Origin of the sequence: uncultured Algibacter sp., from assembly GCF_947495675.1 — a bacterium.
Lineage (GTDB): Bacteria > Bacteroidota > Bacteroidia > Flavobacteriales > Flavobacteriaceae > Algibacter_B.
Genome location: NZ_CANLZX010000003.1, coordinates 115,343 through 173,013, shown reverse-complemented (window position 1 = coordinate 173,013; position 57,671 = coordinate 115,343). Strand labels below are relative to the sequence as shown.

Here is a 57,671-nt window from a genome sequence, read left to right as displayed (position 1 = left end):
GTCTTTGCTTCATTATAAACAGGAATAACAATTGATAATTTAGTAATAATCATATTTACTTTTCTTAGTATTTTACTCTGATCAAATATAGAAATACTTTGTTTATGAGAAACCTTTTAAAACAAAAAACCCACTACTTTAAAGTAGCGGGTTTTTTAATTATTTAATTTGATTACCATCTTTATCGAAAAAGTGGTACTCTAAGTATGTGTAAGCATCTCTTGGTAAAATTTTCACCCATTTTTTGTGTTCTAAAAACCATTTAGAACGTATTGATGGAATACCTTTTGTTAAAAAGGCAGCTATAAAAGGATGTGTGTTTAAAGTCAGCTTCTTATAGTCTTTTTTAATTAGTCTTTCAAGATCTTGGTTGATTTTTTCTACCAATCCAATTGGTGCTTCTACCTCTGCGCCATTAACAATCCCGTCTGGATTTTCCTCGCGGGTTTTAATGTTCATTTCTGGGCGAACACGCTGTCTTGTAATTTGTATCAATCCAAATTTACTAGGAGGCAATATTTTGTGTTTTGCTCTATCGTCCTTCATTTCGTCACGAAGGTGATTAAACAATTTTTGCCTGTTTTCAGAATTAGTCATATCAATAAAATCTACTACAATAATACCGCCCATATCACGCAAGCGTAATTGACGAGCCATTTCTGTAGCTGCAATTAAATTAACTTCTAATGCTGTATCCTCTTGGTTGTTTGCTTTATTAGAGCGGTTTCCGCTGTTTACATCAATAACATGAAGGGCTTCGGTATGTTCTATTACCAAATAAGCACCTTTTGCCATAGACACGGTTTTTCCAAACGAGGTTTTAATTTGTCTTTCAATACCGAATTTTTCGAAAATTGGATTTTTAGACTGATACAATTTAACTATTGATTCTTTTTCTGGTGCAATCTCTTGCACGTAATCTTTAATTTGATAAAAGAGCTCTTCATCATCAACAGTAATTCCTGTAAAGGTATCATTGAATATATCTCGTAAAATTGACGAGGCTTTATTCATTTCTCCTAGTACTTTACTTGGATGGTGTGCTCTGTGTAGCTTTTTACACATTGCCGTCCAACGACTAAGCAAATTTTGTAAATCTTTATCTAGCTCTGCTACTTTTTTGCCTTGTGCTACCGTACGTACAATAACGCCAAAACCTTGGGGAGTAATACTCTTTACCAAACGTTTTAAACGGTCTTTTTCTTCGCGATCTTCTATTTTTTGAGAAATAGATATGCGGCTAGAAAAAGGTACTAAAACAATATATCGACCAGCAATAGAAAGCTCTGAGCTTATTCTAGGGCCTTTTGTTGATATAGGTTCTTTTACAATTTGTACTAATAGCGATTGATTTGATTTTAAGGCGTCAGAAATTTTGCCGTCTTTATCAATATCTTTTTCAAATGGGAAATTTTTTAAAGAAAAATCTTTTAGTTTACCTGTGCTTACACGTTTTGTGAATTTTAAAAGCGAAGGTAGTTTTGGCCCTAAATCATGATAATGCAAAAACGCATCTTTTTCATAACCTACATTAACAAATGCAGCATTTAGTCCAGGAACGGCTTTTCTGATTTTGGCTATAAACACATCACCAACAGCAAAGTCGTTACTATCTTCATCTTTCTGTAATTCAATAAGTTTTCCATCTTTTAGTAAGGCAAAATCAACATCGTCGGAACTAGATCGAATGATCAATTCTTTATCCATTTTGTTAATTTTTGTCCCGATAAATCGGGATGGATTAAACATTATTTTTTCACAGGATTTTAATCCGTGGAGTTCAAACAACACCCAATAGGCGTTAAAAAATTAATGAACTCATTTCAATGAACTTGTTTTTTTAAAACCAAAAAAAGTAGCTAATCTAACTACTTTTTTGATTTATTTTTTCTTTTTGTGACGGTTAGCGCGTCTACGTTTCTTACGTTTGTGCGTCGCTACCTTATGTCTTTTACGTTTTTTACCACTTGGCATAAATAGTGTCTTTTTAAATTAATAATTCGGTTTAATACTGAAAATAAGTCCAGCACTTTGTTGCTTTATTTAACGTCTACATTTGTTTTAACGCCTTCTACAAAAACTTTTGCAGGCTTAAATGCAGGGATATTATGAGCAGGTATTTTTATAGTTGTATTTTTTGAAATGTTTCTACCTGTTTTTTCAGCTCTAGTTTTAATTATAAAGCTTCCAAAACCTCTTAAGTAAACATTATCTCCACCTTCTAAAGAAGTTTTCACTTCTTCCATAAAAGTTTCAACAGTTGCTTGTACATCTCCTTTTTCAATTCCCAATTTTTCAGAAATTTTTGCTACTAAATCAGCCTTCGTCATTTTATTATATAATTTTTTGTGTTACTATTAATTCTAAAAGGGATGCAAATATAGGAATTTAATATTCAATATTTCAAACCTAATTCACTAAAATTTAATATTATAAACGTTTATTTTTGTTTGATCGATTAAATCAAAATATGATATTTTCAAAAATCTTAACACATTGGTATTCAAATAATAAGAGAAATTTGCCTTGGCGTGAAACTGTTAACCCATATTACATTTGGTTGTCAGAAATTATTTTGCAGCAAACACAAGTTAAGCAAGGGTTGCCATATTACGAGGCATTTGTAAGCAAATATCCAACGGTTTTTGATTTAGCTGATGCACCTGAGAGTGATGTGCTAAAACTTTGGCAAGGACTAGGTTATTACTCTCGTGCTAGAAATTTGCATGCCTCTGCAAAATATGTTGTAAATGATTTAGATGGAAATTTTCCAAATAACTATAAGGACTTATTAAAACTAAAAGGAGTTGGCGATTATACAGCTAGTGCAATTGCATCTATTTGTTTTAATGAAGTTACTGCTGTTGTTGATGGTAATGTGTACAGAGTGTTTTCTCGTTATTTTGGAATTAATACACCTATAAATTCATCAAAAGGTGCAAAAGAGTTTAAAGCTTTAGCGCAAAAATTAATTGATAAAAACCATCCAGCTGAATTTAATCAAGCTATTATGGAATTCGGAGCAACACAATGTAAGCCAGCAAATCCATTGTGTAATAGTTGTCCATTTAAAGATAGTTGTATCGCATTAAGTAAAAACAGAATTGCAGAATTACCTGTTAAAATAAAATCGGCTAAAGCAAAAAAAAAATATTTTAATTTTTTAGTGTTTATTTCTCAAGATGAAAAAACAGTTTTAGAAAAAAGAGAAGGAAAGGGAATTTGGCAAAACCTCTATCAATTTCCTTTACTTGAAACAGAAAAGGCTGTAAATGAAAAGGCTTTATCAAATCTAATAAAAAATCACAATTTTTTAAAAGACACTTCTTTTGAAATAGCATTATATAATAAGGAGCACATTATTCATAAATTATCTCATCAACACCTATATACTAAGTTTTGGGTTATTAATTTAGAAAAACTTTCAATAGAAGGGGTTTCAATAAGTAAAGTAAAAGATTATCCTGTGCCTATTTTAATAGGAAATTTTATAGAAAGCTTTAATTTCTAGTTGTTTAGTATTGTCAATCATATTTTTTTGTTAATTTTAAAAAAATGCAAAGCAATTCAGTAATTTTGTTATCTCTTAAAATATAAATTATGTCAGGTACATTAAATAAAGTGATGCTTATAGGGAATTTAGGCGACGATGTTAAAATGCATTATTTTGAAGGTGGTGGTTGTGTTGGAAGATTTCCAATAGCAACAAGCGAAACTTATGTAAGTAAACAAACAAACGAGCGTATTACTAATACCGAATGGCATAATATAGTAGTTAGAAATAAAGGCGCTGAAATTTGTGAAAAGTATTTAAGCAAAGGCGATAAAGTGTATATTGAAGGTAGATTGAAAACCAGAAAATGGACAGACGATAAGGGAAATGATAGATATTCAACTGAAATTCAATGTAATGATTTTACCTTTCTTACAACCAAAAAAGAAAGTGGGGCTAATGAAAATACACCAAATATAGCTGCTGAACAAAAACCAGCGGCACCAGTAACAAGCCCCAAAAAGAGTAACGAACCGATTACAGATGATAATGATGATCTTCCATTTTAATTTTATACACGTTAATAGCCTATCTTACAGTCTATGTTTAACCAAACCAGTTATAATTGGATCCTGACCCCGCGAGTTTAATACATTTAATTATGGCAATTGATGTATCAGTTGTTTTTAGTTATGCATTATTGTTTTTGCTTTTATTATGTTCTGCACTTATTTCTGGAGCAGAGGTTGCCTTGTTCTCATTAAATAGAAATGATATTGATGCCGGTCTAGAGCAAAATTCAAAACGTATAGAAATCTTATCACAACTATTAGAGCGTCCTAAAAAATTATTGGCAACTATATTAGTAGCAAATAACTTTATTAATATAGCCATAGTAATTCTATTTGCTTTTTTAGGGGATTTTATGTTTGGGAATCTCGCAAATCCACAAATAAAATTTGTTGTAGAAGTAATTGTTGTAACCTTCTTAATTCTACTTTTTGGAGAAATATTACCCAAAATTTATGCGAGCAGAAATAACTTAAAATTTGCCACTTTTATGGCTTATCCTCTTAAGGTTTTAGATGTGATTTTGTCTCCAATTAGTTTACCAATGCGAGGAGTTACTTTAGCAATTCACAATAAATTAGGTAAGCAAAAGTCTAATTTAAGTGTCGATCAATTATCGCAAGCATTAGAGTTAACAAGTGAAGAAGATACCACCAAAGAGGAACACAAAATATTAAAGGGTATTGTGTCTTTTGGGAATACTGATACAAAACAAGTTATGCGTCCGCGTATTGATATTTTTGCTTTAAATATAGAGCAGAAATACCTTGAAATTATGCCACAGATAATTGAAAATGGTTATTCAAGAATACCTGTTTATAAAGAAAGTATGGATACTATTGAAGGTATTTTGTACGTAAAAGACTTATTGCCATATATTGATAGAAAACAGTTTGATTGGACAACTCTTTTGCGAGAACCATTTTTTGTTCCAGAAAACAAAAAGCTTGATGATTTAATGGCAGAGTTTCAAGAAAAGAAAGTTCATTTAGCTGTTGTTGTTGATGAGTATGGCGGAACTTCAGGCTTGATTTCTTTTGAAGATATTATTGAAGAAATAGTGGGCGATATTAGTGATGAATTTGATGATGAGGATTTAACTTACTCTAAGTTAGATGATAATAATTATGTATTTGAAGGTAAAACAGCTTTAAAAGATTTTTATAAAATTATTAAACTTGAAGACGAAATAGTTTTTGAAGAAAACAAAGGTGAGGCTGAAACTATAGCGGGATTTGTTTTAGAAATATCTGGTAGTTTCCCTAAGCTTAATAGTAAAATAAATTTTGAAAATTATATTTTTACTATTGAGGCCATGGACAAAAAACGAATAAAGCTTATAAAATTTACTTTAACCTAATGATTAAGAATCTTCTTTTTTTATTATTACTTGTATTTTGTTTTTCTTGTGGTGAAGAGTATGTACCTAAGCCTAAAGCTGAATTAAGATTGGAGTACCCAATTGCAAAGTATGTTGATGCTGGTTTAGAGTTACCATTTACATTTGAAAAAAACTTATTAGCCACAAAAGTAGCGTCTAAACAACTAAAATCACCAACTAAAAGTTATGGTGTTAATTTAGAGTACCCAACATTAAAAGGCACCATATTTTTAACATATAAGGCTATTGAAAAGGATAAAAAAAATCTAAAAGACTTTTTAAGAGATGCTCAAAAATTCACTTTAGAACACACAAAAAAGGCAGATGAGATTCCTGCATATCCTTTCGAAAATAAACAAAGGAAAGTTTACGGTATGCTATCTGAAGTTAAAGGCAATGTAGCATCGCCAGCACAGTTTTATGTCACAGATAGCGTAAATCATTTTTTAACAGGTTCTTTGTATTTCTATGCAAAACCTAATTACGACTCCATACTACCTGCAGCAAATTATTTGCAAAAGGATATTAAGCGTATCATGGAGACTGTTACTTGGAAATAAAAAAGGCTTCTCGAAATGAGAAACCTTACTTTGTTATTATTTAAAAGAAAAATTAAGCTTCTTTTTTAGAGCAACATGCTTTTTTGCAATCTGTTTTACAAGCCATTTCTTTGCTTTCTTTTAAAGCGCCATTACAAGATTTATTACCTTTTTTTGCACATTCTTTTTTGCAAGCTAATTTTTCAGCTTCTGTAGCACCTTCTTTAGAGCATACTTTTTTACATTCTGCAGAACATTTTTTCTTTGTTGAGAATTCATCAACCGTTTTCATGTCGCTTACTTTGTAAGTGTCTGAAACTTTAGCTACAGCTTCTTCAAGGGTTGTAGGAGTTACTTTAGCCTCATTGTATTCAACCATTGCTAGTTTTTTGTCAAAATCTACAGTTGCAGATTTTACACCATCCATTTTAGAAATTTTCTTTTGAATAGTGGCAGCACAGCCTATTTGACAAGTCATACCATCAATTGTAAATTCTGCTTTAGCATAAGTAGCATTAGGATCTAATTCTTTTACTACTTCAGTTTCAACCTCAACAGTTTTAACTTCAGGGTTTTTTTCATTTTTACAACTAAAAGCAAGCGTAGCAATTAGTGTAAGTGTTAAAATAATTTTTATTGACTTCATTTGGGTTTAATATTATTGTTGTTAATGCAAACTTACTAAATATTGACATTAAGCATGTTAAAAAGTTCGTTTTTATAAAATTTATAACTAGAATTATAGTCATTGTCTTATTAATAAATGACCAAGAATTATTTTATTTCAAGAATTTTTACGAAATTTAAGAGAATTAAATCTTTACTAAATATGAAAAATCTATCTCTCCCCATTCGTTTTGGCTTAGTTACTAGTGCAGTATTGATAGCTTATTTTTTAGTATTGGCATTGGTAAATAAACATACAAATCCTGCATTTAGTTTTGTAAATGCAATTATTACTGGTTTTGGAATTTATGAAGCTGTGCGTTTAAGTAAATTAGAAAACCCAGATAATTTTTCATACGGAGAAGGTTTTAAAACAGGTGTTATAACAGGATTTGTAGCAACTATATTATTCACTATTTTTTTTCTTTTTTATTCAACGGAGGTTAATGTTGAGTTTTTGCCAGAATTACTTAAAAAAATGAATGGTGGTTTTAATGCCGATATTGGTATGGTAACCTTTGTAGTTGCTATAATGGGGTTGGCTACAACAGTAGTTTCTTCACTTACTGTGATGCAACTTTTTAAAAAGTCAAGAAATATTTCTTAAAATTAATGATAACGTTTGTAGATTAATTAATTAGCAGTATATTTGCACTCATTTTTGAACAAAATTAATTAATAAAAACGTTACGCTATGTACGCAATTGTAGAGATAGCAGGGCATCAATTTAAAGTTGAAAAAGACCAAAGAGTTTTTGTTAACCGTTTACAAACTGAAGAAGGTAAGAAAGTTTCTTTCGATAACGTACTTCTTTTAGGTGATGGTGACAATGTAACTGTAGGCGCCCCGGCTATAGATGGAGCACAAGTAAGTGCGAAAGTCTTAAAACACCTTAAAGGTGATAAAGTAATAGTATTCAAGAAGAAAAGACGTAAAGGTTACCGTGTAAAAAACGGACACAGACAATCTTTAACTGAAATTGTAATTGAAAGTATTGCTGCTTCTGGAGCTAAAAAAGCTGCTCCTAAAAAAGAAGTTAAAAAAGCAGAGCCAAAAGTAGAAGCGAAAGCTGCTGCACCTAAAGCAACTGCTAAAAAAGAAACTGGTAAAGCCGATGATTTAAAGAAAATCGAAGGTATTGGACCAAAAATCGCATCAACTTTAGTTGAAGCTGGTATTGCAACTTTTGATGAATTAGCAAAAACTGATTCTGCAAAAATATCTGAGATTATCGCAGGAGTTCGTGGAAACCACGTAACTGACACATGGCCAGCACAAGCTAAATTAGCTGCTGATGGTAAATGGGATGAGCTTAAAAAATGGCAAGACGAATTAGACGGTGGTAAAGCTTAATAGCAACCACTTAAGTATAACAATATAAAAACTTAAGACAATGGCTCACAAAAAAGGAGTAGGTAGTTCTAAGAATGGTAGAGAATCAGAATCGAAACGCTTAGGCGTTAAGATATTTGGTGGTCAAGCTGCTATTGCTGGAAACATTATATTAAGACAACGTGGTAATACACATCACCCTGGTGAAAATGTATACCAAGGAAAAGATCATACTTTGCACGCGCAAGTAGATGGTCTTGTAAAATTTACTAAGAAAAAAGATAATAGATCTTATGTTTCTATTGAGCCTTTTGAGGCTTAAGAGAATTTTCTTAAAATTTTTAAAAAAACCCTTTCTGTTTTCAGAAAGGGTTTTTTATTACTTCAAAATATCCTTAATTATTTTTAAATGATGATTGGTATGCATTTCTAAAAAGAGAAGTGTTTGTTTTTTAGTGAGCATACCAAAAACATGATGTTTAAAATATGAGTTTTTGGGTAGAGATTTTAAGTTTGTAACATGAGTTTTTGCAATTTGTAATTGAGTATTTAAATTTTCAATTGTAATAGTTTCTAATGGCAATACCTTTTTTGGTGCTTTAGCTTTTCCTCTTGGTATATATTTTAAACGAAATAATAAACTACGCCAAATATTAAAATTTTTCTTGTAATCGTCTGGATTAGATTTTTCTGTCCACTCACTAACAGCATTAAAAACCTTCAAGGTATGGTCTAATTGCCAGCCTATATTAGCTTTAGATATTGATGGGTTCTCAATGTTTTTGTTAGGGAAATTAGCTTCTATATTCTTAAGAAGTTGTTCTAAAATTTCAAATTTATTATTTGCCATATAAAAATTATTTTCAAAGTATTCATTTAATTCTTAACTTTAAGCTATTGCATTTGCAATTTACAACTATTGTCTAACTTGAAAATATTTAATTATGCTTCCGTTTAGATCAGAAATTAGAAATTCCCCAAGCCAACCTACAATTAAGATTTTTTTAAGTGATGAGTCTTTGGATGAAAGAATCAAGAAGCATTTAGAACATTTTAAAGAAATTGAAGTAATAGAGATTAGAGAAAGTATTGGGCAAAATAGAGTTAACGAAAATATTACTGTGTTTTTAAAAGACGAAGTTGATATTAATAAAATGAAGCAATCAATTGATTCTAGTCTTTGGTGGTATTTTGAAGAAGATAATGCTTAATAAATAGAAATTTAGTTTTTACTTTATTTGATCTAGTTGCCTTTTGTTCAAATACACTATAATAAAGAAACTCAATATTAAAACTTTTGTTATAACGACCAAAATAAAAAAATCCCAAACATTACTGCTTGGGATTTATATTTTTATAATCAGAATCTTTTAGTATCTGTAATGCTCTGGTTTATATGGTCCATCTACAGTTACACCAATATAGCTTGCTTGGTCATCACGAAGCTCAGTTAGCTCTACACCAATTTTAGCTAAGTGCAATTTAGCAACTTTTTCATCTAAATGCTTAGGTAACATGTATACTTCGTTTTTATAAGCGTCTGCATTTTTCCATAGCTCAATTTGAGCTAAAGTTTGGTTGGTAAATGAGTTACTCATTACAAAACTTGGGTGGCCAGTAGCGCAACCTAAGTTTACCAATCGTCCCTCAGCTAAAATAATAATATCTTTACCATCTATAGTATATTTATCAACCTGAGGTTTTATTGTGTTTTTAGTATTTCCGTAGTTATCATTTAGCCAAGCCATTTGAATTTCATTATCAAAATGCCCAATATTACAAACTATGGTCTTGTCTTTCATGGCCTTGAAATGTTCAGCACAAACAATATCTTTATTCCCTGTAGTTGTAATAACAATATCAGAATTAGCAACAACAGTTTCTAGTTTTTTAACTTCAAAACCATCCATTGCAGCTTGTAATGCACAAATTGGGTCTATTTCTGTAACAGTTACTATAGAGCCTGCTCCTTTAAAAGACGCAGCTGTACCTTTTCCAACATCGCCATAACCACATACGGTTACACGTTTTCCTGCTAACATAATGTCTGTTGCACGACGAATAGCATCAACTGCAGATTCTTTACAACCATACTTGTTATCAAATTTAGACTTAGTTACAGAGTCATTCACGTTTATAGCTGGCATGGTTAAAGTGCCATTTTTAACTCTTTCATAAAGTCTGTGAACTCCCGTAGTAGTTTCTTCAGATAAACCTTTAATTCCTGCAGATAATTCTGGATACTTGTCTAGTACCATATTAGTTAAATCTCCACCATCATCTAAAATCATGTTTAGTGGTTGTCTGTCTTCACCAAAAAATAAAGTTTGTTCAATACACCAATCAAATTCTTCTTCGGTCATATCTTTCCATGCGTAAACAGATGTTCCAGTAGCAGCAATTGCAGCTGCAGCTTGATCTTGTGTTGAAAAGATGTTACAAGAACTCCATGTAACTTCGGCTCCAAGAGCTTGAAGAGTTTCAATTAATACAGCTGTTTGTATGGTCATGTGTAAACAACCAGCAATGCGAGCACCTTTTAATGGTTGCTCGTTTTTGTATTCTTCGCGAAGACTCATTAAACCTGGCATCTCTGCTTCGGCTAATTCTATTTCTTTTCGCCCCCATTCAGCAAGAGAGATGTCTTTTACTTTACTAGCTACGTAAGGAATTGTTTTTGTGCTCATAGTAATTTTTCTTTTGTTTTTTTAATACTAAGCTTCATTGTGATTAGAACTTAAAATACTTAAATTCGCTTCTAGAAATCATACTTTTTGCTTAGAGTTTGCAAAGATAACCAATAACATTTAAAATATTAAATGCCTTTATATAAAACCATTACTCCAAATTCACAAACTACTGTTAAAATCTGGAAGATTACTGAGTCTTATGATGATTTAATGGCAGATGTTGATTTAAAGCCAACATCATTACATCGTGTTTTAGGTATGAAAAGTGAATTGCACCAACGTGGGTTTTTAAGTGTTCGACATTTATTACATGCATTTGGATATACTGATGCTGATTTATATTATGATGACCACGGTAAACCGCATTTAAAGGATGGAAAGCAAATTTCTATTACACATTCATTTAATTTTTCTGCAGTAATTGTTAGTGATTTAATTGTTGGTATCGATATTGAAAAACAGCGTGATAAAATTAGTGTTATTGCACATAAATTTATCGATTATGAGTTTGATTATTTGAAAGATGATACTACAGAATACATAAATAAATTGACTGTAATTTGGTGTGTAAAAGAATCTCTTTATAAACTTTTCTGCACTCCTGGGTTAAGTTTTAAAAAGCATTGTTTGGTTATACCTTTTGAAATAAAAGATAAAGATACAATTGCTTGGATTGATTATGAAAATGGTAAACACCGTTATAATATTAATTTTTTAGAGTTTGAAGGTTTTACTTGTGCATATGCCATTGCCTAAATGAATTTAATTTATAGTAACATACAAGTTGCCGTTAAAAATGGTGAAAAATTAATGGCAGTATTAATTGATCCAGACAAATTTTTAATTGAAAATACTCAACAATTTGTTAAGAAAGTAAATGCATCTGTTGCAACACACATTTTTGTAGGAGGAAGTTTGGTTTATAATAATGCAACTGATATTTTGGTTTCAGAATTAAAAAAACACACCACTTTACCCATTGTTTTATTTCCTGGAGATGTTACTCAAATTACTAAAAGGGCTGATGCATTGCTGTTTTTGTCATTACTTTCTGGAAGAAACTCAGAATACTTAATTGGTAAGCATGTAGAGGCAATTCCAAAATTAAAAAACATAAATTTAGAGGTTATATCAACAGGTTATATTTTAATAGAAAGTGGTAAGAAAACAGCAGTAGAGAAGGTGACAAATACAGCGCCAATGCCAAGAAATCATATTCAAAATATAGTTGACACAGCCATAGCAGGACAGTTATTAGGCATGAAACTTATATATTTAGAAGCTGGTAGTGGAGCTAAAGAAACACTTACCCAATCTATTATTTTACAGGTTAAAAAGGAATTAAATATCCCTTTAATAGTTGGTGGCGGTATTAAAAGTAAAGAGCAACTACAAAATGCTTATAATGCAGGGGCAGATTTAGTAGTTATAGGAACTGCTTTTGAAGAAGACGAATTATTTTTTGATGAATTAAAAAAATAAAAAATGGAAATTTCACTTGATTTAAAGTTATCAACATGGCAGGTCGATTAAGAGATACAAGTAATAGAATTTATAAAAGCAATACTTATTCTAAGTTTACAGTTATAGAAAATCCATTAAGTATTTAAATTTTTGGTAACTACAATGAATTGATTACTTTTTGAAAATAAGGAAATAAAAAATTCATTTTTAAATTAAGAAATATGTTTGCTAAGAATAAAGGTTGTAAAAACAAACAGAAGCACTTATGAACCACGTTTTCGAGTTTTTTTTTGGTCAATATGCCGAATATGAAACAAGTGATATTGCGCTAGAAATAGTAGCTGTCATTTTTGGTTTCATGTCTGTTTGGTTTTCAAAGCAAAATAAAGTTTTAGTATTTCCAACAGGTATGATAAGCACAATTATTTTTGTGTATTTGTTACTAAAATGGGAGTTGTTAGGAGATATGATGATAAATGCTTACTATTTTATTATGAGTGTTTATGGATGGTACATTTGGACGAAAAAAGTTGACACTTTGAGGGTTACTCCAATTTCCAAAACAACATACAACGAAAAAAAGATAAGTATAGCCATATTTTTAGCTACACTCTTATTTGTTTATTTAGTTTACAAAAGCTTTGATAAATGGACAAGTTGGGTAGCTTATGTTGATACTATTACTACAGCCATATTTTTTGTAGGTATGTGGTTAATGGCAAAACGAAAGTTAGAAAATTGGATATTCTGGATTATTGGAGATATTATTTCAGTTCCTTTGTATTTTTATAAAGGTTTTACGTTTACTAGTTTACAATATTTAGGATTTACATTTATTGCCATTTTTGGATATATTGCATGGAAGAAAAATATAAACAACAGCCCTCAAACTGTATAAAAGTAGTATTGTTTGGACCAGAATCTACTGGTAAAACTACATTATCTCGTCATTTGGCGAGACATTATAATTCAGTTTGGGTGCCAGAATATGCCCGTGAATATTTACAAAACAAATGGAATAATGAGCGTAAAACATGCGAGCCACAAGATTTATTACCTATTGCAGAGGGGCAAATGAAACTTGAAAATGAACTTGCAAGAAAAACAGATTCAGTACTAATATGCGACACAGATTTACTAGAAACTAAAGTGTATTCTGAAGCTTATTATATTGGTACTTGTGATCCAATTCTTGAAAAACATGCTTTGCAAAATACTTACGATTTGTATTTTTTAACTTATATTGATACGCCTTGGGAGGCTGATGATTTAAGAGACAAGCCAGAACATAGAGAAGAAATGTTTAAAGCTTTTAAAGATACATTAGTAAAATATAATAAACCTTTTGTGCTTTTAAAAGGCGATAAAAAAACTCGATTAGAAACAGCAGTAAAACATATTGATAACTTATTAAAACTAAAATTATAAATGTTTTCAGATAAAGATATTAAACAAATAAAAAGTAAGGGCATTACAATTGAACAAGTAAATGCTCAATTATCTAGATTAAAAAACGGAATGACCTTTTCAAATTTGGTTGCAGCAGCAACAATAGGCAAGGGTATTGAAAGTTATGATAGTAAAGAGGTAAATGAATTTGTTGATTTATACGAATCTAAACAAAATCAATTATCTATTGTTAAATTTGTTCCTGCATCTGGTGCAGCTACCAGAATGTTCAAGTTTTTATTTCAGTTTTTAAGTAATTTCAATCCTTCAAAAGATAATATTAAAAAATATGCTGAAACCAAAAATGATGCATTAATAACACTTTTTACCGAAAACATAGAAAAGTTTCCTTTTTATAAAGAAGTTATTTCAAAAATTAAAAGTGAAGAACCTAATTTTGACACTTTATCAGAAGACGAAAAGTATCTGCAAATAGTAAAAATAATGCTAGATGCTAAAGGGCTTAATTATAGTTTTCTTCCAAAAGGATTATTGCCGTTTCATAAATATGGAGAAACTGTAAAAACTGCTTTTGAAGAGCATTTATTTGAATCTACCCTATATGCTTCATCTAACGGAAATGCAAATTTGCATTTTACGGTTTCTAAAAACCATCAGTTATATTTTTCAAATGAATTAAGTCGTATTCGCGAAGCTATAGAGGAAAAAACAAATACAACATTTAATGTGTCTTTCTCATACCAAAATGAAGCTACAGAAACAGTCGCACTTACTGAAGAAAATGATGTGTTTAGAAAAGAAGATGGATCTATTCTATTTAGACCAGCAGGACACGGAGCTCTTATTGAGAATTTAAATAAATTAGATAACGATATTATTTTTATTAAAAATATAGATAATATAGTTGTCTCAGATAGAAATATAAGTGTTTCGAATTACAAAAAATTATTGGCAGGTGTATTAATAGAAGCTCAAGAAAAAGTTTTTGAGTATTTAAATAAACTAGATACAGATTCACTAGATGAAACCGATTTTAAAGTAATAGCGCTATTTTTACGTTACAGATTAAATGTGCCAATAGTTGCAGATTTTGAAGATTACTCTGCAGATAAAAAAACAGCTTATTTAAAAGATAAATTAAATAGACCTATACGTGTTTGCGGAATGGTTAAAAATCAAGGAGAACCTGGTGGAGGTCCATTTTGGGTTAAAGATAAAGATGGTAATGTATCATTACAAATAGTTGAATTTGCTCAAATTAATTTTAGTAAAAAAAATCAACAAGGCATAGTTTATAAAGCAACACATTTTAATCCTACAGATTTAGTTTGTGGTGTTAAAGATTATAAAGGTAACAAGTTTGATTTATCTAATTTTATCGATCCAGAGGCTGCTTTTATAACAACTAAAACACAAAATGGAGTAGATATTGATGCTTTGGAGTTACCAGGTTTATGGAATGGAAGTATGGCATATTGGAACTCGATTTTTGTAGAAGTACCTCTTGAAACTTTTAATCCAGTTAAAACTGTAAATGACCTTTTAAAACCCGTTCATCAAGTATCTTAATGTTTGATGAAGAAGCCATATTACAAGAATTAAACTTTAAAGCAATTAGAAGTTCTGGTAGTGGTGGTCAGCATGTAAATAAAGTTTCATCTAAAGTTGAATTAAGTTTTAACGTGTTTGAAACAAATGTATTTGATGAAGAGCAAAAAAAACGACTTTTAAAAAAATTACAACATCGTTTAACAAAACAACATGTTTTGATTTTGCAATGTGGTGAAAGTAGAAGTCAGCATAAAAACAAAGAAATAATTATAAAGCGATTTTTAGAGTTAATAAAAGTCGCTTTAAAAGTTCCAAAAAAGCGTAAACTTACAAAAGTCCCAAAGTCTGTTATAAAAAAACGACTTAAAAGTAAGCGCAAGCATTCTGAAAAAAAGGCAAATAGACAAAAACCAAATCTTGATTAAAAATTTCAATATTTATGGCTGTTAATTATTAATTGTTACCTAAATTTGCAACGTTCTCAAAAAAGGGGTGCCTATTATCGGCTGAGATCATACCCATTGAACCTAGAACAGGTAATGCTGTTTAGGAAAAACGAACTAAAAGAAAATATCTAGTAAACATTTTAGTGAATGCAACTTGTTCATCTTGTTTGATAATAATAGCAAAGCTAAATTTTTATTAAATACTTCTAAGGTTCAAAACTAATTATTAACAATTAAGAATAATTACCTCTTTTTATTCGATTATAAACATAATCGTAATGAAAAACATTTTTCTTTTTTTAACACTATTAGTGTTATCTGTCAGTGTTAAAGCGCAACAAAATCAAGTACAACAAGATTCTACTAAAACAGAAAAACTAGACGAAGTTTTAGTAAATGCCGTTCGTGTAGATGCAGATTCGCCAATCACACATTCAAACATTTCTAAAGAAGCGTTAGCAAAACGTAATTTAGGGCAGGACATTCCTATCTTGTTAAACTTCTTGCCATCGGTAGTTACAACAAGTGATGCTGGAGCAGGTATTGGTTATACAGGTATTAGAGTTCGTGGAACAGATGCAACTCGAGTAAATGTAACCATTAATGGAATTCCTTACAACGATCCGGAAAGTCAAGGTACATTTTGGGTGAATTTAGGTGATTTTGCATCTTCTACTGAAAGTTTACAATTGCAACGTGGAGTAGGTACATCTACAAACGGTTCTGGAGCTTTTGGTGCCAGCTTAAATTTATTAACCGATGCTTATTCAGATGAAGCTTCTGGAGAGATAGCTAACAGTTTTGGTAGTTTTGGAACGCGAAAACATACTGTAAAATTAAGTACAGGATTATTAAATAATCATTTTGAAATTTCTGGACGTTTTTCAAAAATAGATTCTGATGGTTATGTAGACCGTGCTTTTACAGATTTAAAATCGTATTTTCTTCAAGGTGTATATAAAGATGATAATACATTAATTAAAGTCTTAACTTTTGGTAATGTAGAGTATACATATCAATCTTGGTTTGGACTAACAGCAGATGAGTTAAAAGAAGACAGACGTCAAAATCCTTACACATACGAAAATGAAACCGATAATTATTGGCAAGATCACTACCAATTACATTGGAATGAGCGTTTTAATAACAACTGGTCTACTAATCTAGGTCTTAATTATACCAAAGGGAAAGGCTATTTTGAACAATATAAGCCAGAAGAATCTGCAGCAGATTTTAATAACTTGATTGAAGACGATTCAGATGTTATTGTTCGTAGATGGTTAGATAATAATTTTTACGTCTTGAATGCTAATGTAACATATAAGCAAAATGCATTTGAGCTTATATCAGGAATATCATATAGTTCTTATGATGGTGACCATTTTGGGGAAGTAATTTGGGGAAGTAATTTAGCTCCTGGAACCAATATAAGAGATCATTATTATGATGGAGATGCTACAAAAAACGATTTCAGTATATTCTCTAAAGCAACATTTAAATTAGCTGAAAAAGTAACTGGATTTGTTGATTTACAAGGACGTTTTGTTAATTATAAAACCAACGGATTAAATTCAGATAGAGCTGAATTTGTTACCGATGCTAACTTTAGTTTCTTTAATCCTAAACTAGGATTAACTTATAAACATTGTGATTTTAATAGCTTTTATGCTTCTTACGCTAGAGCTAATAGAGAGCCAAATCGCGATGATTTTGAGAATGGTATAACCGAAAATGAAACACTTAACGATATTGAATTGGGCTGGCGTTACAAAAGCAAAAGCACAAGCGTAAATACAAATGTGTATTATATGTTTTACCAAAACCAGTTAGTGTTAACTGGTGGCTTGGACGATGTTGGTAGCCCTATACGAGCAACTTCTGGAAAAAGTTTTAGATTAGGATTAGAGGTTGATGCAAATATTCAATTCTGTAAACAGTTTAGCACATCAACTAACATTGGTTTGAGTAGTAATAAAAACAGAGACTTTTCTTCCGAAATAAATGGAGAATTAGTCAATTTAGGAAATACTAATATTTCGTTTTCACCAGATTTAGTAATTGGTAATGCTTTAAACTTTTTTCCAGCAGAGCGTTTGCAATTATCATTATTAAGTAAATATGTAGGAGAACAATATATGGGTAATGTAGATTCAGATGTCTCTAAATTAGATAACTATTTTGTTAATGACTTTAATGTGAATTATGAAATTAAGCCAAATAAATTATTCAAATCTATTGTATTATCTGCTTTGGTGAATAATATATTTAATAAAAAGTATGTGTCTAATGGGTATTATTATACTTATGATGATACTTGGTCTGATCCAGTCGCAGTTACAACTATTGAAGGAACAGGTTATTATCCGCAAGCAACAAGAAACTTTTTACTAGGCGCCACTTTAAAGTTTTAATAAAAAAAGTAAAATCAAGATTAGAAACGGCTTCAATTTTTTTTAAAGTCGTTTCTAATTATTAAAGACTCTTATTATACTGCCGCTAGTTTCAGTAAAATAAGGTTTAAGAGTATATTCTCCTGTTGTGCCTTCTCTTCCTAATCCACCTAAAATCTCATACGAATTACCATCATCACAAGAGCATGTTGCTATTATTCCTTCAACAGTTAATGTTGAGCATGAATTAGGCGTATGGTTAGGGTCAGTTAATTCATAAGCTACGTATTGCTCACCACCAAGATAATAAAGCACAATGCCGTTTACACCAAAAGAATCATATAAAGTTATGTAGTTATTAGCAAATTTTAATTGACTGAATTGCGGTAAATCGGTATTTATTAAACTTCCAGTATTAAAATTGTAATCAGGAATATTAGGATTTTTTTTTATTTCATCATTATTGCTACAAGCAACAAAAAAAATGATAAAAAGCAAATAAAAAATATTTTTCATAGTTGATAAAATGTAATGCAATTTACAATAAAAAGTAAATTGACTGAATTATTTTGTGTATTTCCTTAAATGCATTTTTTATTTTTTCACATAAATTCTGAGTTAAAGTATATTATTGTTTTCGATTAATATGTAACTAAATTTTTGTATTTTTGTTATACTATCTCGTGAAAGCGGGATTTTTTTATTTGCTGTATACTTCTAAGTGTTTTTTGGAAGTTTATCAGCATATTTTATATTAAGTAAAACGATGAAGTTATGAGTAAAGTATCATACTATACACCTGAAGGACTAAAAAAATTAAGAAACGAGTTAAGACAGCTTAAAGACGTTGAGCGTGTAAAAGCATCACGAGCTATTGCAGAAGCTAGAGATAAAGGCGATTTAAGTGAAAATGCAGAATATGATGCCGCTAAAGAAGCTCAAGGCATGTTAGAAATGCGTATTTCTAAATTAGAAGATGCTTTGGCGGGTGCAAGAGTAATTGATGAATCTCAATTAGATAACTCTAAAGTTTTGGTACTTTCTAAGGTTAAAATAAAAAACCAAACCAATGGTATGGAAATGAATTATACTTTGGTTGCCGATGGTGAAGCCGATTTAGCTTCTGGCAAAATATCAGTTAATTCTCCTATAGGAAAAGGGTTGTTAGGTAAATCTGTTGGTGATGTTGCAGAAATACAAGTGCCAAATGGAGTAATGAAATTTGATATTATTGAAATTTCTAGATAAATAGTTTTCTATTTCCGCGAAAGCGAAATTTTTATTAAATTTAAAAATGGCTTCAATATTCACAAAAATAGTAAACGGCGAAATCCCTTGTTATAAAATAGCAGAAACTGAAGAGTTTTTGGCATTTCTTGATGTGAATCCCAATACAATAGGGCATACATTATGCATTCCAAAAAAAGAAGTCGATAAAATTTTTGATTTAGATGAGTCTACCTACAATGGGTTAATGGGGTTTTCAAGATCCGTTGCTTTGGCACTAAAAAAGGCGGTTCCTTGTAAACGAATTGGAGTAAGTGTTATTGGTTTAGAGGTGCCACATGCACATGTCCATTTAATTCCATTACAATCTATGGAAGATGCTCGTTTTATTCAAAAAGTTAAAATGTCTTCAGAAGAATTTAAGGCTTTAGCAGAAGCTATTAAAGCAGAGTTATAAATTCAAAAAATATAATAAAAATAGTATTAGGGATATTATTATTAAACTTGAAACAATAATAATCCAAGATGTTTTTTTTATATATGTTGATGCTTTTTTTGGTGTAAAGGTTTTTTTCTGGTATTCAAAAACACGGTCTATATCATCTGTCCATTGTACAGGATAAATAATATTGCTACAAGTACTACAAGTAATTTCGTAACTAATTTCTGAAGTTATTGATTTGTAAAATTTGGTTTCTTTTATTTTCTGCTTAAATCTTAAACGTAAACCATCTTTACTAAAGCACTCTGGGCAGTTGTTTTTTAAAGCAACGTCTTTTACAATAATTAATTTTTCGCCCATAAAATTTAAATATTTAGTTAGCGCGTTTTAAGCTAATTTGTATTGTAGTACCTTTATCTTTTTCAGATTGTAATACTTTTATTTTTCCATTATGAAAATCTTCAATAATGCGTTTTGTAAGAGATAAGCCTAAACCCCAGCCACGTTTTTTAGTGGTAAATCCCGGTTCAAATATTTTATTAAAGTTCTTTTTTGAAATCCCTTTTCCTGTATCTGTAACGCTCACTTTTACATCGTTTTCAAGCTGCGAAATTTCAACAGTAAGTTTGCCTCTACCTTTCATAGCATCAATCGCATTTTTTACTAAATTTTCAATGGTCCAGCTGTAAAGTTGTTTATTAAGATTTACGATAATTTCTCCTTTAGGGATTATAATATCAAAATCAATAAGTTTTGAGGATCTTGATTTTAAATAACCATAAGAATCTAAAGTTTCTTTTATAATATCAGCTTTTTCTAAAATAGGTAATGAACCAATTTTGCTAAAACGTTCAGTAATTGTTTTTAGTCTGTCTACATCTTTTTCAATTTCAATAATGTAATCTGGATTTATATTTTCTGTTTTTAGAATTTCGGTCCAACCAATTAAAGACGATAAAGGTGTGCCTATTTGGTGTGCGGTTTCTTTAGCCATACCAGACCATAATTTGTTTTGAGTAGCATTTTTATTACTGCTATAAAAGAAAAAAATAACAGCACCAAAAAGCACAATTATTAGCAGTAAAGCAAGTGGATAATATTTTAATTTGTTTAATAGTGGAGAGTTACCATAGTAAATTGTAGAATATACTTTTCCTTGATATTTTACATAAATAGGGTTATTTTCACTTTTAAATTTTTCAATAAGTTTATTTATGTAAATTTTGTCTTCAATTTTACTCTCATCAACATTATTATAACTTCCTAAATTACCATCTTCATTAATAGTTAGCATAGGGGTTGTGTGGTTGCTATTTAAAATTTTAAGTGTTAAATCTAAATTAGTGTTTGCTTCAATATCAGAATTAATAAATTCTGTTTGGGCAAAAGACCAATTTTCCATTTTTGTACGCTCTTCATCTTTAAAATGCTGAAAAAACTCATATGTTTTCCATAAAATAAGGGACACAATAGCAAAAGATGCTACAACAATAATCCAACGGAATGCATTGCTATGTTTTGTAAAAATCATTAAAAAAGTAATTATCTTGTAATATAATGCAAATCTGTTAATATTATTGTTCAAGTTGTTAGTAAGTCTGTTTTTAGATGCGTAATAGTTTAGTTACATTTGTGAAAACTAAAAGATTAAATGCCTTCTTTAGATCCAAAAAGCTTATCAACCAGTAAATTACATAGTTATTTGTTGAGTGCCGTTGCGCCAAGACCTATAGCTTTTGCAAGTACAATTGATGCAAATGGAAATTCTAATTTGTCGCCATTTAGTTTTTTTAATGTGTTTAGTGCAAATCCGCCAATATTAATTTTTTCCCCTGCAAGAAGGGTAAAAGATAACACCGTAAAGCATACATTGTTAAATGCTGAAACCACTAAAGAAGTGGTAATTAATGTGGTAAATTATGATATGGTACACCAAATGTCATTAAGTAGTGCCGAATACCCAGAAGGTGTTAATGAGTTTAATAAGGCAGGATTAACGATGTTAAAGTCTGATATTGTAAAACCTTTTAGGGTTGCCGAAGCACCTGTTCAGTTTGAATGTAAGGTTAATGATATAATTAAATTAGGGACTGAAGGTGGTGCTGGAAATTTAATTATATGTGAAGTAGTGAAACTTCATATTGATGATGCTGTATTAGATGAAAAAGGGTCTATAGATCAAAAAAAATTAGACTTAGTAGCCAGAGCAGGAGGTAGTTACTATAGTCGTGCTAAAAATGGGTTTTTTGAAATACCAAAGCCAATAGCTGCATTAGGAATTGGAGTTGATGCATTTCCTGATTTTGTTAAAAATAGTATGATTTTAACAGGCAATGATTTAGGAATGTTAGGTAATATTGAAGTTTTACCAGATGAAAAAAGTGTAAAAGCTTTTGTTGAAGAAGTTGGAGAGCGATACCCAAACATTAAAACGGCAACACATAGAGAGAAACATAAACTTGCACGTAACTATCTTAGTTTTGGAGATGTTAAAAGTGCATGGAAAATATTGCTGTCTTAAACAAAAAAGTTATATTAAAGAATAATAATAGTAAATAATTAATTACGAATACATGGAAGTTCAAGGAAGAATAAAAATGGTTGGAGAAACTCAAACTTTTGGAAGTAATGGGTTTAGAAAAAGAGAAATAGTAGTAACAACCGAAGAGCAATACCCACAGCACATTATGGTGGAGTTTGTACAAGATAAAACAGATTTATTAAATAGTTACAAAGTAGGTCAACAGGTTAAAATAAACATTAACCTACGTGGAAGAGAATGGGTAAACCCTCAAGGTGAAACTAAATATTTTAACTCTATTCAAGGTTGGAGAATTGAAGCTTTACAAAGTGAAGCAGCAGAAGGAAATATTCCTCCGGTACCACCTGCAGATGCTTTTGAGCCTGCTGGAGATTTAAAAGAAGAAGATCACGACGATTTGCCGTTTTAATTATTAAATTAAGAGCATGTAACCCTAATAATAACATAGGGTCTAAATAAAACGAACCTCAATGTTTCATTAAACTTTGAGGTTTTTTATATTTATAAATAATGCAATACTTAAACGAAGATATTTGGTTTCCTAATGTAAATAAGGCTTCTCCAGAAGGGCTATTAGCCATTGGGGGTGATTTATCTATTGAGAGATTATTGCTAGCATACAAAACAGGAATTTTCCCATGGTTTGAAACTAATGAGCCTATTTTATGGTGGTCTCCAGATCCGCGTTTTGTTCTGTATCCAGAAAAACTAAAAGTGTCAAAAAGTATGAAACAGGTTTTTCGGAATAAAGACTATAAGGTTACAGTTAATAAAGATTTTAGAGCCGTAATTACCCAATGTGCTTTAGTAAAACGAAACGGACAAGACGGTACTTGGGTTACAGATGCTATGATTGAAGCTTATGTCAAACTTCATAAATTAGGCTATGCTAAATCTATTGAGGTTTGGAATAATAATGATTTAGTTGCAGGATTTTATGGAGTAGATTTAAATAATGGTGTTTTTTGTGGAGAAAGTATGTTTACTAAAGAAAGCAATGCGAGTAAGGTTGGTTTTATATCCTTTATTCAAAACACAAATTATAAACTTATAGACTGTCAAGTTTATACCAATCATTTGGAAAGTTTAGGTGCCGAAGAGATTTCAAGAGACACTTTTTTGAAGTTTTTAAACAAATCTATTTAAGGGTGTTACTTAAAAACCTTATTTTAATAAAAAAATAAACTACTTAGTTTTTTAATACTTGTAAAGTCAACATTTTATAATTTAATTAAGTTTCTTCTACCTTTTTCTAAATACTAACTCCTTTAAGCCTTTTAAGTTAAAATTTTCACCAATTAATCTATCTATAGCTCAATAATTTTATAGAGGTTGTATTGCTTATCTATTTTTAATACTAAAAGGATTTAGATGTTTTGAGAATAAAGAAATCGTTATAGTAACAAATATTACACAATAGGTAAAATATTTGACTGAAATTCGTTGCGTAATTCAAGATAGAAATGAAAAAAATTATAGTTATTGGCGGTTTATCCGCAGGACCATCTGCAGCTGCAAAGGCAAGACGCGAAAACGAACAAGCTGAAATTCTTTTGTTTGAAAAAGGCGCTAATATTAGTTATGCTACTTGCGGAATGCCTTATGCATTTTCAGGGGTTATAGAAAGTAGAGATAATTTAATGGTTGTAAAACCAGAATTGCTTCAAAATCGTTTTAATATTGATGTGCATTTAAGTGAGGAAATCATAAAAATAGATACCCAAAATAAAATGGTGTATTCTCATATTAAAGGCTATTCGTATGATACTTTAATTTTCGCAACAGGAGCAAGATCTGTAGTACCTCCAATTGGTAATATAAAATTAGCATCAAATTGGTCTACTTGTCGTTCTATGATTGATTTTGATAAAATAACAAAAGAAGGCTTAACAAGCACATCAAAACATATAACGGTTATTGGAGCAGGTTTAATAGGTGTTGAGGTTGCCGAAAACCTAAAAGAAGCTGGAAAAGAAGTTACTTTAATTGAAGGGGATTCACATGTATTGAATATGTGGCAGCAAAAATTCGGGAATTTTGCAGGAAACGTATTAACTTCTAAAGGTATTCAAGTTTTAACATTAAGTTTTGTTTCTAAATTTGATATTGATAAAAACGGAAAAATTAAAGCAGTTGTTACTCAAGCAGGAAAACGTATTTTAACCGATTTTGTAATCTTGAGTGTAGGAATTAAGCCTAATACCGATTTGTTATTAGCAGAAGGGGCAGATGCTATAGAAAATGGAGCATTAAAAGTAAATGAATTAATGGAAACATCTATTAAAGATGTGTATGCAGCAGGAGATAATGTATCAATTAAAAACTTACAAACCAATGAATATGATTATTTCCCTTTAGGAACACATTCTAACAAAGCAGGACGTGCAGCAGGAGCTAATGCTGTTGGAAGAAATATTGAATTTAAAGGCGCATATAAAACAGCCATTGTAAAAGTATTTGATTATACCTTGGCAAGAACAGGAATGAATGCTAGTACATTAATTAAAAAAGAAATTCCGTTTAAAACAGTTTTAACTGTTGCAGGTTCTACACCTGGTTATTATCCAGGACAAAAAGATTTAATCACAGAGATTTATTACAATCCAGATACAGAAGAAATTTTAGGAGCAGAGCTCTTTGGAGAAGTAGGCGTTGACAAACGTATAGATGTATTAAGTACTGCCGTTTATGCCAAATTAAAAATTACCGATTTAGCACAATTAGACTTGGCTTATGCACCACCTTTTTCACCAGCAAAAGACCCTGTAGTGGTAACTAGTTTTGTAACAGAGAATATTTTATATAATCGAAGTGAACAAATAACTGTAGAGGCATTAGAAAGTTTAATTAATGATAATTATTCAAATAAAGATTATTTGTTGTTAGATTCCAGAACAGTTGAAGAATACGAAAAAGGAACCATTGTAGGAGCCATCAATTATCCTTTAGATGATTTAAGAAAACATGTGGATTATATTAAAAGTCTGGACAAAAAAGTTGTTATTTTCTGTCAAAAAGGTTTAAGAGGTTATTTAGCCGAATTAATTTTAAGAAATAATGGCGTAACCGAGGTTTTTAATGTTGCTGGAGGTTTTAAAGTGTGGCAAATGTATAGTGATCGTATTGAAATCCCAGAACCAGTATTAGTTAAAAAATAAAAAATTGATTATTTGTTTAAAAAGACTGTTTGAAAAGACAGTCTTTTTTTTGTTTCCGTTTTTTAATTTCAATCCTGGATTAAGAATCTATTGTAATTTGAATTTTAATATGCATTCTGCATTAAACTTCACCAACGATTAATGCAGAAACGAAGAATGATAAAAGTCATATACATTTATTATAAAGATGAATAATTTTGCCAACCAAATGCAATTCCATAATAACAAACGATACAACGATTATTCTTCTTTTATTAAGAAGAAGTTTTTCGAGCGAGTTCAAAAAATTTCGTTAGATACTGGATTTGCATGTCCTAATAGAGATGGAACTAAAGGTGTAGGAGGTTGCTCTTATTGCAATAACAATACTTTTAATCCTAACTATTGCAAACCAGAGAAGAGCATCACACAACAATTGGATGAAGGCATTGAATTCTTTTCTAAGAAATATAAAACACAACGTTATTTAGCCTATTTTCAAGCTTACACCAACACTTATGCAGACATTAATTTGGTGAAGCAATTGTATAACGAGGCAGTAAATCATCCAAAAGTAGTTGGATTGGTAATTGGGACACGGCCCGATTGTATTAATGCAGATTTAATTGATTTTTTATCTGATTTATCAAAAGAGTACTACATATCCTTGGAGTTTGGAGTTGAAAGCACTTTGGATAGAACCTTAAAGCAGGTAAACCGTTGCCATAGCTATCAAGAAACGGTTGATGCCTACAAATTAGCCAAAAATAAAGGCCTGCATTTGGGTGCACATATGATTATTGGCTTACCAGGAGAAACAAAAGACGATATTTTAAGCCATGCCATTGAGTTGTCTAAATTGCCAATAAGCAGTTTGAAACTACACCAATTACAGATTGTTAAGCATACAATGATGGCGTATCAGTTTAAGAAAAACCCAGAACAGTTCAGCTTATATTCTGCAGAAGAGTATATCGATTTAATAACCGATTTTGTTGCTTTATTAAGACCAGATATTATTATAGAACGCTTTATTAGCGAATCGCCAAAGCATTTATTAATTGCACCAAACTGGAATGGCTTAAAGAATTTTGAAATAGTTGCTAAAATTGAGAAGAAGCTTACCGAAAAAAACCTTTGGCAAGGTAAGAACTTACCTTTGCTAGAAAAAACGAGCCTTTTTTTATAATTATAATTCTTTATACCTAAAACACCCAACTTCATGGTCGTTAACCATACCAGTTGCTTGCATGTGTGCATAAACAACGGTTGAGCCTACAAATTTAAAGCCTCGCTTTTTTAAATCTTTACTAATAGTGTCGCTTAATGGGGTGTTTCCAGGAGCATCTCTGTAATTTTTAATACTATTTATAATGGGTTTTCCATCAATAAAATTCCAGATATATTTACTAAAGCTTCCAAACTCTTCTTGTACTTTTATAAATGCTTGTGCATTATTTACGGTAGCATTTACCTTTAATTTATTTCTTATAATACCAGCATTTTGTAATAAGTTATCAATTTTATCTTGTTGATAATTGGCAATTTTTTTATAATCAAAATTATCAAAGGCTTTTCTGAAGTTTTCACGTTTACGTAATACGGTTATCCAGCTTAATCCCGCTTGAAAAGTTTCTAAAATTAAAAATTCAAACAATGTTGCATCATCAAATACAGGAACGCCCCATTCTGTATCGTGATAAGCTTCATATAAATCATCACCTTCACACCAGCCACATCTGTGTTTTTTCATCTTTATAAAATCTCTTTTTTTTAATATATACCTTATTTTGAAAGGTTTAAAGTAAAAGTATGACAAATATCATCTTAATTAAAATATTGGCAAGCTAATTTTGTGCTAGAATATTTTATTTAAAAAAATAAGTATTATGCATCCAATTATAGAAAAAAGTATAAATAAAAGTATTTCTTATCAAGACTATAGAGCTTTAATTAAGCAGCTAATAGAAAAAAATTCTAATACAGGATTAGAAAAATCAGAAGATTTAGCAAGCTTTACAAAGCTTAATGAAAGCCGTATGAAGCGATGGGATAAAACCATAAAAATAACTGATGAGTCACAAAAAAAAATATTGGAATTTAATCATAATATAATTTGGTTGGTTATTGCAGAAAGTTGGTGTGGGGATGCTGCGCACGTTCTGCCTGTTCTTAATAAAATTGCCGAGTTAAATTCTTATATCGACTTTAAAATAGTACTAAGAGATGAAAATCTTGAACTTATGGATATGTTTTTAACAAATGGAGGTAGATCTATTCCTAAAGTTTTAATGATAGATAGCATTACAGGTGAAGTAATAAATACTTATGGGCCAAGACCAAGTGAAGCTTCAAGTTATGTAAATAGATTTAAAGCAAAACATGGCAAATTAACTCCAGAATTTAAAGCAGATTTACAACATTGGTATAATAAAGATAAAGGGCAAAATATTATAAATGATATTGTTCAACAACTTTGTAAATTAGAACCTACTGTTTGCCTATAAAAAAGAAGGTAATAGTCCCAATTTGTGTTTCTTTTGATGTGTCTATGCTAAATTGTGATTGTTTTGCATATTCAATAGCATTTTCAATTAAACACTCGTTATTTGATGTAGATGACGTGTTTACATAAGAATCAATAACATCTCCTTGTGCGTTTACGGTAATGTTTACAACTATTTTGCCATCAACTTCGCATAAATAAACAGGAATAGGAATATGAATTTTTTTTCTGTTGACTAATGAAAAACGAATGGAACTTTTAGAGTTACTACCATCAGACTGTTGTTTTTTTAGTAAATCATTTACTTTGCTGAATTTAGATAATTCTTCAGTATTTAATTTAGAATCTTCAGGAATTTCATAAGTTTTTCTTGTAGCAGCCTGGTTTTCTTGGGTGTTAGTCGATTTAGGAACGTAATCTTCTGGTGGCGCAATTGTTTTATAGGCCTGTGCAAAGTGCTTAGATTTTTCAGTTTCGTTATATGCTTCGTTAGTTTCAGCTTTAGCATTATTAAGGTTTTCTAGGGCTTCTAGAATTTTAATTTCTTCTTCTGAAAGTTCTTTTTCTGGTTCTATTTCATAGTAACTTTCTGAGGCAAAATCGCTTTGTTTTTTTAGGCTTAAATTGAAAATGGATAGTAGTACTGTTCCAGAAATTAGAAGCGTTATAAGTAGGGCTTTATGTTGATTATTTAGGTTCAATACTCTTTGTTTATTGGGGACTCATATAAATAATATACGACAAAGTACGGTAAAAAGTTTAAAACAGCATAAATTCTATAAAAATAGAAAGACTTGATAGGCCTTCTAGTTTATTATAACCAAATCTTTTTCTTGTAAAATCAAGTCCAATTAAACTTGAATTTCTGTAGTTATTATCAAATATTTGGATTCCTAAACCTAATTTATACATGTTCCCTTTTTCAAAATCTTTACTTATACCCAGAAGCCTACCGTATCCTCCTCTAATAAAAAAATTATCGTCATCTAAAATAATATTATGTCTCAGGCTCACATAAGCTGGTGCAAAGTGAAGTCCTTGTTGCGAATGCCAATTATATTCTAAGTTTAGTCCAATAGAGGTGCGTTTATCTAATTGGTAGCCTAAAGTGTTGTTTAAAAATAGAGCACTTGGGTTTATTAAAGGTCCAGAATCATCTTCGTTACTAACTGTATATTCTTTGTTTATTGAGAGTGTTGTAGATAATGCAATTTTATAAAATAAGCCTTTATTTACTTCTGTTTTAAATTGTGAAAAACTAACATTAAAGCATAACAAGAAACAGGTTAATAAAATATAAATAGACTTCATTCTAATTTGTTTTGAAACAAATAGATCATCAATAATTATTCCGAATCAAGGTTTTTTATGAAACCTTCAATAGAAGTCGCATTTTTAACATCAAAATCTCCAATTTTTGTGCGCCTTAATATTGATAAGTGAGCGCCAGATTTTAAAGCTTTTCCATAGTCATTAGCTAAAGAACGAATATAGGTGCCTTTGCTACAAACTACTCTAAAGTCAATATTTAAACCGTCAATTTTAGTAATTTCAAATTCAGAAATGTTTACCGTTCTTGATGGAATATCAACATGCTCACCAGCTCTAGCAAATTCGTATAAGCGTTTACCATCTTTTTTTAATGCTGAAAAAACAGGAGGGAATTGTTGAGTTTCGCCTATAAATTGTTCTGTAGTTTTATATATTAATGCTTCTGAAATATGTTCGGTTGGGTAAGTTGCATTAATAGCGCTTTCTAAATCATATGATGGTGTTGTGCTTCCTAAGACTAAAGTGCCAGTATATTCTTTTATTTGACCTTGAAAGGTATCAATTTGTTTAGTCATTTTTCCTGTACAAATAACTAATAATCCAGTTGCTAATGGATCTAGTGTGCCAGCATGACCAACTTTAATTTTTTTTATATTAAAGGCTTGACGAATTTCCCAGCGCAGCTTATTAACCACTTGAAAAGAAGTCCAATTAAGTGGTTTGTCTATTAATAAAACTTGTCCAGAAAGGTAGTTGTCTTTAGAGGGCATATTAGTTGTAAAATAAAGCAAAACCAATAGCAATTAAACCAACAATAACACAGTAAACAGCAAAGTAAGTTAATTTACTTTTTTTCACTAGTGCAATCATCCAAGTACAAGCAAACAATCCTGCGATAAATGCTGAAATAAAACCAATTGATAGAGCGGTAAAGTTTCCAGAATCATAGGTTAAATCGCCACTTAAAACATCTTTAGCAATTTTCCCAAAAATTAATGGCACAACCATTAAAAATGAAAAGCGAGCGGCTTTGGTTTTATCGTTGCCTAATAAAACAGATGTTGAAATAGTAGCTCCAGATCTTGATATACCTGGTAACATAGCTATTGCTTGCGATATACCAATAACAAATGCATTTTTAAATGAGACTGTTTTATTAGTGTCTGTTGCTTTATCTGCCATAAATAAAAGGACGGCTGTGATAATTAACATGCAACCAACTAATAAGATATTGCCTCCAAAAAGAGCTTCTAATTGTTCTTCAAAAAACAAACCAACAATAACTGCCGGAACCATAGATAATGCAATTTTAGAAATAAATTGTAAATCGTCATTCCATTTAAATTTCAAGGCGCCTTTTATAAGGTCTAGAATGTCTTTTCTAAAAACAACAATGGTGCTTAATGCGGTTGCAAAGTGAAGTACAACTGTAAATAATAAACTTTCTTCTGGTACCGAATTATCGCCAAGAATGGCTTTTCCTAGTTCTAAATGCCCACTAGATGATACAGGTAGGAATTCTGTAAGCCCCTGAATAACACCTAATATGATTGCGTCAATTATATCCATGGCGCAAAAGTATTAAAATTGATTAAGTTAAATGACTTTCAAATAAAAATATTAAACTTTAAAAGTAGAATCTCTAATTATAAGATTTCCTTTTATTTCTATCATTTTATTGGTTAGAATATCAGTAGTACTTTCAATTTCTTCTATTAAATATTTAACAGCATTTTTACCAATTTTTTCTCCCGGTTGGTCTACGGTTGTAAGTTTAGGTTCTATTATTGTTGAGTGTGAGGAATTACTAAAACCTACCACAGCAATATCTTCAGGAATATTAATGTTGAATTTTTTTAAGGTTTGTATCACACCTATTGCTGCACTATCCGTAATGGCAAAAATAGCGTCGGGCCGCTTTTTAATACTCAATAAATGATTTGCCATACGTTTACCTTGTATTAAGGAAATATCGTCTACACTAATAATTATTTTTTCGTCAATTTCAATATCATGATCTTTTAAGGCTTTTAAATATCCAGAAAATCGTTTTTCTGAGGTATAGGAGAACTCACGCTCTTTAATAATGGCAATGCGCTTTTTTCCTATATTTATTAAGTGTTCAATAGCATTATATGCTGCTTCTTCATCGTTAATAGTAATCTGCGTACATGGTATTTTATTGGATACTTTATCAAATAGAATTAAAGGGACTTTATTTAATATTGGTAGTATATTATCTATATCTCTTGTCATTTTAGTTAACGAGGCTAGTATGCCATCAACTCCAAATTGCATCATGGTGTTTAGCATTTCGGTTTGTTTTAATACATCGTTATTCGATTCAGATATAATAACACGATAGCCTTTTACGGCGGCTTCTTCTAAAATACCTCTTAGCATAGTGGTTGTAAAATAATGGGTAATATTAGGTACAATAACGCCTATTATATTGGAACGATGTTTTCTAAACCCTTTTGCAAAAATATTAGGAACATAGTTCATGGATTGTGCAAGTTGTTTTACCTTTTTAGTGGTTGCTTCACTAATATCCGGATGGTCATTTAACGCCCTAGAAACTGTAGAGGTCGATAAATCAAGTATTTGTGCTATTTTTTTTAAGGTAACTAGCTCTTTTTTCATGTTTTTTATTTCTTTTTTGTTAAAAAAGTAAATTGCAATCGTTCCCGCAACCGTTTGCGTGACAATATCATAAATAATTAGCACTTATATTGTTAAAGTGATTATAAATTTGTCTTTAAATTAACTAATTCTAAATAAAATGAAAAAATTTATTTTTACACTACTATGTATGTTTAGCATTGCTGCAACGTTTTCACAAACGGATGTTTCAGGAACTGTTAAAGACAATTTAGGTGTGCCAGTAACCGGAGCTAATGTTCTTATTATTGGTAGTACATCTGGAGCCACATCAGATTTTGATGGAAATTTTAGTTTTTCAACAAATTTAACTGGAGTTCAAAAAATTAAAATATCCTATTTAGGGTATGAGGCTCAAGAGCAAACCGTAACCCTTAACGGAACACCAATTACATTACAAATTGTATTGGTAGAGGGTGGTAACTCTTTAGATGAAGTAGTACTTACTGCTTCGGCAACTTTTAGGTCGCAAAAGGACACGCCAATGTCTATTAGCTCCTTAAAGCAGAATGAAATAACCAAGCTTTCTGCAAATAGTCAAGCTGATATTTTAAGAAGTATTCCAGGTATTACCGCTGAAGGTGGTGGTGGAGAAACAGCTTCAAATGTTTTTGTTAGAGGTTTACCTTCTGGCGGACAATATGTATTTAACCCGCTTCAATATGATGGAATGCCATTAATGAGTACGTTTGGTTTAAACTCTTCTGCGCACGATGTGTATGCAAGACCAGATATAGGTTTTAAAGGTGTTGAGTTTGTTCGTGGTGGTGCTGCTGTTTTATATGGAGCAGGATCTGTAGCTGGTATTATTAACTATACAAGTAAAACAGGAGATTCCAACGAAGAAAATATTATTAACATGGAATGGGCAGATAAAGGCCGTTTAAAAACCGACTTTTATACTGGTGGTAAATTAGGGGGCGAAGATTCTAACACATATTACGCATTTACTGGTTTTGTTAGAAAAGATGATGGGCCAATTGAAACTGGAATGCCAACAAAAGGGGTACAGTTTAGAGCTAATATTAAAAAGAAGTTTGAAAATGGATCTTTTACTATTCATGGTCAATTTATAAATGATAATGCGCAATTTATAATGCCATTACCATTAGATGGAAATAGAAAAAGAATATCTGGTAATGATGGTGAGGCTGTGGAGCAGCTGCTATCTGGCGAGTTAGCAAACACGTCGTTTTTAACTGCAGGTGGTGCTTACGAAAGCCCTATTGAAGATGGTGTTTCTACCCAAGGTGGTTATTTAATGGCAGATTTTAATTATAATTTTGCAGATGATTTAAAATTTAAATCGAAAGTAAAATATGCAAATTACAAGCACAATTTTGCATTGTATGTTGGAGGTAATGGTGCTAACAACAATCCAATTACTTTAAATGAATATGTTGGAAATGTGGCTCCCGGAAACCTAGGGTTTACAGCACAATACCAAGGTACTAGTGCAGCTATTAATGGATCGGATTTAGTTGTAGATAATTTGCATGTGGATAGATTACGTCCTATGACAGATTATTCTGGAGAAGCGTCGTTAACTAAAACCATAGAGGTAACTAACGGAACACACAACATTACTGGAGGTGTTTATTTGGCAAGAACAGAAGCTGAAGATGTTAATTACCAATACAGAGTATTATCTGAGTTTAATAACAATCCTAAATTGGTAAACTTAAACTATGTTGATGCAGGTGGAAATGATGTTACCTTTTCTACAGGTGGATTGTATAACAGAATTGGTATGACTTCAAATAATTTTTTATCTCAAAATAAAACAGCAGTTTATTTAACAGATGAGATGGTTTTAGATAAATGGCGTTTTGATGTTGGTTTAAGAATTGAAAATACTCAAGGTACTTTTAGTAAAGGTAACATTGTAGAAAGTCAAGTTTATGATGATGCTACATTAACTCCAGAATTAGCAAACGTTAATTTTGCCGATGGTAGTTTTACAAGAGCAGATGTTAGCGCTACAGATTGGGCACTTTCTGCGGCTGGTTTATATAAATTAAACGATAAAGTTAATTTATATGCCAACTTTTCAAGAGGGTTCTTTTTTCCACAAATTAGAGGTTTTGCTCCTATAGCAACAGGAGTTACAGGAAGTAAGTACGATTCAGAAAAAATTATTCAATTTGAAGTTGGAGCCAAATTAGGAACAGAAAAATTAAAAGGATCTGTTGCAGCTTATTACGTAGGTTTAAGCGACAGGATTAAAATAGATCAAGGTTTCGTTAGCGGATCGTTAGTCGATTTAACACGATCTGAACAAAGTACTAAAACTATAGGTCTGGAGGCCACTTTAGATTATAGTTTAGCCAATAACCTTAGTTTAAGAGGTACAGCTACTTACCAAGATCATGAGATTTCTAAAAACGTATCTACAGATTTAACTACCAATACATCTTCTACAACCAACGAAGGGAATGAATTAGCAAGACAGCCTAACTTTTTAGGAAGTATAGGAGCTTATTATGATGATGGTGCGTTCGATGCTTTATTTTCTTTTAACCACACAGGAAGTAAGTTTGCGGCCGATAATAATACAGTAGAGTTGGATGCCATTACAATTGCTAGAATTGGTGCTGGTTACGAATTTGCTATGGGAGATAACGATAGTGATGATACGTTAAGATTAGGATTTTCTGTTTTCAACTTATTCAATGATGAAGGTGTTACAGAGGGAGATCCTAGAAATGTAAATCAAGCAGGAGACGCAGAGTTCTTCTTCGGAAGACCTATTTTACCTCGTAGATTTTTCTTAACAGCAACATTTAACTTTTAAGTAATATAATTAGTTTAGTTTGAGTTGTTTACTCATCACTTATACAGCTAAGTGTAGGTGGTGAGTTTTTTTAAAAAAATATATATAATGGAAGAATTAAAAAATAAGGCAATTGAAGTATTAAAAGGAAACTGGAAAGACGAGGTTGGTTTTAGTATACCTTGTGCAAACCTATATCCATTTCAATGGTTTTGGGACTCTGGTTTAATAGCTATTGGTTTTGCGCATTTTGATATGCCTAAAGCAGAAGCAGAAATTGAGACTTTACTAGATGCTCAATGGGGTAATGGTTTTATACCACATATTATTTTTCATACCGAAAGTGATACGTATTTTCCAGGACCAGATTTTCATCGTTCGGATTTACACCCGCTGTCTTCAAAAAAATATAAATCTACCGGAATGACGCAGCCTCCTGTAACAGGTTTTGTGTTAGAGGAATTATATAGAATTAGTACCGATAAAAAGGCAACTTTAAAGTTTTTAGAAACAGTAATTGATAAGGTGTATTTTAATCATGAATATTTTTACAAAAATAGAGATCCTCAAAATGAAGGCTTAGTTTATATCTATCATAATTGGGAGTCAGGAACCGATAATTCTCCTATTTGGGATGATATTTGGGAAACCATGAACCCTCCAGAATATACTTTTGAAAGACGAGATACTACGCATGTTGATGCTTCCGAAAGGCCTTCAAAAAGAGAATACGATCATTATTTGTACATAATTGATATCGCTAAAGAACAGAACTATAGTGATGAAAAAATAGCAGAATTATCGCCGTTTTTAGTTCAAGACCCATTGTTTAATGCTATGCTTATTAAATCTAATGAGAGTTTAATAAAACTTTATAAACTCATTGGGAATAATGCCGATAAAATTGCGCAACTTAAAACCTGGCAAGAAAAGAGTGTTCAATCATTTAATAATAAATTATTTGACGATGAAATTGGCGCTTACATTCATTACGATTTAAGAAACGAAAAGCCATTAAGATATTTGTCTTCATCTTCATTTTCGCCATTGTTTGCTAATATTCCAAGTAAGGAACGAGCAGTCTCTATGGTAAACATTATGATGGATAAGTTTGGAGGCGATCACCAATATTTATGTGCGTCTTTCGATCCTTCAAGCGAACGTTTTAATCCAAAAAAGTACTGGAGAGGTCCTGTTTGGATAAACCTTAATTGGATGCTGTATAATGGATTAAAACAATACGGTTTTTTAGATATTGCCAATAGAGTAAAACAGGATTCTATTGAGATTATAGAGAAAAATGGGTTTTATGAGTATTTTGATTCACGAAAAGACATGCATAACCATGGAAAAGCAGGTTATGGCGGGAATAATTTTTCTTGGAGTGCAGCTTTAATTGTTGATTTATTAAATGAATAAAAAAACAAACTAACTAACACAGACTAAAACTTAAAGATTATGAATTGGCTAGACTATAGTATCGTCATATTTTATATTTTATTTTTCTTAGGAATGGGATTCTTTTTTAAGGATAATAAAGATTCTAAAGATTATTTTTTAGGAGGAAAAAGTATGGGTTGGTTCCCTTTAAGTTTGTCTACAATGGCAACCCAATTATCGGCAATTAGTTTTATTTCGGCCCCAGCCTTTGTCGGTTTAAAAATAGGCGGTGGCATGAAATGGCTAACTTTCGAGTTTGCTGTTCCGTTGGCCATGATTTTTATAATGATTGTAATAATTCCACCATTATTTAGATCGGGAGTAGTAAGTATTTATGAGTTTGTCGAGAAACGCTTTAGTACATCAACACGTTTAATTTTAAGTATTGTATTTCAAATTAGTCGTGCATTAGGTACAGGTGTTATGGTGTATACCATTGCCATTATTTTACAAGCTGTTTTAAATATAGATTTTGTTTACACCATTTTAATAATAAGTGTTATTACTATAATTTATTCTTGGCAAGGTGGTATGAAAGCGGTTGTTTGGGGTGATGCTATACAGATGATTATATTGTTCGCTGGCTTAATTATTTGCCTGTATTTTGGCTGGAGTCTTTTGCAAGAACATGGTGGGTTAGCTGCTGGTTTTGATGCTGAAAGATTACAGGTAATCGATCATAATTTAGGTATAGGTGAAGGCAATGAATATGGCTTGCTACCCATGATAATTGGAGGCTTTTTTCTTTATGCTTCGTATTATGGTTGCGACCAAACTCAAGCACAACGTTTGCTGTCTGCAAAAGACGAAAAAACCATTAGAACCCTTTTAATGGCAAATGGCCTTTTACGATTCCCCGTGGTTTTAATATACTGCATCATGGGATTAGTAATAGGTGGTTTAATAACATTAGCACCCGATTTCCTAGAAGATATAGCAATGACTACTCAGAAATATTTTCCAGATGAATATGCAACTCATGGCGTGAAAGCAGATTTAATGGTGCCTGTTTTTATTCTTAAATATTTACCACATGGTTTAATAGGTATTTTAATGGTAGGTATTCTTTCTGCGGCCATGTCTTCGCTAAGTTCAACAGTTAATTCGTTATCGGCAGTAACCGTTGAAGATTTTTTTAACCGAGGAAAACTTAAGTTAAGTTCAAAAAAATACATGCTAATTTCTAAAGGTTCGGTAGTATTTTGGGGTGTGGTTTGTATTGCAGCGGCCTTTCTTTTTGGAGGTAGTAAAAGTGCTGTTATCGAAATTATAAACGCTATAGGATCTGTGTTTTACGGGCCGGTATTAGTAACCTTCTTTTTAGCATTCTTTTCAAAAAAAGTAAACCATATTGGAATGAATGCGGCAATTATATCGGCAGTTCTTATTAATTTAATATTTTCAAAAACGATACAAGAGCTATTTCATATCGATTTAGGATTTAATATCTTTTGGATTTGGCTTAATTTTACAGGTGTAATTATAGCTTTAGTAGTAGCTTATACTGTTAGTGCATTAACTCGTAAAACTGAAGTTAAAAGCATTTCAAACTTTAATGTTGCCATTAAAAAAGAGGATTTCATGATTAAAGAAGTTTATATTCTCTTGGCGTTTTTTGTGTTCATTTTAGTGTTTAGTTATTTTCTACCTTCATTTTTAAGTTAAATTCTCAGTATATGAAAATTGTTTTAGCACCAGATAAATTTAAAAATTCGTTAACAGGATTGGAATTTTGCAATGCTGTTGAAGATGCTATAAAAGTTTTAAATTTAGATGTTGAAATTTTAAAACTTCCATTAGCAGATGGAGGCGATGGCACGATTGAGGTAGTAAATTATTATCTAAAAGGATCTGCTGTAAAAGTAGAGGTGAATAATCCGTTTTTTAAGCCTGTAATGGCTAATTATTTGTATGCCGAAAGGTCTAAAACAGCGTTTATTGAAATGGCTGAAGCTTCTGGTGTAAAACTTTTAAAACCAGAACAATTTGATTGTAAAAACGCAACCACATTAGGTACTGGCGAAATGATTCTCGATGCTATTAATAAAGGCGCAACAAACATTATTTTAGGTATTGGTGGAAGCGCTACTAATGATTGTGGTATTGGAATGGCAACTGCATTAGGCTATCGTTTTTTAGATAAGAATAATAAAGAAGTAGTGCCTATTGGAGCCAATTTATCTCATATTACAGAGATAGATGTTAGCCATGTTAATCCTAAATTATTTGATGTAAATTTTAGCATTGCTTGCGATGTAACTAATCCTTTACACGGCGAAAATGGTGCAGCATATATTTATGGCGCGCAAAAAGGAGCTTCAAGTAAAGATATTGAAATGCTTGATAAAGGTTTAGAATCTTTTGCTAAACTTATAAAGGCCGTTTTTAGTGTAGACGCTCAATCTGTAAAAGGAGCAGGTGCTGCTGGTGGCATGGGAATAGCATCAAAAGTGTTTTTAAATGGCGTTTTAGAACCGGGTATAAAACTCATAAAAAACTTAGCTAATTTCGATAGTCAAATTGAAGGAGCCGATTGGATAATAACTGGAGAAGGAAAGTTAGATACACAAACCATGTCTGGTAAAACAATTCAAGGTGTATTGTCTTCCGCGAAAGCGAAAAAAATAAAAGTGGCTACCTTTTGTGGGGCCATTGATTTAGAGGATAATTATCCAGAAGCATTTGGAATTCATTATGCAGATGCCATAATGAATTATGCTAAAAACCTTGATGATGCAATGGCAAATGGTTATTGTTATGTAAAAAAAATGGTTGATGTGTTTGCCAGTAAAGATTTAAAGCAATAATTTTATAGTAAAATTTTTACAATCTATTATGAGTTTATATCCTTTGAAATTTAATCCAGTTTATAGCTACCGAATTTGGGGTGGTAATAAATTAAAAACAATACTTAATAAACAATATGAAGAAAATAGTATTGGCGAATCTTGGGAGATTTCAGATGTTAAAGACAATGAAACTGAAGTTAGTGAAGGTCGTTTGAAGGGTAAAACACTTAAAGATTTAATTAGAGAATTTAAAGGAGATTTTGTTGGCAAAAGTGTGTATGAATCTTTCGGAGAAGATTTCCCGTTACTTATTAAATTTATTGATGCAAAAACACCACTATCAATTCAAGTCCATCCAAGCAATGAATTAGCTAAAAAACGCCATAATTCGTTTGGAAAAAACGAAATGTGGTATGTTATGCAGGCAGAGAAAGATGCCGAGTTGATAGTAGGTTTTAATCAAGATGTTGAAAAGAAAAGCTATCAAGAACATTTAAATAGTTCAACTTTAAGTGATATTTTAAATATTGAAAAGGTTACTAATGGTGATACGTTTTATATACCCACAGGCAGAGTGCATGCTATTGGAGCAGGTGTTTTGTTAGCAGAAATACAGCAAACATCAAATATTACCTACCGTATTTACGATTATGATAGAGTAGATGCTAAAACTGGAGAAAAAAGAGAATTGCACACAGAAATGGCATTAGATGCTATTGATTATAATTTTTATCCAGATTACAAAACGCAGTATACCATAATTGATAATATTTCAAATAAACTAGTACACTCTCCTTATTTTAAAACTAACATTATTAGTGTTTCAAAAAAAATAACTAAAGATTACAGTAAGGTAGATAGTTTTGTAATTTACATGTGTGTTGAAGGAAATCTAGAAGTTGCTTGTGGAAATAAAATGTATAGTCTTAAAATGGGTGAAACTCTATTAATTCCTGCAATAATTAAACAATTAGACATACTTGGGACTAATGCAAAGTTATTAGAAGTGTATTTGTAAATAAACTAGAAGTTATTTTTATCTGGATTTAAAAGAATAGCATAAATTTGAATACCAAAACCAATAAGAATTAATGTTGGTGCTAATCGAATACGTCTCCAGCTAAAAATTTCAGGATTAAAAACGTTTGGATCATCACTTCCACCACCAGACATTAAAATAAACCCAAGTGCAATAATAGCTAGACCAATAAACATGAATTGGTAGTTTTTCTTTCCAAATACAAAAATTGGTTTTGCTTCTTCTTTACGTTTTTTTTCTCCCATGATTAAATTCCGTAGAATAATTTAGTGCAAAGTAAAAGATTTATTTAGAAAAATGATGTTAATGGTTTTCTAAATTATCGTTTTTTACCTTTTTGTGATTAATAATACAACTCATCTGTTCTTAAATTTAAGAAGCGTTGGGTTGCAAAGTGTGTGCTTATCCAAGTAATTATAATACCTAAGGCAAAAACAAAAACAAATAACGCTGTAACTAAAATAGGGTTGCTAAGCAGTTCAAGTTCTGTAAAGGTTTTGTCTAAATAATATAAAACAATGGCCATTCCTATTAAGGCTAAAAATGCGCCAATCATACCTAAACGCACACTTTTCCAAACAAATGGCCTTCTTATAAACTGTTTTGTAGCACCTACCATTTGCATAGTTTTAATTGTAAATCGTTTAGAGTAAACCGCTAATCTAATAGAGCTGTTAATTAATAATACGGCAATTAATGTAAAAATACCACTAATTATAAGTACCCAAAAACTGATTTTTTTTACATTATCGTTCATGAGATTTACCAAATCATTATCATAAGTTACTTCATCAACAAAGTTTTTATTTGTCGCTTCAGTAGATATTTTTTCAAGATGTTCAGAAGTCACGTAGTCAGCTTTTAAATGCACATCTATTGAATTTTGAAGTGGATTGTAACCTACAAAATCCATAAAATCTTCACCGTTTTCAGCTTTCATAAATTCGGCAGCCTGCTCTTTTGATACATATTCGGTAGATTTCACGTAATCTGCCATTGCTAAACTTTTTTCAAGTTGTTTAGTCTCAACATCTTTGGCAGTATCTTTTAAGTAGATAGTTACTACAACTTGCTCTTTAAAATGGTCTGAAACTTTTTTAGCATTTAAAATAAGCATACCCAATAAGCCCAACAAAAACAATACTAAAGCAATACTTAAAACAACTGAAAAGTAAGAAGATATAAGTCTGCGTTTTTGATGCTTTTCAAATGATGAACTCATGAGTAATTTGGATTAATAATGTAAAAATAATAAAGTAAATGTAATATATATTTATATTAACTAAAACATATCAACATTGTTGTATTAGGCCAATTTCTTTGGTGGTTTGCTAACAATATATACGCCAATAATTACCATTACACAGCTTAAAATTTTAATTAAGTTAATGTCTTGAGCATATTCATCTTTCATTAAAATATAAGCATAAACACTTACCATTATAAAACTTATTACAGGTTGTAAATAAATGTAGCTACTTGTTACGGATGGGGTAACAAAATTTAGTGCGTAAACATTAAATAAATAAGCAAAAAAGGTAGTAAAAAGCACAACATAGCCTATAACCAAGTATGTGTTTGTTGTAAAGGCTTCAAAATTAGTGTTATTAAAATCATTAAAAGTAAAAGGTGTTACAAATAGAAGTCCAAATAAAAACATCCAACTAATAATAGTAATAGCGTTGTATTTTTTCTTTAAAGTTTTTACAATTACTAGGTAAAGGCCATAGCAGCATGCATTTAAAAACACAAACAAATTACCAAGAAAAGAACTAGTACCAGCGGCTTTGTTTCCATATAAAATGAGAAATATGGCTCCCATACCAGCAATAGTAATGCCTACAAGTTTGTTTTTAGTTATGGGTTCTTTTAAAATTATAAAACTAAATATTAAAACAATTACAGGTGTTACTGTCATTATTATGGAGGCATCCACAGGTGATGTTAAATTAATACCATGAAAGAAAAATAGCATATTTGATGATGCGCCAAGTAAACCGCAAAGTGCTAATCTAAATAAGTCTTTAGATTCAATTTTTTCTTTAACAAATAAAAATTTTACACACCAAAAGAGTATTACACAGCAAGCTAAACGAATAAAAACAAAAGTATTAGGGTTAATTTTATTAGGCATAATGCCTTTTGCAATTATGTAATTAGCGCCATAAATTAAATTGGCGCCAAGAAGTGCTAAGTGGGCTTTATAAATATTTGAATTCAATACTTTTTATTTTAAGCTCTCAAAAGTAAATCTATATTATTAAAAACTCATTGTTTTAGTAAGAATAAACTATTAAATAAAAGGTTTTTAAGTTGATTTATAAAACGTAAATTTGCAACTTCTTAAAAAGGATGATAATGAAGTACAATTTCAATGAAATTGAAGCCAAATGGCAAAAATACTGGGCAAAAAACCAGACGTTTAAAGCTGAAAACAAAAGTGATAAGCCAAAATTTTATGTTTTGGATATGTTTCCTTACCCAAGTGGTGCTGGATTACATGTTGGACATCCTTTAGGGTATATTGCTTCAGATATTTATGCACGCTATAAACGTCACCAAGGCTTTAATGTGTTACATCCTCAAGGGTATGATAGTTTTGGGTTGCCTGCAGAGCAATACGCTATACAAACAGGGCAGCATCCAGCTATAACAACCAAAGAGAATATTGCAACATACCGCCGCCAGTTAGATCAAATTGGTTTTTCTTTTGATTGGTCTCGCGAGGTTCGTACTTCAGATCCAAGTTATTACAAATGGACACAATGGATTTTTATTCAATTATTTAATTCTTGGTTTAATAATGATACTAATAAAGCTGAAGATATTTCTGAATTAGAAACAATTTTTGCTACAGAAGGAAATGGAACTATCAATGCGGTTTGTGATGATAATATTGAATCGTTTTCGGCTGAAGAATGGAATGGTTTTTCATCAAAAAAGAAACAAAAAATATTATTACAATACCGTTTAACTTATTTGGCAGAAACTGAGGTAAACTGGTGTCCTGCATTAGGAACAGTTTTGGCAAACGATGAAATTGTTAATGGTGTTTCAGAACGTGGTGGCCATTCTGTAATTAGAAAAAAAATGACACAATGGAGCATGCGTATTTCTGCTTATGCAGAACGTTTACTTCAAGGTTTAGAAACTATTGATTGGACAGATTCTCTAAAAGAAAGTCAGCGTAACTGGATTGGAAAATCTGTAGGTGCTTCGGTAACTTTTAAAGTTAAAGAAAGTGATGCTGTTATTGATGTTTTCACTACCAGGCCAGATACTATTTTTGGAGTAAGTTTTATGACACTAGCACCAGAACACAAATTAGTGTCTCAAATAACCACTCCAGAACAAAAAGCAGATGTAGATGTTTATGTTTTAGCTACAGCAAAACGTAGTGAACGCGATAGAATGGCCGATGTAAAAACCATTTCAGGAGCGTTTACAGGTGCCTACGCCGAACACCCATTTACTAAAGAGCCAATTCCAATCTGGATTGGCGATTACGTACTTGCAGGTTACGGTACTGGAGCCGTTATGTCTGTGCCTTGTGGCGATGAGCGCGATTATGCTTTTGCGAATTATTTTAATATACCAATTCCTAATATTTTTGATGGTGTTGATATATCTGAAGAAGCATTTTCAGATAAAGAAAAAACCGTAATAGGAAATAGTGATTTCTTAAACGGTATGAATTATAAAAAAGCAACCAAACGAGCTATATACGAGTTGGAACAAATTGGACAAGGCGAAGGTAAAACGAATTACCGTTTACGCGATGCTGTTTTTAGTCGTCAACGCTATTGGGGTGAACCATTTCCAGTATATTATGTTGATGGTATGCCACAAATGATTGCTGCAGAGCATCTACCAATAAAACTACCAGAAGTTGAAAAATATTTACCAACCGAAACTGGTGAGCCGCCATTAGGGAATGCTATTGTTTGGGCATGGAATACCAAAACTAATGAGGTGGTTTCTAATGACTTGATTGATGAAAAAACAGTTTTTCCTTTAGAGTTAAATACGATGCCAGGTTGGGCAGGAAGTTCGTTTTATTTTAATCGTTATATGGATCCTGATAATCAAAACGAAATAGCATCGAAAGACGCTATGGACTATTGGAAAGATGTCGATTTATACATTGGTGGTAGCGAGCATGCTACAGGGCATTTACTGTATTCTCGTTTTTGGCAAAAATTCTTGTTTGATAAAGGTGTTGTTCCTGTGAATGAGTATGCAAAAAAACTGATTAACCAAGGGATGATTTTGGGGACTAGTGCTTTTGTATACAGAGAAGAAGGTAGTAACACCTATTTATCTGCTGGTTTAATTGAAGATAAAAAAGTACAGCCACTACATGTAAAAGTAAAGTACGTTAATGCTTCTGATGAATTAGATATAGAAGGATTAAAATCTGATGGTGAATTTGGAGAAGATTATAAAGATGCCGAATTTATTTTAGAGGATGGCGTATATAAAGTAGGTCGTGACGTTGAAAAAATGTCTAAATCGAAATACAACGTAGTTAATCCTGATGATATCGTTTCAGATTATGGCGCAGATAGCTTACGTTTATATGAGATGTTTTTAGGGCCGCTAGAACAATACAAGCCTTGGAATACTGCTGGTATTACAGGAGTTCATAATTTTCTTAAAAAACTATGGAAATTGTATGCAGATGATAATGGGCTTAAAGTTACAGATGCTGCACCAACTAAAGACAACCTTAAAACGTTGCATAAAACCATAAAAAAGGTACAAGAAGATATTGAGAATTTCTCTTTTAATACATCGGTGTCTACTTTTATGATTGCGGCTAACGAGTTAACGGCTCAAAAATGTTCGTCCAAAGATATACTCGAACCGCTATTGGTTTTAATTTCGCCTTATGCACCACATATTGCTGAGGAGTTATGGAGCCAGTTGGGTAATATTGAATCTATTTCAACAGCGCCTTTTCCAGAGTTTGATGCAAGTCATTTAGTAGAAAGCAGTAAAAATTACCCCATTTCATTTAATGGTAAAATGCGTTTTACTATGGAATTACCTTTGGATATGAGCAAAGATGCTATTGAAGCTGCTGTTTTAGCAAACGAAAAAACTCAAGAACAATTAGCAGGGAGAACTCCTAAAAAAGTGATTGTGGTACCTGGTAAAATTGTAAATATTGTTGGGTAGTTTAGTTTTTTTAAAAACGTTTAATAGTGTTGTTTATTAGATTTAACTAAATTATTACGAGTATTACACTGCCGCGTTAGGGATAGTAGTGGAAAGCCCACAGCGTAAGTATGGAGCGAGGACTTGCAACGTATAGCCCGACCCTTGTGGTAACGCCCAACTAATTTATAAGATTAAATATGGATTATATTGAAACTATTGGTTTTGTGGCAGCAATTTTAACAACAGCTGCATTTCTTCCGCAAGTTTATAAAACTTGGAAAACTAAAGATGTGTCTAGCTTATCTTTACCTATGTTACTTTTGTTTTTTGTTGGAATTTTAGCTTGGTTAACTTATGGGTTTTTAAAAAAAAGCCCATCTATGATTTTTGCTAATAGCATTACTGTAGTATCTTCATTTTTATTAATGTTTTTTAAAATAAAATATACTAAAAAATAGGTGCTTATCTTTTTAGAGTATAATTTCTGTTAATTTATTTTAAATTATGTAAAATACAGGTTAATCGGTTTTTAGATGAAAATAATTTATCAAAAATGTCGTTTTACCAAAAATATTTAAAAATATTGTTTTAATTTTGCTTTAGTTATCATCATTTAAACATCATATTTATGAATATTGGAGTTCCTATTGAAATTAAAAATAATGAAAATAGAGTAGGTATGACACCTTCGGGTGTTTTTGAGCTTGCTAAAAGAAATCATACCGTTTACGTTCAAAAAAATGCAGGTTTTAATAGTGGTTTTTTAGACGAAGATTATGCCGGTGCTGGCGCAACAATTCTTGATACTATTGAAGAGATCTATGCTGTTGCCGATATGATTGTAAAGGTTAAAGAGCCTATTGAACCAGAATACAAATTAATTAAGCCAGATCAGGTCGTGTTTACGTATTTTCATTTCGCATCTAGTGAAGTGTTAACAAATGCTATGATTGCAAGTAAGGCTATTTGTATTGCTTATGAAACCGTTGAAGATGCCGATGGTTCTCTTCCTTTATTAATACCAATGTCTGAGGTGGCAGGTAGAATGTCTGTTCAGCAAGGTGCTAAGTATCTTGAAAAACCAATTATGGGACGTGGTATATTGTTAGGTGGAATTCCTGGAGTACCTCCTGCAAAAGTTTTAATATTAGGTGCTGGTGTTGTTGGTATTCAAGCCGCACGTATGGCATCAGGATTAGGCGCAAGTGTGCATATTTTAGATATTAATATGAAAGCTTTACGTCATGTTAGTGATGTCATGCCAAATAATGTTGTTAGTGAGTTTTCTAGTGAATATAACATTAGAAAACATATTGTAGATTCAGACTTAATTATTGGTGGTGTATTAATTAAAGGAGCTAAAGCACCAAAATTAATAACTAAAGATATGTTGAAAGATATGCGACCAGGAACTGTTATGGTTGATGTGGCTGTAGATCAAGGTGGTTGTTTTGAGACTACTAAACCAACAACACATCAAGACCCAACTTATATTATTGATGAGGTTGTGCATTATAGTGTAGCAAATATGCCTGGTGCAGTACCTTACACTTCTACTATGGGATTAACTAATGTTACTTTGCCATATGTTATTAAATTAGCAAATGAAGGCTGGAAAAAAGCTTGTAATGGTAATGCCTCTTTAGCAAAAGGATTAAACATAGTAAAAGGAAAAATTGTTTACAAAGAAATTGCTGAGGCTTTTGATATGGAAATGGCCTAAATTTCAATAATTTATATTTTAAAACGTCTGATTACTTATTTATTAAGTTTTTAGACGTTTTTTTATAAAGTATAATGCTGACATTTGTTCAGTTTTAAACATTGGCTTTATTTTTGCTATATTTAAAAAGAATTTAAAAATTTAAAAAAATATGATGACAGGATATACAGGCTACTACATACTTATAGGAGCTATATCGCTTGTAAGTTGGTTAGTTAGTAATCAATTAAAAAGAAAATTTAAAAAATATTCTCAAGTACATTTAAGAAACGGAATGAGCGGTGCTGAAATTGCTGAGAAAATGTTAGCAGACCATGGTATTACAGATGTTAAGGTTATTTCTGCGAAAGGTCAATTAACAGACCACTATAATCCAAGAGATAAAACTGTTAATTTAAGTGAGGTTGTTTATAACCAAAGAAATGCAGCAGCAGCAGCTGTTTCTGCACATGAAGTTGGTCATGCTGTACAGCATGCTACAGCATATAGTTATTTAACTATGCGTTCTAAATTAGTACCAGTTGTGCAAATTACTTCAAGTATGTCGCAATGGGTCGTGTTTGGAGGTATTGCTTTAATGGCATCTAACGCTATTGGTGCAATGGGGCAATGGGTGGCTATTGCTGGTCTAGCTATGATGAGTTTTGCAACTCTATTTAGTGTTATTACATTACCTGTAGAGTATGATGCTAGTAATAGGGCTTTAGCTTGGCTAAAAAATAAAAACATGGTTACTCCAGATGAATATAAGGGGTCGGAGGACGCTTTAAAATGGGCAGCAAGAACATACTTAGTTGCTGCAATTGGAGCGATAGCTTCATTATTGTATTGGGCTTTACAAGTTTTTGGAGGACGAGATTAATTTTAAAAAATATAAATTTTAAAGCTCTGAAATAATTTCAGGGCTTTTTTGTTTCTTTATGGCACATTAAATTAAAATGGAAAACCCTTTAGAGTACTACAAAACACATCTAGAAACTTACCAAACAGAAGTTAAAAAATTATATAAACAAATGACGCTACTTAGTACGTTGCGTTTATTCGTTTTTTTAATAACAGGTTTTGCGATTTATTTTTTCTTTGGTAAATGGCAAATAGCTGTTTCTGTTGGGGTTTTTGGCATCATTGTATTTGTTTATTTACTATCAAAATATACCGATATTAAGCGGCAACGTAATTTTAATAAAGCGTTAGTAGCTATAAACAAGGAAGAAATTAAAATAGCAGCAGGCCAATTTCATGATAGAAATGAAGGTTTAGATTTTCAAGACCCTAGCCACTTTTATAGCCTAGATATTGATTTGTTTGGGAGAGGTTCTTTTTTTCAATATATAAATAGAACAACAATAAAGGAGGGCAGAAAAAAATTAGCAAACGCCTTAAAAGCTAATAATGTTGAAAATATTACGTTAAGGCAAGAGGCTATAAAAGAGCTGAGTTCTAAACCCAAATGGCGTCAATATTATTCGGCAACTTCTAGTTTAGTTGATGTTGAAACGCCTGCAAAATATATTATAAATTGGTTACAAAATCATAAATTATTTTTGCCTAAAATAATGTCATGGCTTCCGTTGGTGTTTAGTTTAACATCTATAATTTTATTTATACTTACCATTATAGATGTTATTACTAATAAAGCCTTAATAGGGTATTGGTTGTTTTTAGGTTTAGCAATAAGTGGTTTGTACCTTAAAAAGATAAATATATTAGCCTCAAATACCGATAAAATTCGAGATACGTTTCGTCAATATGCAACGTTATTAGATTTAATAGAAAACGAATCTTTTACTTCTGAATTATTACAGCAAAAGCAAAATCAAATTCAGTCTGGCGATAAAAAAGCTTCAAGTATTTTTAAAACATTTTCAAAGTCATTAGATGCCTTAGATAATCGAAATAACCTTATTGGTGCTATTTTTGGGAATGGTTATTTTTTAACAGATATAAAGAACAGCTATCGTATAGAACAATGGATTAAACAATATGGTAATAAGGTGTCCGATTGGTTTGAAGTTGTATCATTTTTTGATGCTTATAATTCTCTTGGTAACTATACCTATAATAATCCTGAATTTGTATTTCCTGAAATTGTAAATGAAGGTTCGGTTATTAAAGCAAAAGATTTGGGGCATCCATTATTAAATAAAGAAAAAAGAATTGATAGCGATTTAACTATTAATAATGAGCAGTTTTTAATAGTTACTGGTGCTAATATGGCTGGGAAAAGCACCTTTTTAAGAACGGTTTCTTTACACATAGTTATGGCTAATGTCGGGCTGCCAATTTGTGCAAAATCTACACAGTACTCGCCTGTAAAGCTTATTACTAGTATGCGTACAACAGATTCCTTAACAGATGATAGTTCTTATTTCTTTTCAGAATTAACTAGGCTTAAATACATTGTTGATGCTATTCAGAAAGAGCCTTATTTTATTGTTTTAGATGAAATATTAAAAGGAACAAATAGTACAGATAAAGCTATTGGCTCAAGAAAATTTGTTGAAAAATTAGTAGCCTCAAATGCAACTGGAATTATAGCAACACACGATTTAAGTCTTTGCGAAATTGAGAAAGAACTAGAAGATGTAAAAAACTATTATTTTGATGCTGAAATTATTAACGATGAGCTTCATTTTGATTATACTTTAAAAGAGGGTGTTTGCCAAAATATGAATGCTTCGTTTTTGTTAAAGAAGATGGATATTGTTTAGTTTTACTTAATTCCTACGAAGGTGAAAATCAAATTCTAAAAAAAAGTATGAAATAAAAAAAGCAAAAGTCAATTAAGGCTTTTGCTTTTTTTATGTTTACATAAGGCGTTTAACTTAAATATGAGCTCAACATCCAGATTAATTTTTCTTGATTTGAAATTAAATCGCTCATCAATGAAGCAGAGCCTTCGTCATTATTGTCAGATGCAAATTCTAAAATATCTCGTTCTTGTATTAAAAGTTCATTTAAATTATCTAAAATTGAACTAACTGCAGCATCTCCATCAGAAATATTCTTTATAATTCTAATAGTTTTGTTTTCTGAATAATCATCTAAGGTATGTAATGGATTTAGCCCTAAGGTTAAGATACGTTCTGCAATTTCATCAATTACATTATTTGTGTCATTGTAAAGTTCTTCAAATTTTTCGTGTAAAGAGAAAAAATGTCGTCCTTTAATATTCCAATGTAAGCCTCGTAAGTTCATATAATAAATTTGAAAATCTGCCAATAGGATGTTAAGTTTTTTTGTTACATCTAATTTATAATCTTGGTTCAGTCCTACTCTTAATTCTAAAGTTTCCATGTTGTTGTAATTTAAATTTGTTGAGTAAAATTAATCATATACAGCATTCTTAATAGTAACCTATGTTACACACATAGGTTTACTTTCTTATGCATGAAGTTAAGTCTTCGGTCATTCTTTAATCTTTCCAATCATTTCGAGCGCATTTTCATCATCAGGTTTTAAACTTAGTACTTTGTAGTAGTTTTTTAAGGCCTTATTTTTATTGCCTGTTTCAAAGTAAGCTTCTCCTAAACTATCATAAACATTGTGTTTATAAGGAAAAATTTTAGTATTCAATTCAAAAACATATAAGGCTTTTTGGGTTTGGCTGGAACGTAATAACGAATAACCATAAGTATTTAATTCTCTACTTCCTTTTACAAACTCCGCTAGTCGAGGTACTAAATTAATTTCATCTTGTTTCAGGCTGTCTATAGATTTTGAGTTTAATAAATAGTTCATGTAATTTACAGCTGTGTAATTTGATGTGTATTTGTTGTCTGTAACAATACTTAGCATATCGCGTTCTAAAGTTTCTTTTGGGTGTTCTACAATTCTATTTACTTCTTTTCCTTTTTTATAGAAAATAAAAGTGGGCACACGGTGAATATTTAAGCCTTCCTCTTCATGATTAGGGCTTTGTTTGTAAGCATCTTTTGTTCTATTAACAGCAATAACTTGTAATTGATTTTCAGGAAATTTTGCTGCCTCAATAACTTTGTAAAATCTTGGGACTTCTTTCTTGCTATCACCACACCAAGTGCCTAAAAACACTTTTATTTTGTAGTCTTTTAAAGAGTCTTTAAGTTTTTTAGTAATTGCTTTATGCACTAAATAATCGTTGTAATTTTTTGAGAACCATGTGTTAAAACTATTGCTAGTTAGCCCTTTTTTATTAATTTCTCCAAGTAAAATTTCGTTTCCTTTTTTGTCGAGTTCTATGTGATTTAAATCTTGTGAAAAGCTAAAATGTAGACTCAATAAAAAAATGATTAAGATTGTTCGTTTCATGATGTGATTTTGATTAGTTGTGAAATCAAACTTAAACTAGTTTTATACTTGATGCGAATTAATTTTACAAACAACAGACTTAAACTAACAAACAACATTTTGGTTGTTTGTAATTACAAAACTGACTTTTGTACAGATTGTTTGATGGTTTTAGCTTTTCTAATTACTTTTAAAAAATGACTTTTATTAATAAAAACACATCTCGAATTTTAGTGCATATTCTATTTTGGATGCTATTTGTGTTTGTGTCATTATTTCTGTTTTCAGATTTTTATTGGAAAGAAAACCCTTTTTTACAGTATGTTTCACTTTTAGTAGCTATTGTTTACGTTAATAATTTTTTTCTGTTACCCTTTTTTGTTAGAAAAAAACTATACGTTTTATATGTTTTTGTATTTGCAATTATTTCATTTTTTGCTACTCAATTATATTGCTATGCTTTTGCACAATGTGGTTGTAGTATACCTAAATGTTTAAGCGACTATTTATGGCAAACTCTTGTGCCGCTAATTTTTTTCTCTTTTGTTTGGATTTTATACCGGTTTATTGATGAACAAGAAGAAGTTATAAAGGTTAAAAAAGAACATGCTGAAATGGAGTTGAAATTCTTGAAATCACAAATAAACCCGCATGTTTTGTTTAATAATTTAAACACTATTTACTCTTATGCATTAGAGAAGCCTAATGAAACACCAGAGCTTATTTTAATGCTGTCGGATAATTTAAAACACGTGTTGTATGAAAGTAACGAGAAAACTATTTCTTTAGAGAAAGAAGTTTACTTTATTGATAATTATATCAAGTTTCAAACTCTAAGAACAGAAGGTGTAAAGCATATTAATTACAATAAATCAATAGATTCTTTTAATCATCAAATAGCGCCTTTGTTATTAATTACAATTATTGAAAATGCTTTTAAACACAGTACATTACACAGCGAAATAAAAGTTAATATTAATGTAGAAAAAAATATTTTAAATTTTAATTGTGAAAACACTTTTAATGTAAATAAAGTAACAACTTCCGATTTAAAAATTGGTTTGCAAAACCTTGAAAAACGTTTAGAACTTATCTATAAAGATAATTATGAGTTTAATATTAATAAGACTAATACTTTTAAAGTGGATTTAAAAATTAATTTAAAATGAAGTGTATTATAATTGAAGATGAAATTCCTGCACAAAGAATCCTTAAGAATTATATTTCTAAAATTCCAAACTTAGAAATAATTGAAACTTTTAAGGCTGCTATAGAAGCTAATTCATTTTTAAATTCTGAGTCAGTCGATGTTGTTTTTTTAGACATTAATTTGCCAGATATGTCTGGGCTAGATTTTATAAAAACTATTAAAAACCCTCCTGCAATTATTATGACAACTGCGTATGCTGAATATGCTGTTAATAGTTTTGAATTAGAAACCATTGTTGATTATTTGGTTAAACCTTTTTCGTTTGATAGATTTTTAAAAGCGATTAATAAAGCAAAAGAAAGGGTAGGGACTCTAAAAACTTCTTCTGAAGACAATGAAGAAACCATTTTTTTAAACGTAGATAAAACACTTCATAAAATTGTTCTAAATAAAATTTTATACATCGAATCTGAACGAAATTATATTACTGTTGTAACTGAAAACCAAAGATTATCTTACATAGATTCATTGAAAAACTGGAATGCAAAACTTTCAGAGAATCAATTTATTCAAGTGCATAAGTCTTTCATTATCAATAGCTCTTATGTCAATAAAATTTCAGGAAACACTATTTTTATAAAAGACAATAAAATTCCCATTGGCAGAACTTACAAACAAGAGTTGCTTAGTAAATTAGGAATTTAATTTATAAAATTATGTAAAGAAACTTTAAGTCATAATTAAGTTACTTTTGTAGATTTTTTGTGTCATAATAGTAGATAAATATTTTAAATAAGGATTATGAGAGTTTTGATGATTATATTGTTTGTTGGATTTGGTTTTATAGTTAATGCCCAAGACATAAATTATAATGGCGTTAAATATAAAATTAAAGACGATAGAATTTTTAAGGATAATATTGATGTAACTGAAACATTATCAATTGATGAAAAAACGTCAATACATGCTGCTTTTGATGAGAAAATAGAAAAATTAAAAAATACTGAAATCACTCAAAAACGTATTGATAAGGCTGAAAAAGAGCAGAAAAATGCCATAAAAAGTCAAAAAAGAGCCGAAAAGAAGCAGAAAAAGGCAGAAAACGAATTAAAGAAAAGAGAAAAAGCACAATCAAATTTTGATAAATCTATCAAAAAACATAAAGCTGCCACCAATAAATACGAGAAACTAAAAAAGAAAGGTAAGTTATCACCTCAGGATGAAGCTAAGTGGCTAGAGAAAATTGAAAAATATAAAGCAGCAACAGTAAAAGCAAAGAAAAGATTAAAGTAGTTTTTTGTTTAGAAAATAGTTACATTTAAATTCAAGGTAGTATAAATCATTTTTATGTTTTGTATTAAAGACAAAAAGTACTATTTTAAGTATTAGTATAAAATTGTTTTTAAATGCATAAACACCTAAAAATAGCTTTAATTCAAACAGATTTAGTTTGGGAAAATCCAGCTCAAAATCGCATAAATATCTCCAATAAAATTAGCGATATAGAAAAGGATACTCATGTTATTATTCTACCAGAAATGTTTGCTACAGGTTTTACCATGAATGCTTCAAAAGTTGCAGAAACCATGAATGGAGAAACGGTAAATTGGATGAAAGCATGGGCTAAAAAAGTAGATGCAGCTATAGTTGGTAGTTTGGTAATTATAGAAAACAATGCCTATTATAACCGATTACTTTTTGTAGAGCCTTCAGGTTTAATTTCTATTTATGATAAGCGCCATACTTTTACTTTAGTTGGCGAGCATAATATATATAATGCAGGAACAGAAAAAATAATTATTGACTATAAAGGCTGGAAAATTTGTCCTTTAATTTGTTATGATTTACGATTTCCTGTTTGGGCTAGAAACACTCATAATTATGATGTTTTACTTTATGTTGCCAATTGGCCAAAACCAAGAATATCTGCTTGGGATACTTTGTTAAAAGCTCGTGCTATAGAAAATATGTGTTATTGTATAGGTGTAAATAGAGTAGGTGTTGATGGTGTAAATAGTAAATATTCTGGACATTCTGCAGTTTACAATGTGCTTGGAGAACAGGTTACAGCATTTAAACCAAATGAAGAACAAATACTTGTAATTACCTTAGAGAAAAGGCACATAGAAGCATACCGAAGTAAGTTTAAATTTTTAGATGATAGAGACTCTTTTACTATTAACTAATTCAAATTGATTTTTAAATAGCCTTTTAACTAAAAAAGTAAATAACGTATGTTTTATTTAAACGTTAGTGTTTCTTGAATACCCCAATCTGCTCTAATTTCAATATCTTGAAAATGGCTCACTTTTTCAGGTTGTAATTTCTTTAAATAATTACCAGTATCATATTTTTGATTACCATTAGCGTCATGAATAATTCTAATAGAATACATACTAGGACTTAAATTCAAAAAATCTACAGTTTCAGCTTTATCAACATATTTTTCAGCTTTTACATTTCCGCTAGAATCTGTTAATTGAACTATAAGTGGGTAGGTAGCATTTACTAAAGTGAATCTTGCATAACCAAAATCAGAAGATTTTTGAGTTCTTAAACTGTAAGATAGTGTGTCTTTGTTTTTGTCTCCAAAAAAGTCCTCAAAGGCTTCAGGTAGTATTTCAATTTCATATTTATTGTCTTCGGTTCTATCAAATTTAAGAAAGTAGGTGTTTTTTATAGTATCAAAAACACTAGTAAAAGTAACAGCTGTCGAGTCTTTATCCATCATAATTACTTTTGATGCGTCAAAATTTAATAATGGAGTAGTTCCAGAAATTTTAAAGTCTTCGTTATAGCTAATACTGCCAGTAGGATCTGCTCCAATTAAAAGAGTATCTCTTTTCTGTTCGCTTATTCGTGCAGTAAATTCTTTTTCAAAATCATTTTTTGATACCCTAAAGTTTAAAGAGTCAACTTCTAATCTTGGTTTATACCAATAATTTAACGTGTCTGCTTTTGGGTCTTTAGTAATACGGTATTCAAATTCTGAAGGAGTTTCTGATATTATATCAATTTTCATGTTTTCAAAATCACCTTCGTAACCAAAAGCTATTTTTTCTCCTGAAATTAACCGAGGCCTTGTAGCATTAAAATCTTGTTCTTCTTTAAAAAGTTTTAGTGAGTATGAAGAATCGGTTGGCACTTCTATAAAACTTTTGTAAAAACCAATTTGATCTGTTTTTTGTTGAAACTTATTGTCACCATTTCCGTCCTTTAAAGCCATTAACATGTACTTGCCAGGTTTAAGGTTTTCTATTGAAAAAGTGGTAACACTATCTAAAGTATTAGTAATGTATTTAGGTGTTTCTTTATAAATGATAGAATCAGTAAATGTAGAATCTACTTCATATAATGCAACATTAACAAAAGTTTCAGGTTCTTTTTTTAAAGCATCAACAATGTTACCATTAACCGAAAGAGAATCTATATGATTACCCGTAGAAAGTACATAACGGTAGTAAGGGTATGGGTTTCCTTCGTTATTATCAGTTATACTGTTTCCAAAATTAAATGCATAAGTTGTATTTGGAGGAAGTGTGTCGTAAATTTTAATAGAAATATATTTGCTAGCTCCGCTTGTTGGTGTAACATCTGGTTGCGTTTTCATTGGAGGCGAAATAATCAGCTGTTTACTTAAATCTTTTATTTTAATATACTCATCAAAATAAACTCTTATTTCATCCCCTTTAAAATTGGTAGAATAATTTTCAGGTTCAGATTTTATAATACTAGGAGGTATCTCATCCTTTGGGCCGCCGCCTGGAGTTCCTCGATTAGCACAGCTTATAAAAACTAAACCAATAATAACAGCGAAAATAAAATTTGAAAGGGTCTTATTCATTAACAATTTTAATTTTTACAAACCTACATAAAATCAGCTAAAAAATATAACGCAAATTAGACTTAAGCTATTGCCATAGTTGCAATACTTATTTTAATGTTTTTAGATTGTTTTAAAACAGCGATACAAGCTTCAAGAGTTGCTCCAGTAGTAATAATGTCATCAACTATTAAAATATGTTTGTTTTCAATTTTATTTTGGTTTTCTAGAGTAAAAAGTTCCTCATTATTATTCCATCTAGCTAATCGCTTTTTATTTACCTGCGATTTAGTATTTGTTACCTTTAAAAGCACATCATCTAAATAATCTACCTCTAAAGCCTTGGCTATCTGATTTCCAAATTGAGCAACTTGGTTATAGCCACGTTTTTTAAGCTTTTTTTTGTGTAATGGAACAGGAATAACTGCATCAATATCTTTATAAGCATCAATGGTCTTTAATTCGCCACCTAGCCAATTACCTAATACAAAACCAATATGCTCATTATCCTTATACTTAAGGTTATGAATAAGCCGTTGTACATTCCCTTTTTTTTCAAATCTAAAAAGCGCTGTGCTATTTTCAACTTCAGCTCGCCCATAAAGCACATTTTTTACGGCATCATTATTATCAAAATGAAAATTTGTAACAGGTAAATCGTGTCTGCAGTCTAAACATATGGTGTCTGTATTCTCATTTAAGAGGTTGTTGCATGCATTACATACCTTAGGAAAGAATAAATTAACGATAGATTTAAGCATTGTATAAAAATGTAGTCTTGTAAACTTAATTATTTTTCACAAAAAGACGTTTGTTTTAATCGGTTTTTTATTTTTGCATCATGGCAAATCAAGATGATCAATTTAAGAAGGTAATTTCGCATGCAAAGGAATATGGATATGTATTTCAAAGTAGTGAAATTTATGACGGTTTAAGTGCAGTATACGATTACGCACAAAACGGCGCAGAATTAAAAAAGAATATACGCGACTACTGGTGGAAAGCCATGGTGCAGATGAATGAAAACATAGTTGGGATTGATGCAGCAATATTTATGCACCCTACAACTTGGAAGGCTTCTGGGCACGTTGATGCTTTTAACGACCCATTAATAGATAATAAAGATTCAAAAAAGCGATACAGAGCAGATGTTTTAATTGAAGATTATTGTGCTAAAATTGAAGCTAAAATTGAGAAAGAAGTAAAAAAAGCTGAAAAGCGTTTTGGTGAAGCTTTTAATAAAGAAGAATTTGTTTCTACAAACGGTCGTGTTGTAGGCTATCAAGAAAAAATAAATACAATACTTTCTCGAATGGCAAAATCTTTAGAAAATGAAGATTTAGCCGATGTTAAAGCACTTATAGAAGAGTTAGAAATTGCCGATCCTTTAACAGGAAGTAAAAACTGGACAGATGTTAAGCAATTTAACTTAATGTTTGGAACAAAGCTTGGTGCTTCGGCTGAAAGTGCAATGGATTTGTATTTACGCCCAGAAACGGCACAAGGTATTTTTGTTAACTTTTTGAATGTACAGAAAACAAGCCGCCAAAAAATTCCTTTTGGAATTGCACAAACTGGTAAAGCTTTTAGAAATGAAATTGTTGCAAGACAATTTATTTTTAGAATGCGTGAGTTTGAACAAATGGAAATGCAGTTTTTTATTAAACCAGGAACTCAAAAAGAGTGGTACGACTACTGGAAAGAACACAGAATGAAATGGCATTTATCTTTAGGGATGGGTGCAGAGAACTACCGTTTTCATGACCATGAGAAATTAGCTCA

60 protein-coding genes (2 of these 60 running past the window's edge) are annotated in these 57,671 nt (G+C 30.9%); 38 read left to right on the top strand and 22 right to left on the bottom strand.

Annotation, left to right across the window (positions count from 1 at the left end; genetic code table 11):
• From Q0842_RS03410 to Q0842_RS03400, 3 genes are all read right to left on the bottom strand, one after another.
• Positions 1–53, bottom strand: the beginning of a protein-coding gene (locus tag Q0842_RS03410) for a glycosyltransferase family 2 protein (RefSeq protein WP_298494347.1). The gene continues 655 nt to the left of window position 1, outside the view; 53 of the gene's 708 nt are visible here — the first part of the coding sequence; the start codon lies at positions 51–53; its stop codon lies beyond the left edge, outside the window.
• Between the two features lie 106 nt (positions 54–159).
• A complete protein-coding gene (locus Q0842_RS03405) occupies positions 160–1,707 on the bottom strand; it encodes a ribonuclease E/G (protein ID WP_298494345.1) in 1,548 nt (515 codons plus the stop codon).
• A gap of 332 nt (positions 1,708–2,039) precedes the next feature.
• Positions 2,040–2,330: an HU family DNA-binding protein gene (locus tag Q0842_RS03400; RefSeq protein WP_055442767.1), complete on the bottom strand. Its 291-nt coding sequence runs from the start codon at positions 2,328–2,330 to the stop codon at positions 2,040–2,042.
• Between the two features lie 140 nt (positions 2,331–2,470).
• Here Q0842_RS03400 and mutY point away from each other — a divergent pair, with 140 nt between their 5' ends.
• From mutY to gldD, 4 genes are all read left to right on the top strand, one after another.
• Positions 2,471–3,511, top strand: a complete 1,041-nt coding sequence (gene mutY / locus Q0842_RS03395; RefSeq protein ID WP_298494342.1) for an A/G-specific adenine glycosylase — start codon at positions 2,471–2,473, stop codon at positions 3,509–3,511.
• Positions 3,512–3,600: 89 nt separating this feature from the next.
• Positions 3,601–4,062: a single-stranded DNA-binding protein gene (ssb, locus tag Q0842_RS03390; protein ID WP_298494340.1), complete on the top strand. Its 462-nt coding sequence runs from the start codon at positions 3,601–3,603 to the stop codon at positions 4,060–4,062.
• Between the two features lie 56 nt (positions 4,063–4,118).
• Positions 4,119–5,423, top strand: coding sequence for a gliding motility-associated protein GldE (locus Q0842_RS03385; protein WP_298494337.1), 1,305 nt, complete (start codon positions 4,119–4,121; stop codon positions 5,421–5,423).
• Positions 5,423–6,004, top strand: coding sequence for a gliding motility lipoprotein GldD (gene gldD / locus Q0842_RS03380; protein ID WP_298494336.1), 582 nt, complete (start codon positions 5,423–5,425; stop codon positions 6,002–6,004). Before Q0842_RS03385 ends, gldD begins: the two co-directional genes overlap by 1 nt.
• Before the next feature lie 52 nt (positions 6,005–6,056).
• On the opposite strand, the gene Q0842_RS03375 is transcribed toward gldD, so the two are convergent.
• Complete coding sequence (locus tag Q0842_RS03375; RefSeq protein ID WP_298494334.1) at positions 6,057–6,629, bottom strand: heavy metal-associated domain-containing protein; 573 nt, start codon at positions 6,627–6,629, stop codon at positions 6,057–6,059.
• 183 nt (positions 6,630–6,812) lie between these two features.
• Between Q0842_RS03375 and Q0842_RS03370 the strand changes: the two genes are divergently transcribed.
• The 3 genes from Q0842_RS03370 (at position 6,813) to rpmA (ending at position 8,304) form a co-directional block, all read left to right on the top strand.
• Positions 6,813–7,256: a DUF4199 domain-containing protein gene (locus Q0842_RS03370; protein WP_298494331.1), complete on the top strand. Its 444-nt coding sequence runs from the start codon at positions 6,813–6,815 to the stop codon at positions 7,254–7,256.
• Positions 7,257–7,343: 87 nt separating this feature from the next.
• Positions 7,344–8,003: a 50S ribosomal protein L21 gene (gene rplU, locus Q0842_RS03365; RefSeq protein ID WP_298494329.1), complete on the top strand. Its 660-nt coding sequence runs from the start codon at positions 7,344–7,346 to the stop codon at positions 8,001–8,003.
• A 40-nt stretch (positions 8,004–8,043) separates the two neighbouring features.
• Entirely contained in the window at positions 8,044–8,304 is a 261-nt protein-coding gene (gene rpmA, locus Q0842_RS03360) for a 50S ribosomal protein L27 (protein ID WP_298494327.1), read from the top strand.
• 57 nt (positions 8,305–8,361) lie between these two features.
• On the opposite strand, the gene Q0842_RS03355 is transcribed toward rpmA, so the two are convergent.
• Positions 8,362–8,832 carry a DUF1569 domain-containing protein gene (locus Q0842_RS03355; protein ID WP_298494325.1) on the bottom strand — a complete coding sequence of 157 codons (471 nt, stop codon included), beginning with the start codon at positions 8,830–8,832 and terminating at the stop codon, positions 8,362–8,364.
• 94 nt (positions 8,833–8,926) lie between these two features.
• Between Q0842_RS03355 and Q0842_RS03350 the strand changes: the two genes are divergently transcribed.
• The gene (locus Q0842_RS03350) at positions 8,927–9,193 is read left to right on the top strand and encodes a hypothetical protein (protein WP_298494323.1); all 267 of its coding nucleotides are present in this window, start codon (positions 8,927–8,929) and stop codon (positions 9,191–9,193) included.
• Positions 9,194–9,352: 159 nt separating this feature from the next.
• On the opposite strand, the gene ahcY is transcribed toward Q0842_RS03350, so the two are convergent.
• The gene (ahcY, locus tag Q0842_RS03345; RefSeq protein WP_298494321.1) at positions 9,353–10,669 is read right to left on the bottom strand and encodes an adenosylhomocysteinase; all 1,317 of its coding nucleotides are present in this window, start codon (positions 10,667–10,669) and stop codon (positions 9,353–9,355) included.
• A 132-nt stretch (positions 10,670–10,801) separates the two neighbouring features.
• On the opposite strand from ahcY, the gene Q0842_RS03340 reads away from it, so the two are divergent.
• The 7 genes from Q0842_RS03340 (at position 10,802) to Q0842_RS03310 (ending at position 17,954) form a co-directional block, all read left to right on the top strand.
• Positions 10,802–11,428 carry a 4'-phosphopantetheinyl transferase superfamily protein gene (locus tag Q0842_RS03340; RefSeq protein WP_298494319.1) on the top strand — a complete coding sequence of 209 codons (627 nt, stop codon included), beginning with the start codon at positions 10,802–10,804 and terminating at the stop codon, positions 11,426–11,428.
• A complete protein-coding gene (locus tag Q0842_RS03335) occupies positions 11,429–12,154 on the top strand; it encodes a geranylgeranylglyceryl/heptaprenylglyceryl phosphate synthase (RefSeq protein WP_298494317.1) in 726 nt (241 codons plus the stop codon).
• A 247-nt stretch (positions 12,155–12,401) separates the two neighbouring features.
• Entirely contained in the window at positions 12,402–13,034 is a 633-nt protein-coding gene (gene pnuC, locus Q0842_RS03330) for a nicotinamide riboside transporter PnuC (protein ID WP_298494315.1), read from the top strand.
• Positions 12,995–13,564, top strand: coding sequence for an ATP-binding protein (locus Q0842_RS03325; protein WP_298494313.1), 570 nt, complete (start codon positions 12,995–12,997; stop codon positions 13,562–13,564). The genes pnuC and Q0842_RS03325 overlap by 40 nt, the downstream gene beginning before the upstream one ends.
• Entirely contained in the window at positions 13,565–15,115 is a 1,551-nt protein-coding gene (locus Q0842_RS03320) for a DUF4301 family protein (RefSeq protein ID WP_298494311.1), read from the top strand. It abuts the gene before it with no gap.
• The gene (arfB, locus tag Q0842_RS03315) at positions 15,115–15,522 is read left to right on the top strand and encodes an alternative ribosome rescue aminoacyl-tRNA hydrolase ArfB (protein ID WP_298494309.1); all 408 of its coding nucleotides are present in this window, start codon (positions 15,115–15,117) and stop codon (positions 15,520–15,522) included. Before Q0842_RS03320 ends, arfB begins: the two co-directional genes overlap by 1 nt.
• 299 nt (positions 15,523–15,821) lie before the next feature.
• Complete coding sequence (locus tag Q0842_RS03310) at positions 15,822–17,954, top strand: TonB-dependent receptor (protein ID WP_298494307.1); 2,133 nt, start codon at positions 15,822–15,824, stop codon at positions 17,952–17,954.
• Between the two features lie 54 nt (positions 17,955–18,008).
• On the opposite strand, the gene Q0842_RS03305 is transcribed toward Q0842_RS03310, so the two are convergent.
• Positions 18,009–18,449: a hypothetical protein gene (locus Q0842_RS03305; RefSeq protein WP_298494305.1), complete on the bottom strand. Its 441-nt coding sequence runs from the start codon at positions 18,447–18,449 to the stop codon at positions 18,009–18,011.
• A 258-nt stretch (positions 18,450–18,707) separates the two neighbouring features.
• Here Q0842_RS03305 and greA point away from each other — a divergent pair, with 258 nt between their 5' ends.
• Together greA and Q0842_RS03295 are read left to right on the top strand one after the other, a co-directional pair.
• Positions 18,708–19,181 carry a transcription elongation factor GreA gene (greA, locus tag Q0842_RS03300; protein ID WP_298494303.1) on the top strand — a complete coding sequence of 158 codons (474 nt, stop codon included), beginning with the start codon at positions 18,708–18,710 and terminating at the stop codon, positions 19,179–19,181.
• A 46-nt stretch (positions 19,182–19,227) separates the two neighbouring features.
• A complete protein-coding gene (locus tag Q0842_RS03295; RefSeq protein WP_298494301.1) occupies positions 19,228–19,617 on the top strand; it encodes an HIT family protein in 390 nt (129 codons plus the stop codon).
• Here Q0842_RS03295 and Q0842_RS03290 read toward each other — a convergent pair.
• A complete protein-coding gene (locus Q0842_RS03290; protein ID WP_298494299.1) occupies positions 19,612–19,962 on the bottom strand; it encodes a hypothetical protein in 351 nt (116 codons plus the stop codon). The genes Q0842_RS03295 and Q0842_RS03290 overlap by 6 nt on opposite strands.
• Positions 19,963–19,975: 13 nt before the next feature.
• Positions 19,976–21,133 carry a HAMP domain-containing sensor histidine kinase gene (locus tag Q0842_RS03285; RefSeq protein WP_298494297.1) on the bottom strand — a complete coding sequence of 386 codons (1,158 nt, stop codon included), beginning with the start codon at positions 21,131–21,133 and terminating at the stop codon, positions 19,976–19,978.
• A 120-nt stretch (positions 21,134–21,253) separates the two neighbouring features.
• On the opposite strand from Q0842_RS03285, the gene Q0842_RS03280 reads away from it, so the two are divergent.
• The 5 genes from Q0842_RS03280 to Q0842_RS03260 all read left to right on the top strand — a co-directional run bounded on the left by Q0842_RS03280 (position 21,254) and on the right by Q0842_RS03260 (position 26,470).
• Positions 21,254–22,123 carry a flavin reductase family protein gene (locus Q0842_RS03280; protein ID WP_298494295.1) on the top strand — a complete coding sequence of 290 codons (870 nt, stop codon included), beginning with the start codon at positions 21,254–21,256 and terminating at the stop codon, positions 22,121–22,123.
• A 52-nt stretch (positions 22,124–22,175) separates the two neighbouring features.
• Complete coding sequence (locus Q0842_RS03275; RefSeq protein ID WP_298494293.1) at positions 22,176–22,553, top strand: DUF3127 domain-containing protein; 378 nt, start codon at positions 22,176–22,178, stop codon at positions 22,551–22,553.
• A 101-nt stretch (positions 22,554–22,654) separates the two neighbouring features.
• Complete coding sequence (gene aat / locus Q0842_RS03270; protein WP_298494291.1) at positions 22,655–23,290, top strand: leucyl/phenylalanyl-tRNA--protein transferase; 636 nt, start codon at positions 22,655–22,657, stop codon at positions 23,288–23,290.
• A 317-nt stretch (positions 23,291–23,607) separates the two neighbouring features.
• Positions 23,608–25,302 (top strand): FAD-dependent oxidoreductase, encoded by a 1,695-nt coding sequence (locus Q0842_RS03265; RefSeq protein ID WP_298494289.1) that lies wholly within the window; start codon positions 23,608–23,610, stop codon positions 25,300–25,302.
• 187 nt (positions 25,303–25,489) lie between these two features.
• Positions 25,490–26,470: a TIGR01212 family radical SAM protein gene (locus tag Q0842_RS03260; RefSeq protein WP_298494287.1), complete on the top strand. Its 981-nt coding sequence runs from the start codon at positions 25,490–25,492 to the stop codon at positions 26,468–26,470.
• Here Q0842_RS03260 and Q0842_RS03255 read toward each other — a convergent pair whose 3' ends face one another.
• Entirely contained in the window at positions 26,471–27,034 is a 564-nt protein-coding gene (locus Q0842_RS03255; RefSeq protein ID WP_298494285.1) for a DNA-3-methyladenine glycosylase I, read from the bottom strand. It lies immediately after the preceding gene.
• Between the two features lie 136 nt (positions 27,035–27,170).
• Here Q0842_RS03255 and Q0842_RS03250 point away from each other — a divergent pair, with 136 nt between their 5' ends.
• Positions 27,171–27,788, top strand: a complete 618-nt coding sequence (locus tag Q0842_RS03250) for a thioredoxin family protein (protein ID WP_298494283.1) — start codon at positions 27,171–27,173, stop codon at positions 27,786–27,788.
• Here Q0842_RS03250 and Q0842_RS03245 read toward each other — a convergent pair.
• The 5 genes from Q0842_RS03245 to Q0842_RS03225 are packed head-to-tail and all read right to left on the bottom strand — an operon-like array spanning position 27,772 to position 31,702.
• Complete coding sequence (locus tag Q0842_RS03245; RefSeq protein ID WP_298494281.1) at positions 27,772–28,488, bottom strand: hypothetical protein; 717 nt, start codon at positions 28,486–28,488, stop codon at positions 27,772–27,774. The two genes, Q0842_RS03250 and Q0842_RS03245, sit on opposite strands and share 17 nt — an antisense overlap.
• A 58-nt stretch (positions 28,489–28,546) precedes the next feature.
• Entirely contained in the window at positions 28,547–29,098 is a 552-nt protein-coding gene (locus tag Q0842_RS03240) for a hypothetical protein (protein WP_298494279.1), read from the bottom strand.
• A gap of 35 nt (positions 29,099–29,133) precedes the next feature.
• Positions 29,134–29,829: a tRNA pseudouridine(55) synthase TruB gene (gene truB, locus Q0842_RS03235; RefSeq protein ID WP_298494276.1), complete on the bottom strand. Its 696-nt coding sequence runs from the start codon at positions 29,827–29,829 to the stop codon at positions 29,134–29,136.
• Position 29,830: 1 nt separating this feature from the next.
• Entirely contained in the window at positions 29,831–30,628 is a 798-nt protein-coding gene (locus tag Q0842_RS03230) for an undecaprenyl-diphosphate phosphatase (RefSeq protein WP_298494274.1), read from the bottom strand.
• A 51-nt stretch (positions 30,629–30,679) separates the two neighbouring features.
• Positions 30,680–31,702, bottom strand: coding sequence for a LacI family DNA-binding transcriptional regulator (locus tag Q0842_RS03225; protein WP_298494271.1), 1,023 nt, complete (start codon positions 31,700–31,702; stop codon positions 30,680–30,682).
• A 139-nt stretch (positions 31,703–31,841) separates the two neighbouring features.
• Here Q0842_RS03225 and Q0842_RS03220 point away from each other — a divergent pair, with 139 nt between their 5' ends.
• From Q0842_RS03220 to Q0842_RS03200, 5 genes are all read left to right on the top strand, one after another.
• On the top strand, positions 31,842–34,514 hold the full coding sequence (locus Q0842_RS03220) for a TonB-dependent receptor (RefSeq protein ID WP_298494269.1): 2,673 nt from the start codon (positions 31,842–31,844) through the stop codon (positions 34,512–34,514).
• Positions 34,515–34,601: 87 nt separating this feature from the next.
• Complete coding sequence (locus Q0842_RS03215) at positions 34,602–35,912, top strand: trehalase family glycosidase (RefSeq protein WP_298494267.1); 1,311 nt, start codon at positions 34,602–34,604, stop codon at positions 35,910–35,912.
• 39 nt (positions 35,913–35,951) lie between these two features.
• Positions 35,952–37,598, top strand: coding sequence for a sodium/solute symporter (locus Q0842_RS03210; RefSeq protein WP_298494265.1), 1,647 nt, complete (start codon positions 35,952–35,954; stop codon positions 37,596–37,598).
• A gap of 11 nt (positions 37,599–37,609) precedes the next feature.
• Positions 37,610–38,740: a glycerate kinase gene (locus Q0842_RS03205; protein ID WP_298494263.1), complete on the top strand. Its 1,131-nt coding sequence runs from the start codon at positions 37,610–37,612 to the stop codon at positions 38,738–38,740.
• Positions 38,741–38,768: 28 nt separating this feature from the next.
• Complete coding sequence (locus tag Q0842_RS03200; protein ID WP_298494261.1) at positions 38,769–39,740, top strand: type I phosphomannose isomerase catalytic subunit; 972 nt, start codon at positions 38,769–38,771, stop codon at positions 39,738–39,740.
• A 5-nt stretch (positions 39,741–39,745) separates the two neighbouring features.
• On the opposite strand, the gene Q0842_RS03195 is transcribed toward Q0842_RS03200, so the two are convergent.
• The 3 genes from Q0842_RS03195 to Q0842_RS03185 form a co-directional block, all read right to left on the bottom strand.
• Complete coding sequence (locus tag Q0842_RS03195; protein WP_298494259.1) at positions 39,746–40,006, bottom strand: DUF3098 domain-containing protein; 261 nt, start codon at positions 40,004–40,006, stop codon at positions 39,746–39,748.
• Between the two features lie 98 nt (positions 40,007–40,104).
• The gene (locus tag Q0842_RS03190) at positions 40,105–40,983 is read right to left on the bottom strand and encodes a permease-like cell division protein FtsX (RefSeq protein WP_298494257.1); all 879 of its coding nucleotides are present in this window, start codon (positions 40,981–40,983) and stop codon (positions 40,105–40,107) included.
• A gap of 84 nt (positions 40,984–41,067) precedes the next feature.
• Positions 41,068–41,982, bottom strand: a complete 915-nt coding sequence (locus Q0842_RS03185; RefSeq protein WP_298494255.1) for a DMT family transporter — start codon at positions 41,980–41,982, stop codon at positions 41,068–41,070.
• Between the two features lie 137 nt (positions 41,983–42,119).
• On the opposite strand from Q0842_RS03185, the gene leuS reads away from it, so the two are divergent.
• From leuS to Q0842_RS03160, 5 genes are all read left to right on the top strand, one after another.
• Positions 42,120–44,942, top strand: a complete 2,823-nt coding sequence (leuS, locus tag Q0842_RS03180) for a leucine--tRNA ligase (RefSeq protein WP_298494253.1) — start codon at positions 42,120–42,122, stop codon at positions 44,940–44,942.
• A gap of 179 nt (positions 44,943–45,121) precedes the next feature.
• A complete protein-coding gene (locus tag Q0842_RS03175) occupies positions 45,122–45,382 on the top strand; it encodes a SemiSWEET family sugar transporter (RefSeq protein ID WP_298494251.1) in 261 nt (86 codons plus the stop codon).
• Between the two features lie 170 nt (positions 45,383–45,552).
• On the top strand, positions 45,553–46,647 hold the full coding sequence (gene ald, locus Q0842_RS03170) for an alanine dehydrogenase (RefSeq protein ID WP_298494249.1): 1,095 nt from the start codon (positions 45,553–45,555) through the stop codon (positions 46,645–46,647).
• Positions 46,648–46,798: 151 nt separating this feature from the next.
• Positions 46,799–47,509: a zinc metallopeptidase gene (locus Q0842_RS03165; RefSeq protein WP_298494247.1), complete on the top strand. Its 711-nt coding sequence runs from the start codon at positions 46,799–46,801 to the stop codon at positions 47,507–47,509.
• A gap of 76 nt (positions 47,510–47,585) precedes the next feature.
• Positions 47,586–49,358 (top strand): DNA mismatch repair protein MutS, encoded by a 1,773-nt coding sequence (locus Q0842_RS03160; RefSeq protein WP_298494245.1) that lies wholly within the window; start codon positions 47,586–47,588, stop codon positions 49,356–49,358.
• 109 nt (positions 49,359–49,467) lie between these two features.
• On the opposite strand, the gene Q0842_RS03155 is transcribed toward Q0842_RS03160, so the two are convergent.
• Together Q0842_RS03155 and Q0842_RS03150 are read right to left on the bottom strand one after the other, a co-directional pair.
• Positions 49,468–49,944: a DNA starvation/stationary phase protection protein gene (locus tag Q0842_RS03155; RefSeq protein WP_298494243.1), complete on the bottom strand. Its 477-nt coding sequence runs from the start codon at positions 49,942–49,944 to the stop codon at positions 49,468–49,470.
• Between the two features lie 111 nt (positions 49,945–50,055).
• Positions 50,056–50,937 carry a thioredoxin family protein gene (locus Q0842_RS03150; RefSeq protein ID WP_298494241.1) on the bottom strand — a complete coding sequence of 294 codons (882 nt, stop codon included), beginning with the start codon at positions 50,935–50,937 and terminating at the stop codon, positions 50,056–50,058.
• 176 nt (positions 50,938–51,113) lie between these two features.
• Here Q0842_RS03150 and Q0842_RS03145 point away from each other — a divergent pair, with 176 nt between their 5' ends.
• The 4 genes from Q0842_RS03145 (at position 51,114) to Q0842_RS03130 (ending at position 54,252) form a co-directional block, all read left to right on the top strand.
• The gene (locus Q0842_RS03145; protein WP_298494239.1) at positions 51,114–52,085 is read left to right on the top strand and encodes a histidine kinase; all 972 of its coding nucleotides are present in this window, start codon (positions 51,114–51,116) and stop codon (positions 52,083–52,085) included.
• Positions 52,082–52,771 (top strand): LytTR family DNA-binding domain-containing protein, encoded by a 690-nt coding sequence (locus tag Q0842_RS03140; RefSeq protein WP_298494237.1) that lies wholly within the window; start codon positions 52,082–52,084, stop codon positions 52,769–52,771. Before Q0842_RS03145 ends, Q0842_RS03140 begins: the two co-directional genes overlap by 4 nt.
• A gap of 96 nt (positions 52,772–52,867) precedes the next feature.
• Complete coding sequence (locus Q0842_RS03135; RefSeq protein WP_298494235.1) at positions 52,868–53,359, top strand: hypothetical protein; 492 nt, start codon at positions 52,868–52,870, stop codon at positions 53,357–53,359.
• 113 nt (positions 53,360–53,472) lie between these two features.
• Positions 53,473–54,252 carry an amidohydrolase gene (locus Q0842_RS03130; RefSeq protein ID WP_298494233.1) on the top strand — a complete coding sequence of 260 codons (780 nt, stop codon included), beginning with the start codon at positions 53,473–53,475 and terminating at the stop codon, positions 54,250–54,252.
• Between the two features lie 53 nt (positions 54,253–54,305).
• Here Q0842_RS03130 and Q0842_RS03125 read toward each other — a convergent pair whose 3' ends face one another.
• Both Q0842_RS03125 and Q0842_RS03120 read right to left on the bottom strand, forming a co-directional pair.
• On the bottom strand, positions 54,306–55,910 hold the full coding sequence (locus tag Q0842_RS03125; protein WP_298494231.1) for an Ig-like domain-containing protein: 1,605 nt from the start codon (positions 55,908–55,910) through the stop codon (positions 54,306–54,308).
• 62 nt (positions 55,911–55,972) lie between these two features.
• Positions 55,973–56,650: a ComF family protein gene (locus Q0842_RS03120; RefSeq protein WP_298494229.1), complete on the bottom strand. Its 678-nt coding sequence runs from the start codon at positions 56,648–56,650 to the stop codon at positions 55,973–55,975.
• An 80-nt stretch (positions 56,651–56,730) separates the two neighbouring features.
• On the opposite strand from Q0842_RS03120, the gene Q0842_RS03115 reads away from it, so the two are divergent.
• A protein-coding gene (locus Q0842_RS03115; protein ID WP_298494227.1) for a glycine--tRNA ligase crosses the window boundary here: on the top strand, positions 56,731–57,671 show its 5' portion. It continues 601 nt past the right edge of the window; the window shows 941 of its 1,542 coding nt (coding positions 1–941); the start codon lies at positions 56,731–56,733; the stop codon falls past the right edge of the window.

Excerpts from the sequence above, each read along its gene's own strand:
- Q0842_RS03405 (WP_298494345.1), bottom strand. The coding sequence starts at position 1,707 with ATGGATAAAGAATTGATCATTCGATCTAGTTCCGACGATGTTGATTTT.
- Q0842_RS03400 (WP_055442767.1), bottom strand. The coding sequence starts at position 2,330 with ATGACGAAGGCTGATTTAGTAGCAAAAATTTCTGAAAAATTGGGAATT.
- mutY (WP_298494342.1), top strand. The coding sequence starts at position 2,471 with ATGATATTTTCAAAAATCTTAACACATTGGTATTCAAATAATAAGAGA.
- ssb (WP_298494340.1), top strand. The coding sequence starts at position 3,601 with ATGTCAGGTACATTAAATAAAGTGATGCTTATAGGGAATTTAGGCGAC.
- gldD (WP_298494336.1), top strand. The coding sequence starts at position 5,423 with ATGATTAAGAATCTTCTTTTTTTATTATTACTTGTATTTTGTTTTTCT.
- Q0842_RS03375 (WP_298494334.1), bottom strand. The coding sequence starts at position 6,629 with ATGAAGTCAATAAAAATTATTTTAACACTTACACTAATTGCTACGCTT.
- Q0842_RS03370 (WP_298494331.1), top strand. The coding sequence starts at position 6,813 with ATGAAAAATCTATCTCTCCCCATTCGTTTTGGCTTAGTTACTAGTGCA.
- rplU (WP_298494329.1), top strand. The coding sequence starts at position 7,344 with ATGTACGCAATTGTAGAGATAGCAGGGCATCAATTTAAAGTTGAAAAA.
- rpmA (WP_298494327.1), top strand. The coding sequence starts at position 8,044 with ATGGCTCACAAAAAAGGAGTAGGTAGTTCTAAGAATGGTAGAGAATCA.
- Q0842_RS03355 (WP_298494325.1), bottom strand. The coding sequence starts at position 8,832 with ATGGCAAATAATAAATTTGAAATTTTAGAACAACTTCTTAAGAATATA.
- Q0842_RS03350 (WP_298494323.1), top strand. The coding sequence starts at position 8,927 with ATGCTTCCGTTTAGATCAGAAATTAGAAATTCCCCAAGCCAACCTACA.
- ahcY (WP_298494321.1), bottom strand. The coding sequence starts at position 10,669 with ATGAGCACAAAAACAATTCCTTACGTAGCTAGTAAAGTAAAAGACATC.
- Q0842_RS03340 (WP_298494319.1), top strand. The coding sequence starts at position 10,802 with ATGCCTTTATATAAAACCATTACTCCAAATTCACAAACTACTGTTAAA.
- Q0842_RS03335 (WP_298494317.1), top strand. The coding sequence starts at position 11,429 with ATGAATTTAATTTATAGTAACATACAAGTTGCCGTTAAAAATGGTGAA.
- pnuC (WP_298494315.1), top strand. The coding sequence starts at position 12,402 with ATGAACCACGTTTTCGAGTTTTTTTTTGGTCAATATGCCGAATATGAA.
- Q0842_RS03325 (WP_298494313.1), top strand. The coding sequence starts at position 12,995 with ATGGAAGAAAAATATAAACAACAGCCCTCAAACTGTATAAAAGTAGTA.
- Q0842_RS03320 (WP_298494311.1), top strand. The coding sequence starts at position 13,565 with ATGTTTTCAGATAAAGATATTAAACAAATAAAAAGTAAGGGCATTACA.
- arfB (WP_298494309.1), top strand. The coding sequence starts at position 15,115 with ATGTTTGATGAAGAAGCCATATTACAAGAATTAAACTTTAAAGCAATT.
- Q0842_RS03310 (WP_298494307.1), top strand. The coding sequence starts at position 15,822 with ATGAAAAACATTTTTCTTTTTTTAACACTATTAGTGTTATCTGTCAGT.
- Q0842_RS03305 (WP_298494305.1), bottom strand. The coding sequence starts at position 18,449 with ATGAAAAATATTTTTTATTTGCTTTTTATCATTTTTTTTGTTGCTTGT.
- greA (WP_298494303.1), top strand. The coding sequence starts at position 18,708 with ATGAGTAAAGTATCATACTATACACCTGAAGGACTAAAAAAATTAAGA.
- Q0842_RS03295 (WP_298494301.1), top strand. The coding sequence starts at position 19,228 with ATGGCTTCAATATTCACAAAAATAGTAAACGGCGAAATCCCTTGTTAT.
- Q0842_RS03290 (WP_298494299.1), bottom strand. The coding sequence starts at position 19,962 with ATGGGCGAAAAATTAATTATTGTAAAAGACGTTGCTTTAAAAAACAAC.
- Q0842_RS03285 (WP_298494297.1), bottom strand. The coding sequence starts at position 21,133 with ATGATTTTTACAAAACATAGCAATGCATTCCGTTGGATTATTGTTGTA.
- Q0842_RS03280 (WP_298494295.1), top strand. The coding sequence starts at position 21,254 with ATGCCTTCTTTAGATCCAAAAAGCTTATCAACCAGTAAATTACATAGT.
- Q0842_RS03275 (WP_298494293.1), top strand. The coding sequence starts at position 22,176 with ATGGAAGTTCAAGGAAGAATAAAAATGGTTGGAGAAACTCAAACTTTT.
- aat (WP_298494291.1), top strand. The coding sequence starts at position 22,655 with ATGCAATACTTAAACGAAGATATTTGGTTTCCTAATGTAAATAAGGCT.
- Q0842_RS03265 (WP_298494289.1), top strand. The coding sequence starts at position 23,608 with ATGAAAAAAATTATAGTTATTGGCGGTTTATCCGCAGGACCATCTGCA.
- Q0842_RS03260 (WP_298494287.1), top strand. The coding sequence starts at position 25,490 with ATGAATAATTTTGCCAACCAAATGCAATTCCATAATAACAAACGATAC.
- Q0842_RS03255 (WP_298494285.1), bottom strand. The coding sequence starts at position 27,034 with ATGAAAAAACACAGATGTGGCTGGTGTGAAGGTGATGATTTATATGAA.
- Q0842_RS03250 (WP_298494283.1), top strand. The coding sequence starts at position 27,171 with ATGCATCCAATTATAGAAAAAAGTATAAATAAAAGTATTTCTTATCAA.
- Q0842_RS03240 (WP_298494279.1), bottom strand. The coding sequence starts at position 29,098 with ATGAAGTCTATTTATATTTTATTAACCTGTTTCTTGTTATGCTTTAAT.
- truB (WP_298494276.1), bottom strand. The coding sequence starts at position 29,829 with ATGCCCTCTAAAGACAACTACCTTTCTGGACAAGTTTTATTAATAGAC.
- Q0842_RS03230 (WP_298494274.1), bottom strand. The coding sequence starts at position 30,628 with ATGGATATAATTGACGCAATCATATTAGGTGTTATTCAGGGGCTTACA.
- Q0842_RS03225 (WP_298494271.1), bottom strand. The coding sequence starts at position 31,702 with ATGAAAAAAGAGCTAGTTACCTTAAAAAAAATAGCACAAATACTTGAT.
- Q0842_RS03220 (WP_298494269.1), top strand. The coding sequence starts at position 31,842 with ATGAAAAAATTTATTTTTACACTACTATGTATGTTTAGCATTGCTGCA.
- Q0842_RS03215 (WP_298494267.1), top strand. The coding sequence starts at position 34,602 with ATGGAAGAATTAAAAAATAAGGCAATTGAAGTATTAAAAGGAAACTGG.
- Q0842_RS03210 (WP_298494265.1), top strand. The coding sequence starts at position 35,952 with ATGAATTGGCTAGACTATAGTATCGTCATATTTTATATTTTATTTTTC.
- Q0842_RS03205 (WP_298494263.1), top strand. The coding sequence starts at position 37,610 with ATGAAAATTGTTTTAGCACCAGATAAATTTAAAAATTCGTTAACAGGA.
- Q0842_RS03200 (WP_298494261.1), top strand. The coding sequence starts at position 38,769 with ATGAGTTTATATCCTTTGAAATTTAATCCAGTTTATAGCTACCGAATT.
- Q0842_RS03195 (WP_298494259.1), bottom strand. The coding sequence starts at position 40,006 with ATGGGAGAAAAAAAACGTAAAGAAGAAGCAAAACCAATTTTTGTATTT.
- Q0842_RS03190 (WP_298494257.1), bottom strand. The coding sequence starts at position 40,983 with ATGAGTTCATCATTTGAAAAGCATCAAAAACGCAGACTTATATCTTCT.
- leuS (WP_298494253.1), top strand. The coding sequence starts at position 42,120 with ATGAAGTACAATTTCAATGAAATTGAAGCCAAATGGCAAAAATACTGG.
- Q0842_RS03175 (WP_298494251.1), top strand. The coding sequence starts at position 45,122 with ATGGATTATATTGAAACTATTGGTTTTGTGGCAGCAATTTTAACAACA.
- ald (WP_298494249.1), top strand. The coding sequence starts at position 45,553 with ATGAATATTGGAGTTCCTATTGAAATTAAAAATAATGAAAATAGAGTA.
- Q0842_RS03165 (WP_298494247.1), top strand. The coding sequence starts at position 46,799 with ATGATGACAGGATATACAGGCTACTACATACTTATAGGAGCTATATCG.
- Q0842_RS03160 (WP_298494245.1), top strand. The coding sequence starts at position 47,586 with ATGGAAAACCCTTTAGAGTACTACAAAACACATCTAGAAACTTACCAA.
- Q0842_RS03155 (WP_298494243.1), bottom strand. The coding sequence starts at position 49,944 with ATGGAAACTTTAGAATTAAGAGTAGGACTGAACCAAGATTATAAATTA.
- Q0842_RS03150 (WP_298494241.1), bottom strand. The coding sequence starts at position 50,937 with ATGAAACGAACAATCTTAATCATTTTTTTATTGAGTCTACATTTTAGC.
- Q0842_RS03145 (WP_298494239.1), top strand. The coding sequence starts at position 51,114 with ATGACTTTTATTAATAAAAACACATCTCGAATTTTAGTGCATATTCTA.
- Q0842_RS03140 (WP_298494237.1), top strand. The coding sequence starts at position 52,082 with ATGAAGTGTATTATAATTGAAGATGAAATTCCTGCACAAAGAATCCTT.
- Q0842_RS03135 (WP_298494235.1), top strand. The coding sequence starts at position 52,868 with ATGAGAGTTTTGATGATTATATTGTTTGTTGGATTTGGTTTTATAGTT.
- Q0842_RS03130 (WP_298494233.1), top strand. The coding sequence starts at position 53,473 with ATGCATAAACACCTAAAAATAGCTTTAATTCAAACAGATTTAGTTTGG.
- Q0842_RS03125 (WP_298494231.1), bottom strand. The coding sequence starts at position 55,910 with ATGAATAAGACCCTTTCAAATTTTATTTTCGCTGTTATTATTGGTTTA.
- Q0842_RS03120 (WP_298494229.1), bottom strand. The coding sequence starts at position 56,650 with ATGCTTAAATCTATCGTTAATTTATTCTTTCCTAAGGTATGTAATGCA.